Annotated in this window: 42 protein-coding genes; 20 read left to right on the top strand and 22 right to left on the bottom strand. The window is 64.7% G+C overall.

Translation table 11 applies throughout. The features are described from left to right. The 3 genes from WP12_RS23950 to WP12_RS06100 all read right to left on the bottom strand — a co-directional run. Positions 1-161, bottom strand: a 161-nt coding sequence (locus WP12_RS23950; protein WP_152663831.1) for a transposase, incomplete at its 3' end; no start/stop codon positions are given. Positions 162-215: 54 nt separating this feature from the next. Next, the gene (locus WP12_RS06095; protein ID WP_046192879.1) at positions 216-860 is read right to left on the bottom strand and encodes a hypothetical protein; all 645 of its coding nucleotides are present in this window, start codon (positions 858-860) and stop codon (positions 216-218) included. A gap of 111 nt (positions 861-971) precedes the next feature. Beyond that, positions 972-1,598 (bottom strand): trimeric intracellular cation channel family protein, encoded by a 627-nt coding sequence (locus tag WP12_RS06100; protein ID WP_046192880.1) that lies wholly within the window; start codon positions 1,596-1,598, stop codon positions 972-974. A 113-nt stretch (positions 1,599-1,711) separates the two neighbouring features. On the opposite strand from WP12_RS06100, the gene WP12_RS06105 reads away from it, so the two are divergent. From WP12_RS06105 to WP12_RS06125, 5 genes are all read left to right on the top strand, one after another. After that, positions 1,712-2,725, top strand: coding sequence for an arginine N-succinyltransferase (locus WP12_RS06105; RefSeq protein WP_046192881.1), 1,014 nt, complete (start codon positions 1,712-1,714; stop codon positions 2,723-2,725). Then, on the top strand, positions 2,722-3,996 hold the full coding sequence (locus tag WP12_RS06110; RefSeq protein ID WP_046192882.1) for an N-succinylarginine dihydrolase: 1,275 nt from the start codon (positions 2,722-2,724) through the stop codon (positions 3,994-3,996). The genes WP12_RS06105 and WP12_RS06110 overlap by 4 nt, the downstream gene beginning before the upstream one ends. A 69-nt stretch (positions 3,997-4,065) precedes the next feature. Beyond that, a complete protein-coding gene (locus WP12_RS06115; protein WP_046192883.1) occupies positions 4,066-5,070 on the top strand; it encodes an arginine N-succinyltransferase in 1,005 nt (334 codons plus the stop codon). Then, the gene (astD, locus tag WP12_RS06120; protein ID WP_046192884.1) at positions 5,067-6,470 is read left to right on the top strand and encodes a succinylglutamate-semialdehyde dehydrogenase; all 1,404 of its coding nucleotides are present in this window, start codon (positions 5,067-5,069) and stop codon (positions 6,468-6,470) included. Before WP12_RS06115 ends, astD begins: the two co-directional genes overlap by 4 nt. Further along, entirely contained in the window at positions 6,467-7,669 is a 1,203-nt protein-coding gene (locus tag WP12_RS06125) for a hydrolase (protein ID WP_046192885.1), read from the top strand. Before astD ends, WP12_RS06125 begins: the two co-directional genes overlap by 4 nt. 20 nt (positions 7,670-7,689) lie before the next feature. Here the strand turns inward: WP12_RS06125 and WP12_RS06130 are convergent, their stop codons facing one another. Beyond that, positions 7,690-8,733 (bottom strand): phytase, encoded by a 1,044-nt coding sequence (locus WP12_RS06130; protein WP_046192886.1) that lies wholly within the window; start codon positions 8,731-8,733, stop codon positions 7,690-7,692. A gap of 106 nt (positions 8,734-8,839) precedes the next feature. Between WP12_RS06130 and WP12_RS06135 the strand changes: the two genes are divergently transcribed. After that, the gene (locus WP12_RS06135; RefSeq protein ID WP_046192887.1) at positions 8,840-11,059 is read left to right on the top strand and encodes a TonB-dependent receptor plug domain-containing protein; all 2,220 of its coding nucleotides are present in this window, start codon (positions 8,840-8,842) and stop codon (positions 11,057-11,059) included. 36 nt (positions 11,060-11,095) lie between these two features. Here WP12_RS06135 and WP12_RS06140 read toward each other — a convergent pair whose 3' ends face one another. Next, positions 11,096-12,424: a Xaa-Pro dipeptidase gene (locus WP12_RS06140; protein ID WP_046192888.1), complete on the bottom strand. Its 1,329-nt coding sequence runs from the start codon at positions 12,422-12,424 to the stop codon at positions 11,096-11,098. Between the two features lie 135 nt (positions 12,425-12,559). Between WP12_RS06140 and WP12_RS06145 the strand changes: the two genes are divergently transcribed. From WP12_RS06145 to WP12_RS06155, 3 genes are read left to right on the top strand one after another with little or no spacing between them, the layout of a single operon-like run. Further along, positions 12,560-14,488, top strand: a complete 1,929-nt coding sequence (locus WP12_RS06145) for a tetratricopeptide repeat-containing sulfotransferase family protein (RefSeq protein ID WP_046192889.1) — start codon at positions 12,560-12,562, stop codon at positions 14,486-14,488. Between the two features lie 55 nt (positions 14,489-14,543). After that, positions 14,544-16,925, top strand: a complete 2,382-nt coding sequence (locus WP12_RS06150) for a TonB-dependent receptor (protein ID WP_152663912.1) — start codon at positions 14,544-14,546, stop codon at positions 16,923-16,925. After that, on the top strand, positions 16,922-18,247 hold the full coding sequence (locus WP12_RS06155) for an amino acid permease (protein WP_235398994.1): 1,326 nt from the start codon (positions 16,922-16,924) through the stop codon (positions 18,245-18,247). The genes WP12_RS06150 and WP12_RS06155 overlap by 4 nt, the downstream gene beginning before the upstream one ends. A 52-nt stretch (positions 18,248-18,299) precedes the next feature. Here WP12_RS06155 and WP12_RS06160 read toward each other — a convergent pair whose 3' ends face one another. Together WP12_RS06160 and WP12_RS06165 are read right to left on the bottom strand one after the other, a co-directional pair. After that, a complete protein-coding gene (locus tag WP12_RS06160; protein WP_152663913.1) occupies positions 18,300-19,934 on the bottom strand; it encodes a phytoene desaturase family protein in 1,635 nt (544 codons plus the stop codon). Continuing rightward, a complete protein-coding gene (locus tag WP12_RS06165; protein WP_046192891.1) occupies positions 19,898-21,088 on the bottom strand; it encodes an aromatic ring-hydroxylating oxygenase subunit alpha in 1,191 nt (396 codons plus the stop codon). Before WP12_RS06165 ends, WP12_RS06160 begins: the two co-directional genes overlap by 37 nt. Before the next feature lie 146 nt (positions 21,089-21,234). On the opposite strand from WP12_RS06165, the gene WP12_RS06170 reads away from it, so the two are divergent. The 10 genes from WP12_RS06170 to WP12_RS06215 all read left to right on the top strand — a co-directional run bounded on the left by WP12_RS06170 (position 21,235) and on the right by WP12_RS06215 (position 40,324). After that, a complete protein-coding gene (locus WP12_RS06170; protein WP_046192892.1) occupies positions 21,235-23,700 on the top strand; it encodes a glycogen/starch/alpha-glucan phosphorylase in 2,466 nt (821 codons plus the stop codon). 80 nt (positions 23,701-23,780) lie between these two features. Further along, entirely contained in the window at positions 23,781-25,931 is a 2,151-nt protein-coding gene (gene glgB, locus WP12_RS06175) for a 1,4-alpha-glucan branching protein GlgB (RefSeq protein ID WP_046192914.1), read from the top strand. Further along, entirely contained in the window at positions 25,931-27,211 is a 1,281-nt protein-coding gene (glgC, locus tag WP12_RS06180) for a glucose-1-phosphate adenylyltransferase (protein ID WP_268794726.1), read from the top strand. The genes glgB and glgC overlap by 1 nt, the downstream gene beginning before the upstream one ends. Before the next feature lie 6 nt (positions 27,212-27,217). Further along, positions 27,218-28,675 carry a glycogen synthase GlgA gene (gene glgA / locus WP12_RS06185; protein ID WP_046192893.1) on the top strand — a complete coding sequence of 486 codons (1,458 nt, stop codon included), beginning with the start codon at positions 27,218-27,220 and terminating at the stop codon, positions 28,673-28,675. Further along, entirely contained in the window at positions 28,672-30,303 is a 1,632-nt protein-coding gene (locus tag WP12_RS06190) for an alpha-D-glucose phosphate-specific phosphoglucomutase (RefSeq protein WP_046192894.1), read from the top strand. Before glgA ends, WP12_RS06190 begins: the two co-directional genes overlap by 4 nt. Before the next feature lie 133 nt (positions 30,304-30,436). Continuing rightward, complete coding sequence (gene glgX / locus WP12_RS06195; protein ID WP_235398996.1) at positions 30,437-32,392, top strand: glycogen debranching protein GlgX; 1,956 nt, start codon at positions 30,437-30,439, stop codon at positions 32,390-32,392. After that, positions 32,389-34,020, top strand: a complete 1,632-nt coding sequence (gene bglA, locus WP12_RS06200; RefSeq protein ID WP_046192896.1) for a beta-galactosidase BglA — start codon at positions 32,389-32,391, stop codon at positions 34,018-34,020. Before glgX ends, bglA begins: the two co-directional genes overlap by 4 nt. Positions 34,021-34,208: 188 nt before the next feature. Continuing rightward, the gene (locus WP12_RS06205) at positions 34,209-36,317 is read left to right on the top strand and encodes a TonB-dependent receptor (RefSeq protein ID WP_046192897.1); all 2,109 of its coding nucleotides are present in this window, start codon (positions 34,209-34,211) and stop codon (positions 36,315-36,317) included. Between the two features lie 83 nt (positions 36,318-36,400). Then, on the top strand, positions 36,401-38,710 hold the full coding sequence (locus WP12_RS06210) for a TonB-dependent receptor (RefSeq protein ID WP_084690997.1): 2,310 nt from the start codon (positions 36,401-36,403) through the stop codon (positions 38,708-38,710). 60 nt (positions 38,711-38,770) lie between these two features. Next, on the top strand, positions 38,771-40,324 hold the full coding sequence (locus tag WP12_RS06215; RefSeq protein WP_327196192.1) for an alkaline phosphatase D family protein: 1,554 nt from the start codon (positions 38,771-38,773) through the stop codon (positions 40,322-40,324). On the opposite strand, the gene WP12_RS23955 is transcribed toward WP12_RS06215, so the two are convergent. From WP12_RS23955 to WP12_RS06285, 15 genes are all read right to left on the bottom strand, one after another. Beyond that, a complete protein-coding gene (locus tag WP12_RS23955) occupies positions 40,311-40,493 on the bottom strand; it encodes a DUF1289 domain-containing protein (protein WP_327196193.1) in 183 nt (60 codons plus the stop codon). The two genes, WP12_RS06215 and WP12_RS23955, sit on opposite strands and share 14 nt — an antisense overlap. A gap of 112 nt (positions 40,494-40,605) precedes the next feature. After that, positions 40,606-42,657 carry a protein-disulfide reductase DsbD family protein gene (locus WP12_RS06220; protein ID WP_046192898.1) on the bottom strand — a complete coding sequence of 684 codons (2,052 nt, stop codon included), beginning with the start codon at positions 42,655-42,657 and terminating at the stop codon, positions 40,606-40,608. A gap of 44 nt (positions 42,658-42,701) precedes the next feature. Continuing rightward, positions 42,702-43,406, bottom strand: a complete 705-nt coding sequence (gene gspN, locus WP12_RS06225; protein ID WP_046192899.1) for a type II secretion system protein N — start codon at positions 43,404-43,406, stop codon at positions 42,702-42,704. Between the two features lie 11 nt (positions 43,407-43,417). After that, a complete protein-coding gene (gene gspM, locus WP12_RS06230; protein WP_046192900.1) occupies positions 43,418-43,888 on the bottom strand; it encodes a type II secretion system protein GspM in 471 nt (156 codons plus the stop codon). Continuing rightward, entirely contained in the window at positions 43,885-44,967 is a 1,083-nt protein-coding gene (gspL, locus tag WP12_RS06235) for a type II secretion system protein GspL (RefSeq protein WP_046192901.1), read from the bottom strand. The genes gspM and gspL overlap by 4 nt, the downstream gene beginning before the upstream one ends. Before the next feature lie 3 nt (positions 44,968-44,970). Beyond that, positions 44,971-45,945: a type II secretion system minor pseudopilin GspK gene (gspK, locus tag WP12_RS06240; protein ID WP_046192902.1), complete on the bottom strand. Its 975-nt coding sequence runs from the start codon at positions 45,943-45,945 to the stop codon at positions 44,971-44,973. Then, on the bottom strand, positions 45,942-46,523 hold the full coding sequence (gene gspJ / locus WP12_RS06245) for a type II secretion system minor pseudopilin GspJ (RefSeq protein ID WP_046192903.1): 582 nt from the start codon (positions 46,521-46,523) through the stop codon (positions 45,942-45,944). Before gspJ ends, gspK begins: the two co-directional genes overlap by 4 nt. Then, a complete protein-coding gene (gspI, locus tag WP12_RS06250; RefSeq protein WP_235399000.1) occupies positions 46,520-46,897 on the bottom strand; it encodes a type II secretion system minor pseudopilin GspI in 378 nt (125 codons plus the stop codon). Before gspI ends, gspJ begins: the two co-directional genes overlap by 4 nt. Beyond that, positions 46,887-47,342: a GspH/FimT family pseudopilin gene (locus WP12_RS06255; RefSeq protein ID WP_046192905.1), complete on the bottom strand. Its 456-nt coding sequence runs from the start codon at positions 47,340-47,342 to the stop codon at positions 46,887-46,889. Before WP12_RS06255 ends, gspI begins: the two co-directional genes overlap by 11 nt. Further along, complete coding sequence (gspG, locus tag WP12_RS06260; protein WP_046192906.1) at positions 47,317-47,763, bottom strand: type II secretion system major pseudopilin GspG; 447 nt, start codon at positions 47,761-47,763, stop codon at positions 47,317-47,319. Before gspG ends, WP12_RS06255 begins: the two co-directional genes overlap by 26 nt. Then, entirely contained in the window at positions 47,760-48,983 is a 1,224-nt protein-coding gene (gene gspF, locus WP12_RS06265) for a type II secretion system inner membrane protein GspF (protein ID WP_046192907.1), read from the bottom strand. Before gspF ends, gspG begins: the two co-directional genes overlap by 4 nt. After that, positions 48,976-50,481: a GspE/PulE family protein gene (locus tag WP12_RS06270; protein WP_046192908.1), complete on the bottom strand. Its 1,506-nt coding sequence runs from the start codon at positions 50,479-50,481 to the stop codon at positions 48,976-48,978. Before WP12_RS06270 ends, gspF begins: the two co-directional genes overlap by 8 nt. Then, positions 50,478-52,601 (bottom strand): type II secretion system secretin GspD, encoded by a 2,124-nt coding sequence (gene gspD, locus WP12_RS06275; RefSeq protein ID WP_046192909.1) that lies wholly within the window; start codon positions 52,599-52,601, stop codon positions 50,478-50,480. Before gspD ends, WP12_RS06270 begins: the two co-directional genes overlap by 4 nt. Continuing rightward, the gene (locus tag WP12_RS06280; protein ID WP_152663915.1) at positions 52,598-53,422 is read right to left on the bottom strand and encodes a type II secretion system protein N; all 825 of its coding nucleotides are present in this window, start codon (positions 53,420-53,422) and stop codon (positions 52,598-52,600) included. The genes gspD and WP12_RS06280 overlap by 4 nt, the downstream gene beginning before the upstream one ends. A gap of 96 nt (positions 53,423-53,518) precedes the next feature. Further along, positions 53,519-53,905: a DUF983 domain-containing protein gene (locus WP12_RS06285; RefSeq protein ID WP_046192910.1), complete on the bottom strand. Its 387-nt coding sequence runs from the start codon at positions 53,903-53,905 to the stop codon at positions 53,519-53,521. A 530-nt stretch (positions 53,906-54,435) separates the two neighbouring features. On the opposite strand from WP12_RS06285, the gene WP12_RS24745 reads away from it, so the two are divergent. Beyond that, positions 54,436-55,443 (top strand): hypothetical protein, encoded by a 1,008-nt coding sequence (locus WP12_RS24745; protein WP_152663916.1) that lies wholly within the window; start codon positions 54,436-54,438, stop codon positions 55,441-55,443. Positions 55,444-55,519 lie beyond the last annotated feature (76 nt).

A 55,519-nucleotide genomic window follows, 5' to 3' on the forward strand; every position in this document is an offset into this window, starting at 1 on the left:
GTCGGCAGATCACGCCATGGACTGCCCGTCCGGACAATCCATAGCACTGCCTCCAAAAATAGACGGTTGTTCCTCCCGCTTCGTCCCGGGTCGGTCGGCTTACCCAGACAATGCGGTTCCATCTTTGCCCACTGGGCGTCGGTCAGTACGAAGCGTTCCATCCAAAGTGTGAATCACATCTCCCCAAAAATGTGAATCCTAAATCCCCACAACCCCTAGTCGAAGCGCTCCGTGCACATCGTCATGACCTCGGCGGGTGCGCCGAGGCGCGTCATCCTGACCAGTGCGCCCTGCTTGAGATCAAGGGTCCTCTCATAGCTTCCCGCGCCGCGCGCCTTCATCGTCGCACCGATCGATCCATCAAGGTCGCGCTTCATCTTCTGGAACGCGGCGAAGCGGTCCTGTGCCTTGGGATCGGTCGTCGTCACCGTCTTCACCAGGAAATCGGCCATCGCGTAGCAGCCCAACTGGGCGTCGAAGCGGCCTTCGGGAAGGGCGATCCCACTGGTCTTCTTCACCTCGGGAAAGGCCTGATCGCAGGGCGCAACCAGATCCTGCCACTTGCCGTTGGTGATATCGGCCTCGACCTCGCTCATGCGGCTTACCACTGCCGAGGCGTTTTTCGTCGAGAAGCCTTCGCCTTCGATACCGGCGAGCATCGCATAGTGAATGATCCGCGTCTGGGCGTCGAAATCGAGATCGCCTTTCGTATCGGGATTCCGGAGACGCGCCTCGGCCGCGCTCACCACGGCGCAGCTCGCGGCCTTATCGATCGGATCGGCCGGCAGAGCGAGCTTCTTGGGTCCGCAGGCCGACAGCATCAGGGCGCTCGCCGAAACCAGAAAAATCGCACTACGCATCGTAACTCCTCACATCCGTCCATTACTGTACGTTTCGGACCGTCAACGGGTTCCCCTCCCGATGGGGAAACAAGATGTCGCTAAGGTGAACCATCGCCGCCTTTGCGGCGGTCAGTCGCGATAACCGGGGAGAGCGATGCCGCGAACAATCGCCAACGCACGCAGGACGAATCCTGCCGACACCGCGATGGCGGCGGCGGGAAGGAGCGGCGCCCCCATCATCGTCAGCACCACGAACAGTCCGGCGGACAGCGCCGCCGCCGTCACATATAGCTCGGGCCGCAGCAATATCGACGGCTCGCCTGCCAGCACGTCGCGGATGATTCCGCCCATACAGGCGGTTATGATGCCCATCGCCGCCGCTCCGAGCGGCGGCACGCCATAGATCAGCGCCTTCCATGATCCGAACACCGCATAGGCCGCGAGCCCCAGGCCGTCGAACCATTCGAGCGCCTTGACCGGCCATATCCGTTGGGGGGTCACCCAGACGGCGAGCGCCGCCAGCAGGCACACCGCGAGCGCGCGATTGTCATGAATCCAGAACACCGGCGCGCCGATCAGAAGGTCGCGCAACGTGCCGCCGCCGGTGCCCGTTACCGCCGCGAAGAAGGTAAAGGTGACGATCGTCATTTGCCGCCGCGCCGCCGCAAGCGCACCGCTGACCGCGAAGATCGCGATGCCGGCGATGTCGAGCAGCGGGAGGACGGACTGCGCCATCATGAAATCGGGAAATTGCATCAACCGGCATGTGCGCCGAATTGCCTTTCGCTTTCAAGCGAAGCTTCGGCCTCCGCGCGAGCAGGCTCCCGTCCCTATCTTGAAAGGCAACCGCGAACGGATGACTATAGGCCATGACCGAATCCCCGACGATCAGGATCCGCCCAGTCCGTGAGGACGATCTCGAGGCGATGCTCGCGCTGGCCGGCAGCGCGGGACCGGGGTTCACCAACTTGCCGTCCGACCGCGCGGCGATGACCGAACGGATCGCGCGCAGCAACGCGCTTCTCGCTGGCGAGGAACTCGGCGGTGCGATCATATTAGGGCTGGAAATCGGCGGCCGGATGCGCGGTTGCGGCATGATCTTTCCCCGGCTGGGCGTCGACTGGCCTTTTTACAGCTATAGGATCAGCTACACGACCCATAGGTCGAGCATCGACGGGCGCATGGTCCGCTTCCCGGTGCTGACCCTCACCAACGATCTGGAGGATTGCGCCGAAGTCGGCGGACTGATGATCGATCCCACGCTCCTGCGGGGCGGCTATGGCCGAATGATCGCACGCAGCCGCTATTTGTTCATGGGATGCCACCGTCCGCGCTTCGGCAAGCGAGTGCTCGCGGATCTAAGGGGCTGGAGCCAGAAGGGCGAATCGCCGTTCTGGGATGCTGTCGGCGGCCGTTTCTACGCGATGAGCTTCGCCGAGGCCGATCATATCTGTGGCACCACGGGAAACCAGTTCATCGCGGATCTGGGGCCGCGCGCGCCGATCCACGTCAACATGCTGTCCGAGGATGCCCAGCGGGTGATCGGCGGCGTCCATGACGATGGCCGCAAGGCGCTGAGCCTGCTGGTCGAGGAAGGCTTTCGCGACGAAGGCTATGTCGACATCTTCGATGCAGGTGTGACGATGGTGGCCATGATCGACGATCTGCGCGCGATCCGCGACCTGCGCCACGCGGTGTTCGCGCGCGCCGACGACGGCGACAGCCTGCGCGACCATCTCATCACCCGGGGCAGCGGCGCGGATTTCTGCTGCACGCTTGGATCGATCGAAATCGCCGGCGGCGGCCAGGCGGCGACCGACCGGGCGAGCGCGGCGATGCTTGGCCTGTCCGACGGCGAACGCTTCAGCTATCTGGCGCTATGACCACGACCGAAATCAATTTCGACGGGCTGATCGGTCCGATGCATAATTATGCCGGGCTTTCCGCCGGCAATGTCGCGAGCGCGAGCAATGCCGGCGCGGTATCGCAGCCCCGCGCCGCCGCGTTGCAGGGCCTCGCCAAGATGAAGCGGCTGATGGACCTTGGGCTGACCCAGGGCTTCATCCCCCCGCCCCGCCGCCCGGCGCTCGCGGCGTTGCGCGGCCTGGGCTTCGCGGGTGACGACAAGGCTGTGCTGGCGCGTGCCGCCGCGGAGGATCCGGTCCTGTTCAACAACGCCTGCTCGGCGTCGGCGATGTGGGCGGCCAATGCTGCAACCGTGATCGCCGGGGCGGACAGCGGCGATGGCCGAATCCACCTCGTCACCGCCAATCTCTCAACGATGCTCCACCGAAGCTTCGAGGCTCCCGACACCTTCGCGATGCTGCGCACGATCTTCGGCGACGAGCGGCATTTCGCGGTCCATCCGGCGCTGCCGGGCACGCAGCATTTCAGCGACGAGGGCGCGGCAAATCACATGCGGCTGACGGCGCAGCATGGCGCGCGCGGACTCAACATCTTCGTCCATGGCGCTTCACGGGGCAGCCGCAACCCCGAACGCCAGGCACGTCGCGCGGGCGAAGCGGTGTCGCGTCTTGCCAGGATCGATGGCTTTCATACGCTGCAATCACAGGCCGCGATCGAAGCCGGCGCCTTCCATAATGACGTGGTCGCGGTCGCCAATGAAAATGTGCTGCTCGCCCATGCTGCGGCTTTCGAGGATCGTGACGGCCTGCTCGCGGCGGCGGCGCGTGCGGTGCCCGATTTCGTGCCGGTCGAGGTCGACAGCATCACCCTCGACGATGCGATCCGTTCCTATCTGTTCAATTCGCAGCTCGTCACTTTGCCTGACGGGACAATGGCGCTGATCCTGCCGGGCGAAGCGCAGGGCAATGAGCGCGTCTGGAAGGCGATCGAGACGATCGTCGCCGGCAATAATCCGATCGCCCAGGCGATCGTCGTCGATGTACGAGAGAGCATGCGCAACGGCGGCGGCCCCGCCTGCCTGCGCCTGCGGGTCCCAGTAAGCGACGCCGCGCTTGGCGGTATCGATCCCCGCTTTCTGCTCGACGAACGCCGCTGGGCCGCGCTCTGCGCACTGGTCGAACGGCATTGGCCCGAGAAGATCGACTCCCGCGACCTGCCCGATCCGGCGCTGTGGGAAAGCGCCCTGGCCGCCCATGACGCGCTGGATGCGCTGCTGCGCGACATTTGAACTTGGCGGGGGAATGTCGCACAAGGCGATGATGGCTTTCCATCTCCAGACTTATCCGCAGGCACGCTGATGCTGGTCGTCCGCCCCGCCGGCCCTGCCGATCTCGACTCGCTGATGGAACTCGCGGTCCTGTCGGGACGCGGCTTCACCAGCCTGCCCGAGGACGAGGCGACGTTGCTCGACCGGCTCACCCTTTCCGAAGCCAGCTTCACCGGCGCGATCGGCCCGCGCGAAGCCTGGTACACGCTGATGCTCGAAGACAGCGACACCGGGCGGATCGAAGGGATCGCCGGCGTCCGCGCCGCGGTCGGCGTTACGCGGCCGCATTTTTCCTTCCGGGTGATGACGCTCGCGCAATTTTCCTCGGCGATCGGGACGCGCTTCGATCATCAGGCGCTGGTGCTGGTCAACGAATGTTCGGGCTGGACCGAGGTCGGCTCGCTCTATCTGCGGCCCGAGCGGCGTTCGGGCGGCGCGGGAAGCCTGCTCGCCCGATCGCGCTACATGCTGATCGGAGTCGAGCGCGCGCGTTTTTCGGAAACGGTGATGGCCGAACTGCGCGGCTATTTCGCGCCGGACGGGGTTTGTCCCTTCTGGGAAGGCGTCGCGAGCAAATTCTTCCGTCTGCCATTCGAGCAGGCCGACCATATGGTCATGTCTACCGATGGCCAGTTCATCCTCGACCTGGCGCCACGCCACCCGATCTATGTCGAGTTGATCGACCAGGCCGCGCATGAGGCGATCGGGCGCGTCCATGTCGAAGGCGAGGCAGCGCGGGCGATGCTCGAACATGAGGGTTTCCGCGGTTCGGGGCTGATCGACATCTTCGACGGCGGCCCGACCTATTCGGTGCCGCGCGACGCGATCACCACGATCGAACGCACCAGTCCGCTGGCGCTGGTGCAGGGTAATCCGGTCGAGGCGCCCGAGCGGCTCGTCTCCACGGCGTCGATTGAAGGATTTCGTGCGACCCGCGCCAAGGTGCGGATCGAACATGATACGGCGATGGTCGATGCCGCCGCGCTCGATGCGCTGCGGCTTAAGCCGGGTGAGCTTGTGAGGGTTAGACAATGATGCAGTCGATCGATCCGGCAACCGGCCAGGCGATCTGGGAAGGCGAGGAAACCGCGACCGGCGCGATTCCGGCGATGGTCGAACGCGCCCGCGCGGCGCTGCCCGCCTGGGCGGCAAGGAGCGTCGACGAGCGCGTCGCAATCCTCAAGGCCTATGCCGAGACGCTCAAGGCGCGCAGCGAGGATATCGCCCGCGACGTGGCGCGCGAAACCGGCAAGCCGCTGTGGGAAACCCGCACCGAGATCGCATCGATGGTCGGCAAGGTCGGCATCTCGATCACTGCCCAGGCCGAGCGCGCGGGCAGCCGATCGGCGGAGATGGCGTTCGGGCGGGCCGTGCTGCGCCACAAACCGCATGGCGTGATGGCGGTGCTGGGCCCTTATAATTTCCCGGGCCACCTGCCGAACGGTCATATCGTCCCCGCGCTGCTCGCCGGCAATACGGTGCTGTTCAAACCGTCGGAGGAAACACCGCTCACCGGGCAGCACCTGACCCGCGCGCTGCATGATGCCGGCGTGCCGGAACATGTCTTCCAGATCGTTCAGGGCGGTCGCGACCAGGGCGCGGCGCTGATCGCCGCCGATATCGACGGGCTTCTCTTCACCGGCGCTGCGACCACCGGCGCGCATTTCCGCCGCGTGATGATCGATCGGCCGCACGTCATCCTCGCGCTCGAACTCGGCGGCAACAACCCGCTGATCGCCTGGGGCGACGCCGACGCATCGGCGGCGGCGATCGTCCAGTCGGCGTTCATCACCACCGGCCAGCGTTGCTCCTGCGCACGCCGCCTGATCGTGCCCGAGGGCGTGGAGGGCAACGCGATCATCGAGGCGACCCATACCCTTGCCTCGCGGCTGCGGATCGGCGCGTGGGACGATGCGGACGAACCCTATATGGGCCCGCTGATCTCGACGCGCGCCGCGCAGAATGCGATCGATGCGGTGTCGGCGCTCAAGGCCCAGGGCGCGAAGCCGCTGCTGCCCTTCGAGCGGCTCGAACGCAGCGACGCCTTCGTCACTCCGGCGATCTATGACGTGACCGGTATCGACGTGCCTGACGCGGAGATTTTCGCCCCGGTGCTGCAGGTGACGCGCGTTCCCGATTTCGACGCCGCGATTGCGGCTGCCAACGCCACCAGCTTCGGGCTCTCGGCGGGCCTGCTCAGCGACGACCCGGCGTTGTGGCAGCGTTTCGTGAACGAATCGCGCGCGGGCGTGGTGAACTGGAACCGGCCGACCACCGGCGCGGCGGGGAACATGCCTTTTGGCGGTCTCGGCCAATCGGGCAACCATCGCCCCAGCGCCTATTATGCCGCCGATTACTGCGCCTATCCGGTCGCGAGCTTCGAGGCCGAGGCGATCGCCGACCTTAGCAGCGAGCTGACGGGGCGGATATTGTGATCGACCAGCACCGCGCCGCACTCGACGCCGCTGTCGCGGCGCCGATGCTGGCGCAGGTGCGCGCCTGGAGCGCGGTCAACAGCGGGTCACGCAATCTCGACGGCCTGAAGGTCATCGCCGGGACACTGGCCGACGCTTTCGCGATATTGCCGGGTGATGTGGCATTGCTCGATCCGGCGCCGGGCGAGGAGGTCGATCGCGCGGGCAAGTCCAACGCCATTGCCTTCGGCCGGAATCTTCATGTCCGCGTCCGGCCACAGGCGCCTGTCCAGCTGCTGCTTACCGGCCATATGGATACGGTCTACGCGATCGATCACCGGTTCCAGACGCTCACCGATATCGACGGCGGAGCGGTGATCAACGGTCCCGGCGTCGCCGATATGAAAGGCGGCATCGCGCTGATGCTGGCGGCGCTCGCTGCGCTGGAGGCCTCCCCGCTGGCCGAACGGATCGGCTATGAGGTGATCGTCAATTCCGACGAGGAGATCGGCTCGCCCGGCTCCGCCCTGCTGCTCGCCGAACGCGCACGGGGAAAGCTCGCCGCGCTGACCTATGAGCCCTCCGCGCTTCCCGACGGCACATTGGCGGGCGCGCGCCCCGGCAGCGGCAATTTCTCGATCGTTATCACGGGGCGCTCGGCACATGCCGGGCGCAATCCAGAGGACGGGCGCAACGCGATCGTCGCGGCAGGCGATCTGGCGCTGCGGCTGTCGCGGGCACGGCGGGCGGGCCTGTCGATCAATCCTGCAAGGATCGACGGCGGCGGGCCCAACAATGTCGTGCCGGACCAGGCGGTGTTGCGCGTCAACCTGCGCCCCGCTTTGCCCGAGGATCAGCTGGCGGCGCAGGCGCTGCTCGACGATCTGATCCGGGCTATTGCCGCAGAGCATGACGTATCGGTCCACATCCATGGCGGCTTTGGCCGTCCACCCAAGCCGATCGACGACAAAGCCGCGCGCCTGTTCGCGCTGGTCGAGGAAAGCGCGGCGCTGCTCGGCCGGCCAATCACCCACAAGGCCAGCGGCGGCGTGTGCGACGGCAACAACATCGCCGCCTGTGGCGTGCCGGTGGTCGACACGATGGGCGCGCGCGGCGGTGCGATCCATTCGCCCGACGAATATCTGATCGTCGAGAGCCTCGCCGAACGGGCTCAGCTCTCGACGCTCGTCATGCTCAGGCTCGCCGAACAGGGTTTATAACGTCAGCCGGCGGCAGACGATCATGGATTGAGCTTCAGCGCGTTTATGACCGCGTCCCAGGCTACCAGCTTGAAGTTCTGCGCCTTGGGCATGTTGTCGCCATCCTGGGCGATGAACAGACCGCCGGGATAGCCAGGGCCGAAATCGCCGAGTTCGAGAGCGATGCCATCGGTCTCGCTGGTTTCCCCGAAGCGGCCCGCGCCGATCCGGAAGCGGCCGGCGAAGAGGCCGTCTTCCAGGCGGTAGAGCGCATAGGCGTTGTCGCCCTGGCTCGATACGACCAGCCAGCCTCCCTTGTCGCCAATCGGGGCGAGCGCCAGTCCCTCGACATCGGCGACCAGATTCGCGCCATCGACTTTGGCGATCGAGGTCGCGGCGGTCGATCCCGTCGGTGCGGCGTCGAAGCGCCACAGGCCGACATTCTCCTCCGCGACATACAGCATGTTGGTCCGGGGATCGACGGCGCAGCCTTCGGACTGGGTGGCAAGCTTCATCGTGCGCACGATCGCGCCGGCGGGCGCAGTTCCGGACAGGTCCAGCGCCACCTGAGCGATGGTCCCGTCCTTTGCGACCATATAGACGTGCACCGCCCCACCCTGCGGCGCGAGGCACAGGCCATAGGCTTCGCCGGCCCCGGCAGCCACGGTGCCTAGCAGCCTGAGCGTCGCCGCAGCGGTGTCGAGTTCGAACAGCGCGATCCGTGCGTTCAGGGGATCGTTGCGATCCGAAGCCGCGACCAGGACGCCCGGCCTCCCACCGATCAGGGTGGTGATCAGGTCGACATTGTTGACCCGGCCGGCATCGATGAAATGACGCTGGCGGCCGCTAAGGTCATAGACATTCAGACCCGCCTTTTTGTCGGTACCGACGATCAGGCTGCGCGCCGGATCGCGCGGGTCGCGCCAGATTGCGGGATCGTCCGCCGCATCCGCATTGGCGGTGGCGACCGCATCGGTCTCTCCGGCCGCCGTCACCGCCGGCGCGGGTGCGCGCGCCGCAACCTCTGCCCAGCTTGGCGTGCGTGCAGTGCATCCCGGCAGGAGCAGCGCGAAAAAGCCGGCCATTGTCACTGATCTGAAAACTGTCTGTCTGCGTAGCGTCATCACGGTCCTCCAACTGTCCGCCGACTCGCACGCAATTGCGAAGCATTGGTGACAAAGGGGCATTTCGATGAAAAAGATGACTATCCTGCGGCTTGGCGCGGCGGCAATCCCGTTGATCCTGGCGGGCCCGGCTATGGCCGCCGACGCGGCGGCCGCCGAAGCCGAGGCCCCTGAAGCCAACCAGATTATCGTCAACGGCGAGATCATCTTTCGCGATCGCACCACCGATCCCAACCCCGTCCTGACCTATGGCCTCGACTATTTTCAGCGCTTCGAACCGGTCTCGGTCGGCGAAATGCTGAAGCGCGTGCCCGGCGTCACCTTCACGTCGGACGTGCTCGAATATGATGGCGTCCAGTTTCGCGGCCTTCCACCGGGCTTCACCCAGGTCCTGATCAACGGCCGCCGCGCGCCGGGCGGCGAATCGGACCGTAGCTTCTTCGTCGATCGCCTGCCCGCCGAACTGATCGAGAAGATCGAACTCGTCCGCAGTCCGCGCGCCGACCAGCCCAGCGAAGGCGTCGCCGGCACGCTCAACATCATCACTAAGGAGTCGGTCAGCTTCGAAGGCGGCTTCGCCAAGGCGGGCGCGCTGATCAATAGCGACGGCAAGGTCCGGCCCTCGGGCGCAGTGGCCTATGCCGGCAAGCTTGGCGAGGCGACCAGCCTGTGGGCCGGCCTCAATTATCAGGAGCGCCGCAACCCGAAGAAGAAGGTTTCCCTGCGCTATGGCGATATCTTCTCGGGCGACGGATCGCCCGCCGATCCCGATTTTGAGGACACCGAGCTGCAGGCCGATACCCGCGATGGCCGGGACGTTTCGGGCAATGCCGAGATCACCCATGAATTCGACGGCGGCGGGCGGCTGCGCATCGGTGGCCTCTATGTCGACACCAATCGCGACGAGGACGAGACCTCGCTTACCTATGAAGGGCCCGACCGCGATTTCGACGAGGCCGAGGTCCAGCATGAGGATATCCACCAGAAGACCTATGCGATCACCAGCGACGCCAGGGTCCCGTTCGGCGGCTTCGAACTGGGCCTTGCCGCCGGCTGGAATGGCTATCGCGAAAATACCGACATCACCATCGATAAAGGCAGCGAGGAGGATTTGTCCGACCTGGCCCTCGACGAAACCGAGACGCTGCGTATCCGCGACAATGAATATACCGGCACGGCCAGCCTGACCTGGGGCGACGATACGCCGTTCAGGATCAAGGGTGGCGTCGATCTGCTCAGCAAGAAGCGCCGGGGCGAGAATCTGGTGTTCGACGATGAGGGCGCGCTGGACGATCTCGATCTCTCCGCCAATTTCCAGATCAAGGAAAAACGTTATGATCCTTATCTGCGCTTCACATATGCGCCGAGTCAGCAGCTGAGCATCGACACCGGCGTACGCTATGAGATTACCCGCCGCACCACGACCGGCGCGGACGGCACCCAGCGCTACAAGACGGAATCGCTCAATCCGTCACTACATATCCGATATGCCTTCACCGAATCCGATCAGATCCATTTCTCGATCGCGCGCACCGTCCGTCGTCCGAATTACGATCTGATCTCGCCATATGAGCAGGAAGAGAGCCCAGGCGACGACGATATAACGATCGGCAACCCGCTCCTGAAGAACGAGCGCGCATGGGGTATCGACCTCGGCTATGAGCGCAATCTCGGCGGGCGTGGGATCGTCGGCGTCAATGCCTTCTACCGCAAGGTCAAGGATCTTACCGAACTCGTCCAATTCGCACCGAACCAGTTCACGCCGCAGAATATCGGCGACGGCAAGGTGTGGGGCATCGAGGTCGACTTCTCCGCTCCGCTGACCGTCCTCGGTCTTCCCGACACCGGGCTGTTCGCCAACTATACCTATCTCGACAGCTCGACCCGCGATCCCTTCACGGGTGAAAAGCGCCGGTTCAACAACCAGCCTCATCACGTCTACAATCTGGGCTTCATCCAGACGGTGAAGCCGATCGACGCCAGTTTCGGCGCGACGATCTCAGGGCGCAGCAAGGCTCGAGAGTCGAACTTCGACGAGACGGTCGACCTGACCTACACGCCCGATCTCGAACTGTTTGTCGAGAAGCGCATCGGCAAGAATTTCGTGCTGCGCGGCACCGTCCAGAACCTCCTCGACCGCAAGAAGAAGGAGCGTTTCCTGAAATATGACGGCGACAGCTACGACGAAATCCTCCAGGCGCGCGCCGCTGGAGACATTGACGAATATGAACTCGAGCGGGAACGCTCGGGCCAGCTGTTCCAGATCACGTTGCGCGCTGCATTCTGAAGGCGGCGGGGCCGGCGGATAACCGGCCCCGCTCCCTCACGGATTGGTGCAGCCCAGGGTAGACCCCGCCGCATCGCACGCCGCCCGGTCGCCCAGATAGACCGCGCCCTGCTTCATCACGAAGGCTGGCTTCTCCAACTTGCGGATGTCGGTGAGCGGATCGCCGTCAACCGCGACGATATCCGCGAAATAGCCAGGTACGATCGCCCCTAGATCCTTGGGCTTGCCCAGCAAGGCTGCACCCGTCACCGTCGCTGCCTGGATGACCTGCATCGGGGTCATCCCATAGCGGACCATGATCGCCGCCTGCCTGGCATTATGGCCATGGGGATAAATCCCACTGTCGGTTCCATAGCTTAGCCTGACGCCCATCTTCACAGCTTTGCGAAAATTCTCACGCTGCACGTCGGCGACGTCGCGATCCTTCTGGAGCGACTCCTCCGGCACGCCATTCTTCTTGCCTTCCGACTGGGTGTAGTCGGTGTTGTAGATGTCCATCGACAGCACCGTTCCGGCGGCCTTCGCCATGCGCAGCCCTTCGTCGTCGATCAGACTGGCATGTTCGACCGAATCGGCGCCGGCGCGGATGGCGGCCTTGATGCCGTCGGCGCCATGGGCATGCACCGCGACCGGACGGCCATGCATATGTGCTTCGGCGACTATTGTGTTGGCCTCATCCTGATCGAATTGCTGTGCGCCGACCTTGGTTCCGCGTGAGAAGACCCCGCCCGTCCCGCAATATTTGATATGGTCGGCGCCATATTTGATATTTCGGCGAACGACCGCGCGCACCGCATCGGTGCCGTTGGCGACGCCCTCCGCTTCATGCTCATATTCGGGCGCGAGGTGATTATCGTCGCAATGTCCCCCGGTTATGCTGAGTGCCGGGCCGGAAGCCAGGATGTGAGGCCCCGGTATCTCGCCGGCGTTGATGCCGTCGCGCAGGGCAATATCCGCATAGCCCGAGGAACCGACATCGCGGATCGTCGTGAAGCCGGCCAGCAGCGTCTTGCGGGCATTGGCTGCGCCGGTGATCGCCGAACGCGGCACCGAGATATGATAGGATTCATAAGGGCTGACGGTGGGCTCGCCGGTGATGTGCGTATGGGTGTCGATCAGACCGGGCAGCACCGTCTTGCCCGAAAGGTCGATGATCGTCGCGCCGGCCGGGATGGCCGCGCCGGCAGCGGGGCCGACGCTGGTGATGCGCTCGCCGGTGACGATGATAAGCTGGTCGGCTTTCACCGTGCCGTTCGCCACGTCGATTAGCCGTCCCGCCTTGATCGCGACGATCCGCTCCGCTGCCTCGATCGGCGTTCCGGCCAATGCCAAGGCCGCGCTCGCTATCACCAGATATGACCTCATCCCGATCCTCCCGACTGTGTCTTTTCGACAACGCGTGAATGTAGCGTTCAAGCAGATGGTGCAGCTGCTAACAAGCTTGTTGACACCCCCGCCCCCAAGGTTTCTTCTGCCGGAACAATGTCACGGGGCGGCTGAGTGAATTCAGGCGAGCAGGCACCAACGGGCGGTCTCGAAACGGCGCTGAACCACGCCCGGCGGCTGCTCGACGAAAATCCTGCCCTCGCCATCCAGCAAGCCCGTGAAATCCTGGCGGTGCTTCCCGACCAGCCGCAGGGACTCTATCTTCTGGCGGAGGCCCATGTCCGGTCCGGAGAGCCCGACAAGGCGCTGACCGCTGCGGAGCGGCTGGTCACGTTGATCCCGAACAATGCTGCTGGCTGGCGGCTGATCGCCCGGCTTCAGCGCGCAGCGGGCGACGACCGCGCCGCGCAGGCCGCAACGATGAACGAGCTCGTCGCGGCCTCGACCGACCCGCGTCTCGCCAAGGCGGGCCATGCGCTCGTCACCAACCGCATTCCCGAGGCCGAGGCGCTGTTGCGCGATGCCCTGCGCGCCAATCCGGCGGATATCGCGGCGCTCCGGATGCTGGCGGAGCTCGCTGGCCGGATCGGTCGCTATCGTGATAGCGAGACGCTGCTACGCCGGGCGCTGGAGATTGCGCCGGAGTTCGAGGCCGCCCGCCACAATCTGGCGCTCATCCTGTTTCGTCAGGCCCGCCCTGCCGAGGCGCGGGTCGAGGTGGACCGACTCCTCGCCCGCGATCCGCACGACCGGGCAGCGCGCAACCTGCTTGCGGCGGTGCTCAGCCAGTTGGGCGAGCATGACGCCTCGATCGCACTTTATGAGGAATTGCTGGCCGAGCATGACGGTCATCCCTGGCTGTGGCTTAGCCATGGCCATGGCCTGAAGACGGTGGGTCGTACCGGCGAAGCCATAGCGGCCTATCGCCGTGCGGTCGCTATCCGGCCAGAGACGGGCGAGGCATGGTGGAGCCTCGCAAACCTCAAGACCTTCCGCTTCACCGATGCCGACGTCACGGCGATGCGCACCGCGCTCGCCAATGATCGACTGAACCCCGAGGACCGCGCCCAGCTCGACTTCGCGCTCGGCAAGGCACATGAGGATCGCGGCGAAGACGTTGCTGCGGTCGACCATTATCTGTCCGGCAACGCGATGCGCCGCCAGATGGTGCCTTACCATCCGGACGATACGAGCGACCATGTCGACCGGGCATCGGCGTTCTTCACCGCCGATTTCTTCGTGGCGCGTGAAGGCTGGGGATGTCCCGCGAGCGATCCCATCTTCGTCCTCGGCATGCCGCGATCGGGATCGACCCTGATAGAGCAGATCCTGTCGAGCCACAGCGAAGTCGAAGGAACCAGCGAACTCGCAGACATCGGCGCGATCGCCAAGCGGTTGAGCGGCCATGTCCGGCGCGGCACGCCGTCTCCCTACCCCGGTAATCTCGCCCACCTGACCCGCGATGAGGTTCGCGCGCTCGGCGAGGAATATATCGAACGGACGCGGGTCCAGCGGCACAGCGGGCGGCCGCGCTTCATCGACAAGATGCCGAACAACTGGGCGCATGTGGGACTGATCCGGCTTATTCTGCCCAACGCCACGATCATCGACACGCGCCGTCACCCGATCGGCAACTGCTGGTCGGTCTTCAAGCAGAACTTCGCGCGCGGCCAAGCCTATAGCTACGACCTCGCAGATCTGGGCCGCTATTATGCCGATTATGTGCGGATGATGGCGCGCTTCGACCAGGAGATGCCGGGCACGGTACACCGCGTATTCTACGAAGCGATGGTCGAGGACAGCGAGCGCGAGATTCGCGCGCTGCTCGCCGCCGCGCGGCTGGGCTTCGAGCCGGCCTGCCTCGCCTTTCATAAGACCGAGCGAGCGATACGTACGCCCAGCTCCGAACAGGTTCGACAACCGATTTTCACGGATGCGGTCGATCATTGGCAGCGCTTTGCCGACCGGCTGACGCCGTTGCAGCAGACATTGGGAAGTCTCGTGGAAGAATATCCCGGAACCAGGGTGGAAGAGGACGCCTGACCAACCAGAAAAGGGGCTTATGATGACGAATGGGAGCAGAAATACGCGACGGAGTATGGGCAGAACGTTGGCCGCGATCCTCGCGGCGACAGCTCTGACACCGTCTTTCGCGCAATCGACGCCGGCCGAAGAGATCGCCGACAACGGCGACATAGTCGTGACTGCGACGAAGCGTGCGGAAAACCTTCAGGACGTGCCGCAATCGATCCAGGCCTTTGGGACGCAGACACTGGAGCGCTACAATGTCTCGAGCTTCGCCGACGTGCAGAAGCTGGTGCCGAGCATGAGCTTCCAGACCTCGCAGCCCGGCAGCACGACGGTCTATTTCCGCGGCGTCGCCAGCGGCGGCGACGGCAACCATTCGGGTTCGTTGCCGTCGGTTGGCGTCTATCTGGACGAACAGCCTATCACGACCATCGGCGGCACGCTCGACATCCATGTTTATGACATGGCGCGGATCGAGGCGCTGTCCGGCCCGCAGGGCACTTTGTACGGTGCTTCGTCGCAGGCCGGTACGATCCGCTACATCACCAATAAGCCCGACTCGAGCGCTTTCGACGCGGGCGCCGACTTCGAGGTCAACCGGGTCAGGAAGGGCGGCACCGGCGGCAAGTTCGAAGGTTTCGTCAATCAGCCGCTCGGCGACAATGCGGCGATCCGCCTCGTCGGCTTCTACCGCAAGGACGCCGGCTATATCGACAATGTGCCGGCCACCCGCAGCTTCACCAGCGGTGTGACGATCAATAATAATTCGACGGTGGAAAAGGACTATAACGATATCGAGTCCTATGGCGGGCGCGCCGCGCTGCAACTCGACCTCGACGACAATTGGACGGTAACGCCGACCTTCCTCTACCAGCGGCAGAAGTCCACCGGCTTCTTCGGCACAGATCAGCAGGTCGGCGATCTGCAGGTGCAGCATTTCGGGGACGAATATCGCAAGGACGAGTTCTGGCAGGCTGCACTCACCGTGCAGGGCAAGATCGCCGATTTCGACCTGACCTATGCGGGCGCCTATCTCGATCGCGATATCGACCAGTTCAGCGACTATACGGATTATGCGGTCGCCTATGACATCCTCTACGCCCAGACCGGCGGCAGCTTCTCAAGCTACTTCACCAACAATGCCGGCGCTTTTGTCGATCCGGGCCAGCATATCCTGGGCGCGGACCGCTATAAGAAGATGAGCCATGAGCTCCGGCTCGCCTCGCCATCGGACAAACCTTTCCGGGTGATCGGCGGCCTGTTCTATCAGCGTCAGACCCACGGCATCCTGCAGGACTACAAGATCTTCGACCTCGCCGACGCGACATCGGTGAATGGCCGGCCCGGCACGATCTGGCTGACCCAGCAAAAACGCATCGACAAGGATTATGCAGCGTTCGGCGAAGCCTCCTACGATATCACGTCGCAGCTCACCCTGACCGGTGGCCTCCGCGTGTTCAAATATGACAATTCCCTGTTCGGCTTTTTCGGCTTCGGTGACGGCTTCAGCAGCCGTACCGGCGTCGCGGCCTGCTACACTGACGCCAACGGCGCCTTCCTCGGTCCGATCCGCGAGGGCTCGCCCTGCACAAACCTTGCCGAAGTGGTGAATGGCAAGCTCGTACCGAAGCGCGCCAAGGGCAATGGCGTGACGCATCGCCTCAACCTGTCGTGGAAGCCGACCGACAACTCGCTGATCTACGCGACCTGGTCGCGGGGCTTCCGCCCCGGCGGCCTGAATCGGCGTGCCACGGTCGACAATTATGATTCCGACTATCTGACCAATTACGAGATCGGCTGGAAATATACGACGTCGGATGGATCGTTCCGCTTCAACGGCGCGATCTTCATGGAGGACTGGAAGAAATTCCAATATTCCTTCCTGGGCGCGAACAGCTTCACCGAGATTCACAATGGCCCGGATGCCCGGATCAAGGGTATCGAGATCGACGTCGCGCTGCGGCCAGCCCGCGGCCTGACCTTCGGCATCGCTGGCACCTATGTGGACGCGAAGACGCGCAAGAACCTTTGCGCGATCGACGATCCGACCGGCGTCTGCGATCCGACGGCCGGCAACTCGATCGTATCGCCAAGGGGTACCCGCTTGCCGGTGACGCCGAAGTACAAGCTGAACCTCACGGGTCGTTACGACTTCGCGATGGGCGACTATAAGGCGCATCTGCAGGGGGTGATGGTCTATGCCGACGACGCCACCTCGGATCTCCGGGTGCCGTTTGCGGTCGGAATCGGCAGGCTGCCCTCCTACGTGACCGCAGACTTCGCTGCGGGCATCGACTTCGGCCAGTTCAACGCCGAAGCTTTCATCACGAACGCGTTCGATTCACGGGGCCAGCTCAGCCGCAACATTCCGTGCGGTCAGTGTCTGATCCGGCCTTACGCATTCGTGACCAAACCGCAGACGATCGGCCTGCGGATGGGTTGGAAATATTGAGCAAAGACCAGTCGCCGGGCGGTGTCAAAACCGCCCGGCCGCTCGGGCTGATCATGGCCACGGCGCTGGTCGTCGGTAACATGATCGGCTCGGGCGTCTATATGCTGCCCGCCAGCCTGGCACCCTATGGCTGGAACGTTATTCCGGCCTGGGGGATCACCATTGCCGGGAGCCTGTGCATCGCCGCAGTGTTTGCGGGGCTGTGCCGGGCCCGGCCGCAGGCGGGCGGCCCCTATGTCTATGTCAACGCCGCTTTCGGCAAAGACACCGCCTTCTTCATCGCCTGGGCCTATTGGATATCGTTGTTCGTCGGCAACGGAGCGATCGCGGTGGCGGCGGTCAGTTATCTATCGGCCTTCATCCCGGCGCTGGCCACCAACGCCCTGTGGTCGACCGGCGTCACGATCGCGCTCGTCTGGACGCTGACCGCGGTCAATATCAGCGGGACGCGCAACATGGGCTGGGTTCAGATCGTGACCACGGTCCTCAAGATCATGCCGCTGATCGCGGTGGTCATCATCGCCGTGGTGGCGGCCCCAGCGGGCGATCTCACCCTCCCCGATCCCAACAAGCCCGAGATCGGGCTGGCGGCGATCACGACGGCGGGCACCCTGACCCTGTGGGCCTTTCTCGGCCTGGAGTCGGCCACCGTGCCGGCGGGCAAGGTCATCGATCCCGAACGCACCATCCCGCGCGCCACGCTGGGCGGCACCGCGCTGACGGGGGTAATCTATCTTTTCGCCTGCATGGCGGTGATCCTGCTGCTCGCGCCCGATGTCGCCGCGCATTCGGCGGCGCCCTTCGCCGAGGTGATGGGGCGTTACTGGGGCAGCGGCGCGGCCCAGGTCGTCGCCGCCTTCGCGATGATCAGCGCGCTCGGCGCTCTCAACGGCTGGATATTGCTCCAGGGTGAGATGCCCGCGGCGATGGCGGCGGGCGGGGTCTTCCCCCGCGCGCTCGGCAAGGTCGCTGCCAATGGCGTGCCGGTCCGCGCGCACCTGTTGTCGAGCGCGCTCGTTACCGGCGTCCTCGCGCTCAACGCCAGCAAGACGACCGTCAACCTCTTCACCTTCATCGCGCTGCTGGCGACGACAGCGGCGCTTGTCATGTACCTGTTCGTCGCGGCGGCGGCCCTCAAACTGGGAGGCGTGAAACGCTGGGTGGCGATCGCGGGCGCGGTCTATTCGGTCTGGGCGCTCTATGGCGCGGGAGCCGAAGCCAATATGTGGGGTGCGGTGCTAATCCTCGCCGGTGTGCCGGTCTGGTGGATCATGCGGAGGTCTCCCGTCATCCCAGCGCAGGCTGGGATGACGGGAGAGTAGCGCGCGCCTCGACTTCATGAGATGCCAGCCTGCGCTGGCATGACGAACCGAGTCAGCCGAACAGTCGCCCCAACCCCCGGTCGGCGAGGATGGCTTGCGCGGCGTTATGCCCCGGCGCGCCGGTCACGCCGCCGCCTGGATGGCTACCAGCGCCGCACATGTAGAGGCCCTTGATCGGTCCGCGATAGTCGCCGTGACCCAGAATGGGCCGCGCGCCCCATAGTTGGTCGAGCGCCATATGGCCGTGCATGATGTCGCCGCCGACCAGCCCAAAGGTGCGTTCGAGATCGAGCGGAGACAAGATCTGCCGCCCGACCACCGATTTCGCGAAGCCCGGGGCATGCGCCTCAACCGTCGCGATAATGTGATCCGCTGCCGCCTCGCGCTCGTCGTCCCAGCTTCGGCCATCGGGAAGTACCGGTGCGAATTGCTGGCAGAACAGGCTGGCCACATGGCTTCCCTTGGGGGCGAGGCTGTCGTCGACGGTCGAAGGGATCAGCATCTCGACGATCGGCGCCTTCGACCATCCGAAGGTGCGCGCATCGGTGAAGGCGCGGTCCATATAGTCGAGCGTCGGCGCGATGATGATGCCGCTGCGGTGATGCTCGCCCTCCCCCGGCAGCGCCGAGAAATTGGGCAGCGCCGACAGCGCGACATTCATCCGGAAGGTGCCTGATCCCGCGCGGAAACCCTTCATGCGATGTTTGAAATCGGCGTCGAGATCGGCCTGATCGATCAGCTTGCGATAGAGGAGCCCCGGCCCGACATTCGACGCGATCACCGGCGCCATATGCTCGGCGCCACTTTCGGTCCGCACGCCCACCGCCTTGCCGCCGTCGACCAGCAGCTTTTCGACCGACGTATCGGTCTCGAATGTCACGCCGTGATCTTCGCACGCCGCGCGCATCGCCTGCGTGATCGCTCCCATGCCGCCGATCGCATGGCCCCACGCGCCCTTCTTGCCGTTCACCTCGCCAAAGACGTGGTGGAGCAGGACATAGGCGGATCCCGGCGTATCGGGACTGGCATAGTTGCCGACCACCGCGTCGAAACCGAAGGCCGCCTTCACCGCATCATTTTCGAACCAGCCATCGAGGAAAGTCCGCGCGCTCTTCACGAACAGGTCGAGCATGTCGCGCTGCGCAGGCAGCCCCGCCATCGCGATCTTGCGACCCTGCCCCGCCGCCTTGAGCAGTTCGAGCAGCCCTCCGCCGGCATTAGGCGGAATCTTGAGAGCGAGGTCGCGCAGAACGTCGGCAACGCCTTCCAGCGCATCATAATAGGCCGGCAGCGCCTCGGCATCGGCGGTGGAGAAGCGCCGAAATTCGGCCTGGGTCCGCTCCAGACCGCCGCCGAGCTTGAGATAACCGCCATCCTCCAGCGGGAGGAAGTTGGAGATCGGCCGCTCGACGATACGCAGACCACGTTCGTAAAGCCGCATGTCCCGGATAACGCGCGGCTGGAGCAGGCTCACCGTGTAGCTTGCCACCGAATTGCGGAAACCGGGATGAAACTCCTCGGTAATCGCCGCGCCGCCGACCACCGAACGGCGCTCGATCACCCGAACCTCGAGGCCCTTCGCCGCGAGGTAAAAAGCGCAGACGAGCCCGTTATGCCCGCCGCCGATAATGACGACATCCTGCTTCGTGGTCACGAAATGCGCCCCGCCACACTCTGCGCGCTCCAGCCCATCGGCGGACGCTTGGGTTGACGCGCCTCGGGGATCAGCACCCGGAATTTGCGCGCGAAACTTTTCAGGCAGACCTCGCTGTTGCCCAGCGGGCCCTGTGTATAGCTGTCGCTCGCCATGCCGTCCTGGACGCGCGCGACCAGCGTGGTGTCCTCGGCGTTGACGAGCCGGTTGATCCGCCAGTTGAGATAGCGGGCCGCCCTCATCTCGCGCCGGTCATCGGGCAGGACATAGGCAATCTCGCGAATGATCGTCTCGGTGGGCGACACCGGGATGAACTGCATGAAATCGATCTGGTCGGGGTAGATATCGAATGCGGTGTTCGGCCATAGCTTGAAATAGATCCACAGCCGCTGCCTGTCCGCCGGCAGATGATCCACCCGGGGCAAATATTTGCGGTAGAGCGCCTCCGACGAACTGCCCGGAACGCCGTCGAGCAACGGCCCGTACATCTTGTCGACCCATTCGGTCGCCTCGATGCCATAGCCCGGGCCGAACAACCGCTTGAGCCCGGGATGCGCGACCGGAATGTGCAGGCCGTCGGAATAATTGTCGGCGATATTCTTCCAGTTCACCGTACGCGGGCGCATCACCACCCGGCCAAGGGCGCGCATATCCTCGAAACGATAGGGAGCGACGTCCTCCTCATAGGGAGCCATCATTTCGGCGACCGAAGGTCCATCGCCCTCGATCCGCACGAAAATGAAGCCGCGCCAGACCTCGGTCGCGAAGCGGTGGAGGCCGTAATCCTTCATGTCGAACGCGGGATAGTCGCGCTTTCCCGGGACGCCGCTCAGCGCACCGTCCAACTCATAGGTCCATGCGTGATAAGGACAGATAAGCTTCTTCGCGCAGCCTTGCTCGCCGTCCACCAGGCGCGCCGCGCGGTGACGGCAGACGTTCGACAGCGCGCGCACGCCGCCATCTTCGCCGCGCACGACGATTATCGACTCGTTGCCGATTGCCAGCGACTGCCAGTCGCCCGCTTTGGGAATATCGCTCAGATGACAGACAAGCTGCCAACTGCGCCGGAATATCCGTTCCTGCTCAAGCGCATAGACCTCCGGATCATGATAGAGCCAGCCCGGCAGGCCCATATTCGCACCGGGATCGGCCGCCGATCCGACATCATTCACTGCGCGTAAAGTCATGGTTTCACCTTTGTCAGCAGCCTGCCTGTCCAAGCGAAAAAGGGCAAATGAAAGCTGTTATGCCGCACCGCAACATCGCTGTTGCGCCACGCCGATGTTGGGATACACTCGTCCCTGTTCTGATGCCGCCCGGGGAGTCGCCGTCCATGAAAACCAGCCAGGCCGCGTCCTTGCCCAAACCCGCGCCGCGTACCTCGAGTCCGGAAACGCTGGCGGGCGAGATCGTCGAGCGGCTGACCTACCGGATCGGCAAGAATGCGGCGGCGGCAAAGACCCATGACTGGCTGGCCGCGTCGATCCTCGTCATCCGCGACCGCATCATCGACAGCTGGATCACCAGCACCGAGGAAACGTACAAGGCCGGTGCGAAGCGGGTCTATTATCTCAGCCTCGAATTCCTGATCGGCCGGCTGATGCGCGATGCGGTATCGAACCTTGGCCTGATGGACGAGATGCGCGCCGCGCTCGCATCGCTCGGCGTCGATATCGATATCATCCGGGAACTGGAGCCCGATGCCGCGCTCGGCAATGGCGGACTTGGCCGCCTCGCCGCCTGTTTCATGGAGTCGATGGCCTCGGTCGATATCCCGGCCTATGGCTACGGCATCCGCTATGTGAACGGCATGTTCCGGCAGGAGATTTCGGACGGCTGGCAGGTCGAGCTGCCCGAGACATGGCTCGCCCACGGCAATAATTGGGAGTTCGAGCGGCGCGAGGCCAGCTATGAGATCGGTTTCGGCGGCGTGGTCGAGCTGGCGGCGGCCGATGGCAGCGGCGATCATGCCCGGCTTTGGAAGCCGCACGACCGCATCATCGCCACCGCCTATGACACGCCCGTGGTCGGCTGGCGCGGCGAGCGGGTCAACACGCTGCGGCTGTGGACGGCGCAGCCGATCGACCCGATCCTGCTCGATGCATTCAACGCCGGCGATCACATCGGCGCGCTGAAGGAGAGCAACAAGGCGGAGTCACTGACCCGCGTCCTCTACCCGGCGGATTCGCATCAGGCCGGGCAGGAACTTCGCCTGCGCCAGGAATATTTCTTCTCCTCGGCGTCGCTCCAGGACATCGTCCGCCGTCACGTCCAATATTTCGGCGACATCCGCACCCTGCCCGACAAGGCGGCGATCCAGCTCAATGACACCCATCCAGCGGTGTCGGTCGCCGAATTGATGCGGATCCTGATCGATCTTCACAATATTGACTTCAACGAAGCCTGGGACATCACCCGCGCCACCTTTGGCTACACCAACCACACGCTGTTACCCGAAGCGCTCGAAAGCTGGCCTGTGCCGCTGTTCGAGCAGCTGCTCCCGCGCCATATGCAGCTCGTATATGCGATCAACGCCAAGTTGCTTATCGAGGCCCGCAAGCAGCATGGCTTCGACGATGCCGGGATCAGCGCGATCTCACTGATCGACGAAGGCGGCGATCGCCGGGTTCGCATGGGAAACCTCGCCTTCGCGGGCTCGCACAGCGTCAACGGCGTGTCCGCGCTCCATACCGAGCTGATGAAGGAAACGGTCTTTGCCGATTTCCATCGGCTCTATCCCGACCGGATCAACAACAAGACCAACGGCATCACCCCCCGCCGTTGGCTGATGCAGTGCAATCCCGAACTGACCGGGCTTATCCGGGAGGCTATCGGCGATGCCTTTCTCGATGACACCGAGGCGCTGTCTGCGCTCGGGAAGTTCGCCGACGACAGCGCGTTCCAGGAAAAGTTCGCGGCGGTAAAGCTCGCCAAGAAAGCGGTGCTGTCGAACCTCGTCCGCGAGCGGATGGGTCTGAAGATAGATCCCGCCGCATTGTTCGACACCCAGATCAAGCGCATCCATGAGTATAAGCGCCAGCTGCTCAATATCATCGAGGCCGTCGCGCGGTACGACCAGATCCGTTCGCATCCCGAGCGCGACTGGGTGCCCCGGGTCAAGCTGTTCGGCGGCAAGGCGGCGCCGAGCTATCACAACGCCAAGCTGATCATTAAGCTCGCCAATGACGTCGCCCGGGTGATCAACCATGATCCGGCGGTGCAGGGCCTGCTCAAGATCGCCTTCATTCCCAACTATAATGTCTCGCTGGCCGAGATCATGATGCCCGCTGCCGACCTGTCGGAGCAGATCTCGACCGCCGGTATGGAGGCGTCGGGGACCGGCAACATGAAGTTCGGGCTCAACGGCGCGTTGACGATCGGCACGCTCGATGGCGCGAATGTCGAGATGCGCGACCATGTCGGCGCGGAGAATATCATCATCTTCGGCCTAACAGCTGCCGAGGTAGGGCGCGCGCGGGCCGAGGGGCACAACCCCCGTCAGATCATCGAAGCCTCGCGTGAGTTGAGCCAGGCGCTGCAGGCGATATCGGGCGGCGTCTTCTCACCCGACGACCGCGATCGCTACAAGGCTCTCATCGCCGGCCTTTACGATCATGACTGGTTCATGGTCGCCGCCGATTTCGACAGCTATGCCGCCGCCCAGCGCGACGTTGACGCGCTGTGGGGCCGCAAAGTCGAGTGGAATGCGAAGGCTATCCGCAACGTTGCGGGGATGGGCTGGTTCTCATCGGATCGCACAATCCGGCAATATGCCTCTGAAATCTGGGGTATTCTCTGATCTCATCCACTTCTTATCCACTTCTTATCCACCGCTTTGTGCCGGCCGAAGTATAGCGTAGCATCGCGATCGTGAGCGACCTGAACAAAGCCGAGATATCCGCACTGATTAAGGGCAAGCACGGCGATCCCTTCGCAGTGCTTGGCGTCCATGTGGCCGACAAGGGTTTCTTCGCCCGCGCCTTCATTCCCGGTGCGGATAAAGTCGAGGCGCTGACCCTGGCAGGCCGGCCGGCAGGCATGCTCGACATGGTCGACAAGGCCGGATTGTTCGAGGGCATGCTCGATCTGGATAAGCAGCAGCCGCTGCGCTACCTCGCGGCCAACGCGGGGGCGGCGTGGACAATCGCCGATCCTTACAGCTTCGGGCCGGTAATGGGCCCGATGGACGATTATTATATCGCCGAAGGATCGCATCTGCGCCTGTTCGACAAGATGGGCGCGCACAAGATTCATCATGAGGGCGCCGATGGCGTCCATTTCGCGGTGTGGGCACCCAATGCGCGCCGCGTCTCGGTGGTCGGCCTGTTCAACCAGTGGGACGGCCGCCGTCACATGATGCGGCTGCGCCGCGACACCGGCATCTGGGAGATATTTGTCCCCGATATCGGCGAAGACGAACCCTATAAATTCGAGATCGTCGGCGCGAACGGCAAGATCCTCCCGCTCAAGGCGGACCCCTTCGCCTTCCGTTCGGAGCTGCGCCCCGCCACCGCATCGATCACGACCGCGCCGATGACGCATGAATGGCACGATCGGAAGCATCGCGACTTCTGGGCCGGGGCCGATATCCGCCGCCAGCCCATCTCGATCTACGAAGTTCATGCCGGCTCCTGGCAGCGCGACGAACATGGCGAGTTCCTGCACTGGGACGCGATGGCCGACCGGCTGATCCCCTATGCGGCCGAGATGGGCTTCACCCACATCGAGTTCCTGCCGATCACTGAGTTCCCCTATGATCCGAGCTGGGGCTACCAGACCACCGGGCTTTATGCGCCCACCGCGCGCTTCGGGGAGCCCGAGGCTTTCGCCCGTTTCGTCGAAGGCGCGCACAAGGCCGGGATCGGCGTGATCCTCGACTGGGTGCCTGCGCATTTCCCGACCGACGATCATGGTCTGTCACGCTTCGACGGCACCGCGCTCTACGAGCATGCCGATCCGCGCAAGGGCTTCCACCCCGACTGGAACACCGCGATCTACAATTTCGGACGACGAGAAGTGATGTCATTTCTCGTCAACAACGCATTGTTCTGGGCCGAAAAATATCATCTCGATGGCTTGCGCGTCGATGCCGTGGCATCGATGCTCTACCTCGATTATTCGCGCAAGGACGGCGAGTGGCTGCCCAATGAAAAGGGCGGCCGGGAGAATCTGGAAGCGGTCGAGTTCCTGCGCAAGATGAACAAGGAACTCTACGGTCATCATCCCGGCGTCATGACGATCGCCGAGGAATCGACGAGCTGGCCGAAGGTTTCACACCCGGTCCACGAGGACGGCCTCGGTTTCGGCTTCAAATGGAATATGGGCTTCATGCACGACACGCTGCGCTACATGGCGCGCGAGCCGATCCACCGCCGCTATCATCACAACGACATCACCTTCGGGCTGCTTTATGCCTTCGACGAGAATTTCGTCCTGCCGCTGAGCCATGACGAGGTCGTTCACGGCAAGGGGTCGCTGCTCAACAAGATGGCGGGCGACGACTGGCAGAAATTCGCGAACCTGCGCGCTTATTATGCGTTGATGTGGGGATATCCAGGAAAGAAGCTGCTGTTCATGGGTCAGGAGTTCGCCCAGCGCGCGGAATGGAGCGAAGAGCGCTCGCTCGACTGGCACCTGCTCGACGCGCCTGCGCATGAGGGCGTCCGCCGGCTCGTCCGCGACCTCAACCACATCTACCGCGACCGCCCCGCCCTCCACGCCCGCGATTGCGAGGCTGAGGGATTCCGCTGGGTTGTGGTCGACGATGCGGTCAATTCGGTATTCGCCTGGGAACGGCATGCCCCGGGCGAACGACCGATCGCGATCATATCGAACATGCCCCCGGCGCCCCGCCATGATTATCCCCTACGGCTGTCGCGCGGCGGCACGTGGCGCGAGATAATCAACAGCGACGCCGCGATCTATGGCGGGAGCAATATGGGTAATAGCGGGATTATCACGGCGGCTGACGACGGTTATGCGCGCATAACATTGCCGCCACTTTCGACCCTGATGATCGAGGCTGGGTGATGGCGGGAGGCAAGGCGATGCAGGAACGGCGCAATCAGCCGCTGGCGCGCGACGCAATGGCGTATGTGCTGGCGGGCGGGCGCGGCAGCCGGCTCTACGAGCTCACCGACCGCCGCGCCAAACCCGCGGTCTATTTCGGTGGAAAGTCGCGGATTATCGATTTCGCGCTGTCGAACGCCCTCAATTCGGGCATCCGCCGCATGGGCGTCGCGACCCAGTACAAGGCGCATTCGCTGATCCGCCATCTTCAGCGCGGCTGGAACTTCCTTCGTCCGGAGCGCAACGAGAGCTTCGACATATTGCCCGCGAGCCAGCGTGTTTCGGAACATCAATGGTATGAGGGCACCGCCGACGCGGTGTTCCAGAATCTCGACATCATCGAGTCCTACGGCCCGGAATATATGATCATCCTGGCGGGCGATCACATCTACAAGATGGATTATGAGCTGATGCTCCGCCAGCATGTCGAGGCCGGGGCGGATGTCACCGTCGGCTGCCTGGAGGTGCCGCGCATGGAGGCAACGGGCTTCGGCGTGATGCACATCGACGCCAAGGCGCGGATCAAGGCATTCGTCGAGAAGCCGGCCAATCCGCCCGCCATGCCCGGCAAGCCGGATACCGCGCTCGCATCGATGGGCATCTATGTCTTCAACACGAAATTCCTGGCCGGCGAGCTGCGGCGCGACGCCTCCTATCCGGCATCGAGCCACGATTTCGGCAAGGACCTGATCCCCTACATCGTCCGGCACGGCAAGGCGGTCGCCCATCTCTTCTCGCAAAGCTGTATCCGCGCCGAAAGCGAGCCCGAGGCCTATTGGCGCGACGTCGGCACCATCGACGCCTATTGGGAGGCGAATATCGACCTGACCGATGTCGTGCCGCAACTCGATCTCTACGAACGCGACTGGCCGATCTGGAGCTATGCCGAGGTCACGGCGCCCGCCAAGTTCGTCCATAATGACGAAGGCCGCCGCGGCGCCGCCACCTCGTCGCTGATCGCCGGGGGCTGCATCGTCTCGGGAGCGTCGCTCCATCGCAGCCTGCTGTTCACCGGGGTTCGCGTGAACAGCTTCTCGTCGATTACCGAGGCGGTGATCATGCCCGGCTGCCAGATCGGCCGCGAGGCGCGGCTGCACAAGGTCGTGATCGATCAGGGCGTCCAGATTCCCAAAGGGTTGATTGTCGGGGAGGATCCCGTCGCCGATGCGAAGCGGTTCCGGCGTTCGGAAAAGGGGGTCTGCCTGATCACGCAGGACATGATCGATCGACTGGTGGCCTGACGAACAATGGCCCTGCGCGTCCTGTCGGTCACGTCCGAACTCCATCCCCTCGTCAAGACCGGTGGCCTCGCCGATGTGGCGGGCGCGCCGCCGCCCGCGCCCGCCCCGCATGATATCGAGGTGCGCTCGCTGCTCCCGGCCTATCCGCAGGTGCTGCGCAAGATAGGCAAGGCAAGGGCGGTGCACAGCTACAAGGCGCTGTTCGGCGGGCCTGCCAGGGTGTTGGCAGCGACGGTGAACGGCCTCGACCTGCTGTTGCTCGACTCGCCTGCCCTGTTCGGCAGCCGTGAAGGCGGCCCCTATTCGGACCTGACGGGACATGACTGGGCCGACAACTGGCGACGCTTCGCAGCGCTGTCGGCGGTCGGCGCCGATGTCGCGGCGGGTGCGGTGAAAGGGTGGCAGGCCGATCTGGTCCATGCGCATGACTGGCAGGCGGCGATGACCGCGGCCTATGTCCGCCACGGTCGCGCGCCGGAGACCCCAGTCGTCCTGACCGTCCATAACCTCGCCTTTCAGGGACGGTTCGACACACGGATATTCCCCGACCTGGGCCTTCCCCCGTCTGCCTATTCGCTGGAGGGTGTGGAATATTATGGTGGCGTGGGCTTCCTGAAGGCCGGGCTGCAATATGGCGATGCGATCACCACGGTCAGCCCCACCTATGCCGATGAGATCCGGACGCCGGCCTTTGGCATGGGGCTGGACGGGCTGCTGCGCGGGCGCGGCGATGCCGTGCAGGGTATCGTCAACGGGATCGACACCACAGAATGGGATCCGGCGACCGATCCCAACCTCGCATCGGGTTTCTCGATGCGCTCGCTCGGTACGCGCGGTGGCAATCGGCGCGCGCTGGAAAAACGTTTTGGCCTGAAACGCGGCAAGGGGCCGATCTTCGCGGTGATCAGCCGGCTGACCTGGCAGAAGGGGATCGACCTGATCGTCGATGCGGTCGAACATCTGGTCGCCCATGGCGGACGGCTGGTGGTGCTCGGCTCGGGCGACAGCGCGTTCGAAGGCGCGCTGCTCGCCGCGGCGGCCAGGCATCGCGGAATGATCGGCATCGTGACCGCTTATGACGAACCGCTTGCCCATCTGATCCAGGGCGGCGCCGACGCGATCCTGATCCCGTCGCGCTTCGAGCCTTGCGGACTGACCCAACTTTACGGCCAGCGCTACGGCACCATTCCGATCGCGGCGCGCACCGGCGGCCTTGCCGACACCATCGTCGACGCCAACGAAGCGGCACTCGCCGTGGGTTGCGCCACAGGGCTGCTCCACGAACCCGGTTCCGGGGAAGCCCTGAAAGCGGCGATCAGCCGCGCAATCGCGCTATACTGGGCGCCCGGAGTCTGGCTCGCGATGCGCAAACAGGGCATGCGTGCCGACTATGGATGGGAGCGGAGCAGCGCACGCTACGCCGCGCTGTACCGCTCGCTAATCGACAGGAGCCCGGCCGTATGAGCATCCGCGAGGTCGCGACGAAAGCCTATGACGACCAGAAGCCCGGAACATCGGGGCTGCGCAAGAAAGTGCCTGTGTTCCAGCAGGCCGGATATGCCGAGAATTTCATCCAGTCGATCTTCGACTCGCTCGACGGGTTCGCCGGCACGGCGCTGGTCATCGGCGGCGACGGCCGCTTCTACAATCGCGAGGTGATCCAGACCGCGATCCGCATGGCGGCGGCGAACGGGTTCGGGACGATCATCGTCGGACGCGGCGGCATATTTTCCACCCCGGCAGCGAGCCATATCATCCGCCATTACGGCGCTTTCGGCGGGATCATCCTGTCCGCCAGCCACAATCCCGGCGGACCGAACGAGGACTTCGGGATCAAGTATAATATCTCCAACGGCGGCCCCGCCCCGGAGAAGGTGACCGACGCGATCTATGCGCGCAGCCGGACGATCGGCCGCTACCTGACGCTCGACACGCCGGATGTCGATCTCGACCGGGAAGGCGACACGCGGGTTGGCGACGCGACGGTGCGGATTATCGATCCGGTCGCCGATTATGCCGCGTTGATGGAGAAACTGTTCGATTTCTCTGCCATCCGCAAGCTGATCGATGGCGGTTTCCGCATCGCCTTCGACGCGATGAGCGCCGTCACCGGCCCCTATGCCACCGAGATACTCGAAGGCCGCCTCGGCGCGGCAAGGGGGACGGTGCGCAACGGCATCCCCCTGCCCGATTTCGGCGGGCATCACCCAGACCCCAATCTCGTCCATGCCAAGGACCTCTATGACGAGATGATGGGCCCCGACGCGCCCGATTTCGGCGCGGCATCGGATGGCGACGGCGACCGTAACCTGATCATCGGCAAGGGCATCTTCATCACCCCGTCGGATTCTCTGGCGATGCTGGCCGCCAATGCGCATCTCGCGCCGGGCTATGCGCGCGGCCTGGCCGGGATCGCGCGATCGATGCCGACCAGCGGCGCCGCCGACCGGGTCGCCGAACAGCTGGGCCTGCCGCTGTTCGAGACGCCGACGGGATGGAAGTTCTTCGGCAACCTGCTCGATGCCGGCAAGGCGACGATCTGCGGCGAGGAGAGCGCCGGCACCGGATCGGACCATGTCCGCGAGAAGGACGGCCTGTGGGCGGTGCTGCTCTGGCTCAACATCCTCGCCGTCAGGCAGGAGAGCGTCCGCGCGATCGCCGAGGATCACTGGGCGCGCTTCGGCCGTAACTATTACGCGCGCCACGATTATGAAGGCGTCGACAGCTCCGCCGCCGACGCGCTGATCGCCGAGCTGCGCGGCCGCTTGCCGGCCTTGCCTGGAACGTCGATCGGGGCGTTGCGTATCCAGGCTTCCGATGATTTCGCCTATCTCGATCCGGTCGACGGATCGCAGAGCGCCAGGCAGGGCATCCGCATATTGTTCGAGGGCGGATCGCGCATCGTCTTCCGCCTGTCGGGCACCGGCACCACGGGCGCGACGATCCGCGTCTATATCGAGCGCTATGAAGCGGTAGGCGGCGATCTCGCGCGCGAGACCGGGGATGCCATCGCCGACTTGATCGTCGCAGCGGAAGAATTGTCGGGGATCGAGCGGCATACGGGGCGGACAGCACCGGATGTGGTGACGTGAAGCGAGTTCAAACCCGTCGCCCCAGCGAGGGCTGGGCCCCATGTCGCTCACGACCCGCTACGGCATCTGACAAGGCGAGAGACATGGATGCCAGCCTTCGCTGGCATGACGGAAAAAACTGAAGATGACGGGCGTGCCTCCTGAACGTTTCGGCGCCACGATCACCTCCGACGGCGTCCATTTCGCGCTCTGGTCCGAAACCGCCACCGCAGCGTGGGTCTCGATCTTCGACGCTGACGACGCCGAAATCGATCGCGTCGCGCTGGAGCGCGGTCCTGCCGATATCTTCCAGGCCGTCGTTCCGGGTCTTGGCGAAGGCACGCGCTATGGTTTCCGTACCGATGGCCCCTATGAGCCTTCGCAGGGGGATTGGTTCGATCCCGCGAAGCTCCTCGCCGATCCCCATGCCGTCACGATCGATCGGCCCTATGCCTATGACGCCCGGCTGGGCGCGCGCCGCGACGAGGCGATCGATACCGCGCCGCTGATGCCCAAGGCGGTCGTTTCCGCCCTGCCCGCCCCCGTTCCGCACCGCCCGCCAAGCTTTATACCGGGCGGCCTGATCTATGAGGTCAACGTCCGTGGCTTCACCATGCTCCACCCGGAGATTCCGCAAAAGCAGCGCGGCACGATCGCAGCATTGTGCCATCCGGCGATCATCGCGCATCTCAGGAAGATCGGCGTTACCGCGATCGAACTGATGCCGATCACCGCCTGGATCGATGAGCGCCATCTCGGTCCGCTCGGCCTGTCGAACAGCTGGGGCTATAATCCGGTGGGCTTCATGGCGCTGGATCCGAGGCTGGCTCCCGGCGGCCTCGCGGAGTTGCGGCGCACGGTCGAAACGCTGCACGGCGAAGGCATTTCGGTGCTGCTCGACGTCGTCTTCAATCATAGCGGCGAGAGCGATGCGCAGGGTCCGACGCTCTCCCTGCGCGGTATCGATAACCACGCCTATTTCAGCACGGTCCGCGACGAGCCCGGCACGCTCGCCAATGACAGCGGCTGTGGCAATACGCTCAACTGCGATCATCCGGCCACCCGCCGGCTGATCCTCGACGCGATGCGGCACTTCGTCTGCCATGCGGGGATCGACGGCTTTCGCTTCGACCTCGCGCCGATCCTCGGCCGTTCGCGCGACGGGTTCGAGCCTGACGCAGCCTTCTTTCGCGAACTGCGGCGCGACCCGCTATTGAACGACCGCATCCTGATCGCCGAACCCTGGGACATCGGTCCGGGGGGCTATCAACTCGGCAATTTACGCGAGCCTTTCCTCGAGTGGAACGACCGGTACCGCGACGACGTCCGCCGCTTCTGGCGCGGCGATCCGCACAGCATCGGCGATCTCGCGACCCGGCTTGCCGGCTCGTCGGACATTTTCGGCGGTCATGGTCGGACGCACAGCCGCAGCGTCAACTTCATTACCGCGCATGACGGTTTCACCCTCGCCGACCTGACCCAATATGCGGCCAAGCATAATGAAGCCAATGGCGAAGCGAACCGCGATGGCCACAATGATAATTTCAGCTGGAATAACGGCATCGAGGGAGCGAGCGACGATCCAGCGATCACCGCAGCGCGCTATTCCGATCGCAAGGCTTTGCTCGCCACCCTGTTCGCTTCGCGCGGCACGATCATGCTGACCGCAGGTGACGAGTTCGGCCGCAGCCAGCAGGGCAATAACAATGCCTATGCACAGGACAACGCGATCAGCTGGATCGATTGGGCTGGCCGCGACAGGGCGCTGGAGGATTTCGTCGCCCGCCTCGCCGCCATTCGCGCCGCGCATCCCGAGATCGCCGATCCCGTGCTGCTGGGCGGCGCCGATGTCGAGTGGACGTCCTTCGACGGCCGCCCGTTCGAGGATGAAGACTGGCACGACCCCAAGACGGCAAGCATCGTTATGCTGCTCCATCTGCCCGAACAGCCCCGGCGCATCGCGGTCGCCTTCAACCGCACCGACGAGGCGCTGTCGGTCGGTCTGCCGCCGAAGCCAGGTCATCATTGGCGACGGCTGGACGAAGACGGTGGTGCGCTGACGCTGCCGCCGCGCTCGGTCGCCTATCTGATCGAGGAAGCATCGGCATGACGAACGATCACGACCACGGGCGGGACTGGTGGCGCGGCGCGGTGATCTATCAGGTCTATCCACGCTCGTTCCAGGACAGCAATGGCGACGGGATCGGCGATCTCAAAGGGATTACCGCGCGGCTCGATCATATCGCTTCGCTGGGCGTCGACGCGATCTGGGTATCGCCCTTCTTCAAGTCGCCGATGGCCGACATGGGCTATGACGTTTCGGACTATCGCGACGTCGACCCGATGTTCGGCACGCTCGCCGATTTCGACGCGATGCTTGCCCGCGCGCATGAATTAGGCCTGCGCATCATCATCGATCAGGTGCTGAGCCACACATCCGATCAGCATGCCTGGTTCAGGGAGAGCCGGGCGAGCCGCGCCAATGCCAAGGCCGACTGGTATGTCTGGGCCGATGCGAAGCCCGATGGCACCGCGCCGAACAACTGGCTGTCGATCTTCGGCGGGCCCGCCTGGGAATGGGACGGGACGCGGATGCAATATTATATGCACAGCTTCCTGGCGTCGCAGCCCGACATCAACTTCCATTCGCCCGAAGCGCGCGACGCGCTGATCGAGGCGATGCGCTTCTGGCTCGATCGAGGGGTCGACGGCTTCCGCCTCGATGCCTGTAATCATTATCTTCACGACGCCCAGCTCCGCGACAATCCGCCGACGAAGCGCGCGTCGGCGCATGATGTGCCGGACACCAACCCCTATGGCTTTCAGGAGCATCTGTACGACAAGACCCAGCCCGAAAACCTGGCCTTCCTGAGACGGGTTCGCGCGCTGCTCAACGAATATCCAGGCACGATCGCGGTTGGGGAGGTGGGCGATGGCGATCGGTCGCCCGCGACGGTGGGGCTCTATACCTCGGGCGGGGACACGCTCCATTTCTGCTATACGTTCGACCTGTTCGGCCCCGATTTCTCGGGGGATTATTTCCGCGCGACGGTCAGCAAGTTCGAAGAGGCGGCGCAGGACGGCTGGGTCTGCTGGGCGTTCTCCAACCATGATGTCATCCGCCATGTCAGCCGCTTCACCCGGCCGGGTGACGACCCCGACCGGATCGCCCGGCTATCGCTCGCCATCCTCATAGCGCTGCGCGGCACGATCTGCCTCTATCAGGGCGAGGAACTGGCGCTGCCAGAGGCCGAGATAGCGTTCGAGGATTTGCGCGATCCCTATGGCATCCGCTTCTGGCCTGCGTTCAAGGGCCGTGACGGCTGCCGGACGCCGATGCCGTGGACGGCAAAGGACAGCGAAGCGGGCTTTTCGACCGGCAAACCCTGGCTCCCCGTCCCCGCTCAGCACCGGACGCGCGCGGTCGATGTGCAGGAAGGCAACAAGCGCACGGTACTCGCCTTCTATCGCGAGGCGCTGGCCTTTCGCCGTAATTGCCTGTCGATCCGGTGCGGCGACATCGATTTCGTCGAGGCCAGCGAAGACATATTGGCGTTCACGCGCAGCCATCGCGGCGAGACCACCCTGTGCCTGTACAATCTGTCACGCGAGCCGTTGGACTGGACCCTGCCCGCCGCCTTTACCAGTGCGATCGTCGATCCGATCTCGGCGCCGGGGATTACCCTCAACCGTAAGAAGGCGCGGCTCCCCGGCCGAAGCTGGGCCTTTTTGCGCTGATCGGCATCACCTGCCATTCTGCATGACGGATGGCGGAAATATCGCTCAGGGACGGCGGAAAGCCGATGCGCCGGCGTTATCTGCCGATGGGGAAATAGCCGCACATTTCCGCCCCGCGGCGTATAAAGTTCTTGATATAGTATATCATCCCTTTTATCGAGGCGCCAAGATAAAGGGAATGATATAGCATGACACGTACCACGGCGCTGAAATTCTCGGTGGCGGTCCTCGGCCTTTCCACCACCCTCCCCGCTTTCGCCAGTGAAGCCGAGCCCGATTATCACAAGCCCGGTTCGTCCGAGATCATCGTCACCGCTCCAATCCATCGCGATCGGATGGATCTATTGTCGGGCGCGTCAGTACTGACTGGCGCCCAGCTGACCACAGCGCTGCGCCCGACGATCGGCGAGACGCTCGGACACACGCCCGGCGTATCGGCTACCTCCTTCGGGCCGAACGCGTCACGGCCGATCCTGCGCGGCCTGCAAGGCGAGCGCGTTCGCGTCCTGACCGATGGTATCGGCTCGGTCGACGTGTCGAATACCAGCGTAGATCATGCCGTGGTCGTCAATCCGCTGCTCGCCGAACGGGTCGAGGTGCTACGCGGCCCGGTCGCGCTGCTCTATGGCTCCGCAGCGATCGGTGGGGTCGTCAATGTGATCGACAAGCGCATACCGCGCGCCATTCCCGACGAACCGATCCATGTCGCCGCCATCGCCAGCTACGGCAGCGCCGCCAGCGAGCGTTCGGCGGGCGTATCGATCGACGCGCCGATCGGGGGCGGCTTCGTAGCGCATCTTGACGGCAGCTATCTGAAGACCGACGATCTGCGGATTGGCGGGCATGCGCTGACCCGGCAGGGCCGCGCCGATGCGCTTGCCTCGGCGCTGCTTCCGTCCGATCCGGATGCCGATGAGCCCATCGATTTCGCGGCCAATGCGGCGATCCGCGGCAAGCTGCCCAACAGCGCAGCCAAGACCTGGGTCGCGGGCGCCGGTCTGTCCTATATTAACGGCGACAGCCATTATGGCCTGTCCTACAGCCGCTATGACAGCCTGTATGGCGTGCCTATCCGGCTCGCGACCCTGCCTGGCCAGGAGCAGGAAGCCCCGCGCATCGACATAGTCCAGAACCGGCTCGACGCGCGGGCGGAGATCGCGACGGGCGGCGCGGTGATCGAGAAGATCCGGGCTCGGCTCGCTTACGCCCAATATCGGCATTTCGAACTCGAGCCGGATGGCGCCATCGGCACCCGCTTCGACAATCATGGCTATGAAGGCCGAATAGAGCTCGTCCAGGCCGGCCGCGGCGCTTGGCATGGGGCGACCGGCATGCAGTTCCTGTCGCGCGATTTCGACGTCGCGGGTGAGGAAGCCTTCCTGCCGCGCAACGCCACGCAACAGATCGGCGTCTTCACGCTTCAGCAACTCGACTATGGACAGGTGAAGGTCGAGGGCGGCGTCCGCTATGAAAAGACATGGCTGTCATCGACTCCGTTCGAGGATCAGCCGCAATTCTTCAGCGGGAACCGGAATTTCGATGCGGTATCGGCGTCGCTGGGTGCATCCTATGGACTGAACGCCAACTGGCGGGTCGGTGCGAACCTGCTGCGCACCGAACGCGCGCCATCGGCCGAAGAACTGTTCGCCAACGGCCCCCATGCCGGCACCGAAGCCTTCGAAATCGGCGATCCCGATTTTCGCAAGGAAAAGAGCTGGGGCGTCGAAGCGGTCGTCCATGGCAAGGGAGCTGGCTTCACCATCGACGCCTCGGTCTACCATAGCTGGTTCGACAACTTCATCTATGACAGTCCGGACGGGACGCTCGAAGACGGCCTGCCAGTCTTCCGCAACTTTCAGGCGAAGGCGCGCTATTATGGTGCGGAGATCGAGGGAACGCTCGATCTGGCGACTGTCGGCGCTTTTGCGGTCAAGGCGGACGCGCTGGCCGACTATGTCCATGCCGAAATCGTCGGCGTAGGTCCCGCGCCGCGCATTCCGCCCCTGCGCTTGTTGGGCGGGCTGAGCGCCGCAAGCGATCGGATCGATGGCCGGGTCGAGGTCGAATGGACCGACAAAGCGCGTCGTCTCTCCGCCTTCGAGACCGGCACGCGCGGGTTCACGATGGTCAACGCATCGCTGAATTTCCGTCCACTGGCGGCACAGCCGGGAACGACCATCGTCCTTTCGGCCAATAATATATTCGACGTGAATGCGCGCCGTCACGCGAGCTATCTGAAAGATTTCGCGCCGCTGGCAGGCCGCGATATCCGCGTAACCGCGCGTGTCAGCCTATGAATACCAAAATAGATAGATATGGCCCCGTGACGATGTAGCTTTTTCTGGAACGGGCGTTCGATGTCGTCTAACGACCGTCGCGCATGAGGGGCCATGACATCTTCTTCCGCTATGCCAAGCCACGCGGAATTAGTTGGCGTTACCTGCTGACATCATTGTCAATCATCGCCTTTGCCGATGTGCCGGTCCTGGCCGCGGACGATGTCGACGCGATCCTCGTCGTCGGTCAGCGCGATCGTCCGATCAGCATCGAACCCCGCGGCCTGTCGGTCAGCCTGGGCAAGAAGGAGTTCGCCGGGGTAAATGCAGCGAATGTCGAGGACCTTATCAAATATGCGCCCGACTTCTTCGTGCGCAGCCGCTTCATAGGCGACAATGCCGCCGTCGTCGGCTTCCGGGGCACACATACGACGCAAAGTGCTCGCGCACTGGTGATGGTCGATGGGTTCGTGATTTCGAACTTCCTCGGCAACAGCTTCGCCTTCCCGCCTGCCTGGGGAATCATAAGCCCCGGTGAAGTCAGCCAGTTCGATATCGTCTACGGTCCCTATTCAGCACGCTATACCGGCAATTCGATGGGCGGGATCGTCAACATCACCACCCGCGCGCCCGAACGGACCGAAGCGTTCGGCACCGTACAGGGCTTCATCCAGCCCTATCGCCAATATGGCTCGCAAGAGAGCCTGTGGGGCGGAGCGATTGAGGGCGGTGTCGGCTTCCGGCAGAAGGACGGCCCCTTCTCGCTCCGTATCTCGGGCCGGCGGCTGCGGAACAACACCCAACCATTGCTTTTCTATCAGCTCACGCCGGCGACGCCCGGTGCGCCCGCGACGCCGATCAGTGGGGGCGTGGTCGATCCCGACTTGCTGATCAAGACGCCGATAGCCGGCGACTATGCCACCGCACATACGAAGCAGGATCAGGCGCGCGCGCAACTCCGCTTCGACAGTGGCGACATTCGTGTCGAAGCGCTGTTCACCTATTGGTGGAATAGCGACAGCCAGCTCGATCCCAGAACCTATCTGCGCGGCGCGAATGGACAGCCCTTTTACGGATCGCAGGCGAACGGCGGCCGGGTGTTGCTCAACGGCGCGGCCTACACGCTCAATCCCTTTCTCAGTTTCAACCAGGGCATCGCCGACAAGGACGAGTGGCTGGCGGGTCTGAAGATCGCCGCGCCGTTGCTCGGCTTCGACATCAGCGCCAACCTGTCGACCCTCCAGTTCGATCGCCAGACGACACGCCGCTCGAACGGCTATCTGTCGGGGCTGAGGGGCGGGCCGGGAATCCTGATCGAACAGGGCCCGACCGACTGGTACACGCTTGATCTGACCGCGGCGCGAACGATCGGCGCGCACGCGATCGCGGTCGGGCTCAACGCGAACCGCTACCGCACCAGCCAGCTGGGCTTCGGCACGACGCGCTGGCGCGAGGCCGCAGGCCGCAACTTCATCAGCCGGACGGGCGGCAATAGCCGGCTGATCGGAATCTTCGCCGAAGACGAGATCAGCCTCGCCGATGGCCTGACCGTTACGCCGGGCCTTCGCGCCGACTTCTGGCGATCCTATGACGGCCGCCGCGTCATCGGTGCGGCTGTCACGCGCTACGCGCCGCGCCGCGACCATCGGGTCGACCCTAAACTTTCCGCGCGCTGGGCTTTCGCGCTCCGCTGGGCCGCCGAACTGAGCCTCGCCACCGCGACGCGCTTTCCGACCGTCGGGGAACTGTTCCAGGGATCGCTCAATGGCGACGGGTCGTTCAACACGACCAGCTTCGATCCGACTCTGAAACCGGAACGCAGCCGGGACGCCAATCTGCTGCTTCGCCATGATCTCGGTCCCGTCAGGCTTACCGGCAGCCTATTCTATCAGCGGGTGCGCGACAGCATCTTCAGCTATCTCGGCTTCAACGCAGCTGGGGTCGCAAGCCTGACCTTCCGTAATATCGATATAACCCGCCAATATGGCGTCGAGATCATCGCCGAGACCCGCAACTGGCCGTTCGAAGGCCTCGATCTGGATGCGAATGCCGCGCGGATCGACGCCATCACCGTCAGGAACCGCGCCGACCCGGCGTCAGAGGGCGTGCAGTTCGCGCGCATCCCGAAATGGCGGCTCAACGCCAATCTGCGCTACCGGATCGACCAAGCCACCGATATCGCCCTTGGCGCACGCTACGCATCGCGGCCGAACAGCGACATCGACGGGCTCCAGCGCGGCGATACCTATGGCTATACGTCCGAACTGCTGCAGATCGACGCCAGGCTCAGCCATCGGATAAGCGAGCAGCTTCGCGTTGCCGCTGGCGTCAACAACCTGACCAACGACAAAGCCTGGGTCTTCAATCCGACATCGCAGCGCACCTTCCTGATAGAAGCGGGCTGGACGCTGTAAAAGCCGCTGGAGTCGGTGAATTCACCGCGTCATAAGGCTGCAATGCTGGAGGCGCAGTCGATGACGATGATTTCCCGCCGCGACCTTCTCATCGGCGCCGGCGCCGGCCTGATCGGCGCCCCCGCCATCCTCCGCGCGCAGCAGCTTTTCACCGCCTTTCCCTTCCGCCTCGGCATCGCCTCCGGCGATCCCAGCCATGACGGCTTCGTGATCTGGACGCGGCTGTGCCCCGATCCGTTCGACGAACATGGCGGCATGCCGACCGCGCCGGTCGATGTCGACTGGGTGGTCTATGAGGATGAAGCCATGCGCCGGGTGGCTCAGAAGGGGGTCGAGCGGGCCTGGCCCGAGCTGGGCCATTCGATCCATGTCGAGATCTCCGGACTGCAACCAGACCGGCCCTATTGGTACCGCTTCATGGTAGGACGCGAGAAGACGGTACTGGGTCGCACCCGCACCATGCCGCTACCCGGCAAGCCACTCGCCCATATCCGCTTCGGGGTCGCGGGATGCCAGCATTATGAGGACGGCTATTTTACCGCGTTCGACCATCTTTCCCGCGAGGATGTCGCCTTCGTCTGGCATTATGGCGACTATATCTATGAGGACCGCGCGCGGCAGGTGAATTACGGGCGCGACGGATCGCCGCGCGTCCATGTCCGCGATCATGTCGGCACTGATTGCTATACAATCGGCGATTACCGGCGGCGCTATGCGCAGTATAAGATGGATCCCGACCTCCAGAGCGCGCATCTCGCGGCGCCATGGTTCACGACCTTCGACGATCATGAGGTGGTCGATAACTGGACGGCAACGACCAGTCCCTATCAGAGCCGCCCCGAACTTGCCGCGATCCGCCGCGCGGCGGCGATGCAGGCCTATTATGAGCATATGCCGCTGCGCCGCAGCTCGATGCCGACCGGCGGATCGATGCAGCTTTATCGCCGGGCGCAGTTCGGCGACCTGCTCAAGGCGCATTTCCTCGATACCCGCCAATATCGCAGCGCCCAGCCCTGTACCGGATCGTTCGAGCCGATCTGTGCCGGCGTCGCGGATCCGCGCCCGACGGTGCTGGGCGATGCGCAGGAAGCCTGGTTGCGCGAAGGTCTTTCCGCGAAAGACAGCCACTGGAACCTGATCGCCCAGCAGGTCATGATGATGCCGCTCGACCGGCGCACCGGAGCGGGCCCGGCGGAACTGCGCAATATGGACAGCTGGGGCGGCTATGATGCCGCGCGCGAGCGGCTGCTCGGGAGCCTCGACGGCCTTGGCAATATCGTGGTGATGACCGGCGACGAGCATCAGAATTTCGCAGGCGAATTACGGCGCGACGCCGGCCGGGGCAAGGCGGTTGCGGTCGAGCTGGTGACGACGTCGATCAGTTCCGGCGGCAATCAGTGGATCAAGCCCGAGGCTGCCCGATATATCAAGGCCGCCAACCCCTTCTTGCGATATTCGAGCGACCGGCGCGGCTATGTGCTGTGTGACGTCACGCCTACGCGCTGGCAGGCGAGCTTCCGGGGCGTCGACCAGATAACCGCGCGTGGCGGCGCGATCTCGACCCTTGCCACCGCGACGATCGAGCATGGCAGGCCCGCGCTCAGGATTTCCTGATCGACCGGCTTTTCAGCCGCTCGAGCACGATATGCTTCCAGCGGTCGTCGGCCGCGCCCCAGGCCGCGATTTCATCGAGCGTACGCCGGCATCCCTGGCAATAACCGCTGTCGCGGTCGATCACGCAGATCTGATTGCAGGGAGATGGGACGGCCATGCCTTTTGCCATTCCCCAAGCCGGCGTCTGTGACAAGCCGCGTTTTAGGGGTCTACAGGTCGTCGCTTTTTTGCCGGGCGCATGGCGGACGGAACCGGATCACCCTGGCCGCCTGAGGCCGGTGTCAGGCGGCGAGCGCGGTAAGTGTCGCGGGCGTCAATATCTGCGGCAGCGTCTCGGTCCGTCCGTCGCGACGATAGAATAGATAGAGCGGCACGCCCGAGCGGCCCCGCGCCTCCAGGAACCGGCCGATCGCCGGATCGCCGTTGGTCCAGTCGCCGACCATCACCACCACGCCGGCCCCGGCGAAATGATCACGGACCGCCTGCCGCTCGATCGCGGCTTTCTCATTCACTTTGCATGTCAGGCACCAGTCGGCGGTGAAGTAGAGAAAGACCGGCTTTCTTTCGGCCAGCAGCGCGGCGAGCCGCGCCTCACTGAAGGGTTCGGCATCGCCTTTGGCGGCTTCGCTCGCCGGTGCCGCCGCCGTGCCCGCCGGCACCAGCAGGATTGCCGCCATGGCCGCCGCCACGACCGGAAGGACGGGCGCCCAGCTGAAACGCTTTCCATGCGTTTGCCGCGCCCCTACCCACCATAGCGCCAGGCCGAGCAGCAGCGCCGCACCGATGCCCACCACCATCTGGTCGACCCCCGCCTGACGCCCCAATATCCAGGCGAGGCCAAGCGCGGTCGCGAACATCGGCACGGACAATATCCGCCGCATCCGGTCCATCCACGCGCCGGGTTTGGGCAGCAGACGCCGTAACGACGGCATGAAGCCGATCAGCAGGAAGGGCAAGGCGAGCCCCAGGCCCAAGCCGGCGAAGATAGCTACCGCCGCGACGGGCGGCAGCAACAACGCCGCGCCGACCGCGCCCGCCATGAACGGCCCGCTGCATGGCGTGGCGATCAGCGCAGCAAGCACGCCCGTCCAGAATGCCGGCGCCGCGCCCTGCCCGCGGGTCATCGCTTCGCCAAGGCCGACCGCGCGCAGCTCAAACAGTCCGGCGAGGTTCAGGCTGATTGCCGTGACCAGCAGCAGCAGGAACAGCACCATGCGGGGATCCTGAAGCTGGAATCCCCACCCGGCGGCCAAACCGCCCGCCCGCAGCGACAGCAGGGCCAGCGCCAGCAAGATGCAGCTCAGGATGACGCCGCCGCTATAGGCTAGCGCTTCGACCCGCGCCTTGCCATCGGTCTCCCCGCCGCGCGCAAGGCTCAGCGCCTTGAGGCTGAGGATCGGAAAGACGCAAGGCATCGCGTTGAGCAACAATCCGCCCAGCACCGCCCCGCCCAGCGCCAGCAGAAATATCCGCCACCCGCCCTCGGGCGCGGCGTCGCCGGACGAGAAGACCGGAATACCCGCCGCAGGTACCGTGCCCGGCCGCGCGGCGAGCGACAGGCCGCGGTCGGGGCCGATCGCGATGACGCCTTCGATCGTGCCGGCGGGCTCGGCATATTTCGCGGCCTTCGCCTCGACGATCAGCCGGTCGCCCCGGCGGCTGATGATCTGCGGCGCGGCATAATCGATCACATTGTCGGTCGCCGGATAGAAATAGGGGTCGGCCACGGCCCGGCTCGCGGGCAAGGGGATCGCGATCCTGACTTTGCCGGCCTTCGTCTCGAAACTCGCAGGCTGACCGAGCGGCATGGGCAGCCTGGCCCGCCAACCATCGAAGCGCCCCCGTGCGGCGGGCGTGACAGCACCGTCGCCAATGACGAGGTCGAGCGACACCGGCCCCTGTTCTGGAACGCAGATCACCGGCGAACAGGCGAGCCAGCGCGCCTTGCCACGGAGAGCAAGCGGCGTTCCGGGCTTCGCGTCCCTCGGCACGGTCAAGGTCATCAGCAGCGCATAGGGCCGCTCATAGACATAGTTCATCAGCCCTTGGACAATCAGGCGCTGCGGCACCGGATAACGCATCGCCCCGGCCGTTGCGCCGTTCGGCAGCGCCCAGGCGATATCGGCTGGCGCCCCCGCATCGCCCGGATTGATCCAATAGCCGTGCCAGTCGCGCTCAGGCGTCATTGTCAATGCCAGCGTGATCCGGCTGCCCGGCGCGGGGCGCATCGTTTCGGCATCTAGGCGTGCGCGGATATGCGCGGCTTCGGCGGCCACGCCGCCAACCAGCAACAGCACGATCCACAGCCGGGCAAGGAAGCTCAACATTCGCATGGGCGGATTATGGCCCTGTCGGCGCCGGCTGGGAAGCCATCCGATCAGAGACTGCGCTCCTCCTCATAGGCATAGCCATCGCCATTGCGCACGAAGCCCTTTGACAGCAGAAACTCCCCGAGCCTCGACATCGTCGGCCGGACGAAGGCACGCACCCGGAATTTGGTCATCGACAACATGGTAATCTGCTGCTGCTCGCGCCCGCTCAGGCTGGCGAGGTCGAAGGCAAGCTTACCGTCACGGCACAGCGCAGGCCCGGTCATCTCGCCGGGGAGACCGACCGCCGGGAGCGCTCCCGACAGATAGGCGCGGACCTCGCCGCGCCCGTCGGCGCATTCGCCGCCGGGGAAGCGCGCGCTCAGATTGTCGACGATCAGCGTGACGCCACCAATTGGCGGAGGCCCCGCCATAGCCGGCATGCCGACCGTGAAATCGTCGATACCCGCGCCGCCCAGGCCATAGCTGAACACACCGCCAAGGCGCGAAACTTCGTCGCTGCCCGCGATGTTGAGCTTGATCCGACCATTGGAGATATCATCGAGCGAAAGCTTGCTGTGGACATCGCCGAGCTCGATCTTGCCGAGCCGCGCGTCATAAAGCTGCCCTTCCCAGAGATTGCCTTCGATCTGTGAAGCTTCCAGCCCGAACTTGCGCAGCTGGAGCAGGTCTACAGCGGTCGAGAGCGGCACCAACGGGATCGCCGCGAACGCCGCCGCCACTATTACCAGAAACCAGAATATCGTCTTCATCTCGCCCCCCTTCAGCGCGCTCGTTCGAGCCGCACTGAAACCGTTAATGTCTTATCGTCGTTCGCCCGCGCCGACAGCCGGGTGACGAACAGCCCGCGCCGCGCCTTCATCGCCGCGAGCCATGCGAAGAAAGGCTGCGGCCGCACTGCCGCGATCACCAGCAGCGCGCCGTCGCCATCGCGAGTAACGCCCGTGACCGTGAAGCCCGCACGTTCCGCCTCGCCCGCCACCAGCCTCTCGACCGGCGCGGGATTGCGGGCGGGCCGATCGGCGGCGCGGATCTTCCCCGCCATCAACAGCACGTCGGCAAGCGCACGGGCATCGGCGTCGCGCGCCAGTTGCGCGCGCTCGATCGCATGGCCGATGGGCCGGGCCACACCGTAAAAGGCGATCAGCGGCACGGCGATCACGGCAAGCAGGATCAGCAGCCCATGTTCGCGCGGCGTGCGTTCGCGCCACCAGGCCATCGTCGCGTCGATCATGGCCGGTATATCCGGATATCGGTTGTGCCCTGCCCCGCGCCACCGGCCTCGACGGTCAGCCCGCCCGATCCGATCCGGCGCACGAGTTCGGCAAGATCGGCGGCGCTGGCCGTGCGCACCCGCGCGGAAAGGACGCCGCTATCGTCGAAGCCGACATCGGCGAGTTCGACATTGGGCGTCTGCCGCACCGCGCCAAATAATATCGCTGCTCCGTCGACGAACCCCATGCCCGGTCCCTGCAGGCGTTCCAGCCGCCGCTGAAGGACCGCGCGGGGATCCTCAGGCGCTTGGCCCAGGCCCAATGTGGCGCGCGCTACATTGCCGGCTTCCTGCCGCATCTGATGGCTGTCCCAGCTTATCCGAGCCAGACGCGCCACAGGGATCAGTACGAGCAGGATAGCAGCGGCCACCGCATAGCGGATCATCCGCCCGCGCCATCCGGAATCGATCCGCCAGGCACGACGGCGACGCCATACGCCCTGCCGCAGGTCGAGCGGGAGCGCGGCGAGCGCCGAGGGTAGCTCGGCTTCGAAGCGAGCATCGTCCATCGGCTCGACATCCTGACCCGTCAGCATCACCTCGGCCAGATCGGGTTCGATCGCGAATGCCAGCGCGTGGCCGTGGACCAGGGTGCGGCCCGGACGCGCCCACATCCGCGCCGGTCCCTCGCCATAGGCGATGAGCAGCGGCAGCGGAACGATATGGTCGATCTCTACGCCGGCATCGGCGGCCCATTCGACCCACGCAGCGATTCGCGCCGTGGCGATCGCGGCGACGAGGCGTTGCCCGCCATGTACCCGGCCGATCGCGATATGAAGCGCGCCGACCGGCCCGAGACTTGTCTCCCCGATCGCTATCCGCGCCGCTGTGAGCGCCTGCGGCTCGGTCAGCGGCGGCAGGTCGATCCAGCGCATCGCCACCTCGCTGCCGAGCAGCAAAAGGAAAACCCGTTCGTCCTCGCCGGGTTGGGGCAAACCATCGATCCGCGATCCGCGCGCGATGACGCGGTCGTCGGCGAGCCGGAGCCACCCCTCGATGACGCCGACCTCATCTTCGGCAAATAGCAGGAGCGCGCGCATCCGCTACCGATTCCCCCAGGCCCTCGCGACCACCCGCGACGGCGCAATTCCGCCGTCGATCAGGGCCACTTCCCTCACCTGCGCACCGGCCAGCCTCACGTCAAGCTCCAGCGTGAACCAGCGGGTGCGAACCGCGATTTCCTCTCCCAGACCGGCGGCGTTTCCCATCGCCGCAATCCCAGGCTGCTCCCGGAACTGCGCGCTGTTCGACCAGCCCCCTGCCGGCCTGCTCCGCAATATCGCTGCAGCCTGCGGCACCGGCATCCGCCCGCCGTAGAGCATCGCCAGCAGCGGGGCTCGCTCGGGAGGCAATATGTTGACATTGAGTGGGGCGATTTCGCTCACCGGCAGAGCGCACACCCACGGGCTGATCGCCGTGTATATGGCCGGCGTCACCCCCGCCACGGCGCGGAGCTCGCTGACATCGGCCATCAGCGTGTTGGCGGCGCGATAGGGAACGGGCGCGCGGGCATAGCTTTCGTCCTCAGCGCCCTGACGCTGCGGCACGGTGTCGCTGTCGATCCAATCCGTGATCGCGGCAACCAGCGGGCGGCTGCGCGTGGCGGGCACCCCCGCGATCGTCAGCAACGTCCCAAGCCGTTCCATCATCTGCGGCCGCGCGGTAAAACCGTTCAGCTGATTGCCGCTGACGAGGCTGTTGAGGTTGAAGCATGCCCCGCCGTCGCCCAGCTTCGCGCGGATCATGCCGCCTTCGACCGGGATCGACCGACTTTCACCCGTCCAGCCTGCCGGCAAGGAGTTCTCTCCGCGTGCCCGGTCGTTAAGCCGGTCGACGATCAGTGTCGCGAGCCCTTCCGCACCGAGCGCATAGCCTCGCGCCTGATCGATCGCGCGCGCATTGCCGGCAAGGCGCGTCGCCAGCGCAAGACGGTCCATCGCCAGCGCGGCGAGCGCCGCGATCAGCGCGACCAGCAGGAGCACCGCAAGCAAAGCCGCGCCACGCTCGCCCGGCTTCATCTCCCTATTCCCACCAGAAAGAGCTGCCGGACGTCACCGACGCCGTCGACCGTCATCACCAGTTCGATCGCATCGGGCACATCGGCGGGAAGGCGCGGTCGCCAGGTCTCGGTCCACACGCCCTGGCGGCGATAGCGCAGCGCCAGTTTCGATATCCCCGTCATCAGCGGGCTGCGCACCGCGCTATCGGGTGCGACGCCGTCGACCATCGGCCAGCTGGCGCGGACCAGCGCTCCGTCCACGAGGCTGTATGACACTTTCTGGAGCGAGGAGCGCGGCGCTGCGCTGTCGTTGGTCCAACCCCCGCGCACGAAGCCAAGCACCGTGCGGTCGCCGATCACCGCCGCCTGCCGGTCCCCCCGCTCATTGCGGCTGGTTCGCGGAACCAGCTGCGCCATATCGGCGGTGAGAAGCACCGACGCGCGGCGGACCGCGGCGATCCGGTCGAGCGACCGGTTCGTGCTCTCCTGCGCATCCAGCGAAAATCCGAGCAGATATCCCCCCGCAACCGCGATCAATCCGAAGATCGCGAGCGCGACGAGCAGTTCGATCAGCGTGAAGCCGCGCGCGTCCTTCATGCCGTCCGCCGATAGACGGTGAGCGACGCCGCCTCGCCGCCAAAGGGGCTCGCGACGATGACGCGCACCTCAACCAGCCCCGCGTCGGGCATCGGGCGGGTGATACGGACCCAGGGCCAAGGCCGGCCCGCCTGCATCTCGGTGCCGCTGGCCGTCCCGATCACCGGCGCGTTTGGATCGGTCAGCACCTCGACCGCGCGATTGCGCGCTACGATCTCGGCGGCGGCGCGGACTTCGAGCATCCGCGCGTTGGTCATCGTCGCCCCCTCGAGGCGGAGCAGGGTCAACGCGGCCAGGCTGAACACCGCCAGCGCGACCAGCACCTCGATCAGCGTGAATCCGCGCTCACATCTCTCCATCGAATCAGCCGCCAAGCGCTACACCTCCGCCGGCGTCGACCGTCACCGTCCGGCGCAGTCCCTGATAGCCGAGCGACAATATGACAGGGTCAGCGAGCCCGGTGGTGTCGAAGCGAATGCGCTGCTCACCCGAGGGCACCGCAACGACGGTCATCCCCTCGGGCAGTTCGACCGCGCGAAACGGTTTGTCCGTCTCGGCGACCCAGGCCGCACCGTCGAAGCGCTCGAAACGATAGCCACCGGGCTGAAGCCGGATCGCCATCGGGCGCGAGGACATCACCGCTTCGTCACGCAGCGCCGCGGCCTGCGCCGCGAGCCTCTCGCTGCTGTCGCGCAACGCCCGCTCCGGCCCCGGCAGACTCAGCATGACGGCGGTGGCGCCGACCGCGACGATCGCCAGCACGACGATCAGTTCGATCAGCGTGAAGCCGCGCTCATTTCCAGTTACCGATATCGGCATCCTGTCCCTCGCCGCCCTCGCGGTTGTCCGCGCCGAGGCTGTAGATGTCGACCGCGCCATGCCTGCCCGGCGCCGCATAATGATAGGGATTGCCCCAGGGATCGTCGGGCAGGCGCTTGATATATCCGCCCGCGGGGTAGCGCCCGGGCTGCGCCAGCCCCGCCGGAGCCGTCACCAGCGCCTGCAGGCCCGCCTCCCCCGACGGATAGGCGAACATATCGAGCCGGTAGCGTTCGGCCGCCTGTTCGAGCAGCGCGATATCGGTTCGTGCCTTCTCGGCCATCGCCCTGTCCTGCGCGGGCATGACGTTGATCACCACCACCGTGGCGAGCAGACCGAGAATCAGCAGCACGACCATCAGTTCGATGAGGGTGAAGCCACGTTCGTCCAGGCCGCCTTCGTGATTTTCCATTTCCATCATGTCAGTCCCGCCAAGGTATCGAGCTGCAATATCGGCAGCAGTATCGCCAATATGATCAGCGCAACAATCGCGCCCATCACGACGATCACCGCCGGTTCGAGCAGCGACAGCAAGGTCGATGTGAACAAATCAAACTCGCGTTCGAGATAGTCGGCGGCGTGTTCGAGCATTTCGTCGAGCCGGCCCGCCGCCTCGCCGCTCGCCGCCATATGAACGAAGATCGCCGGAAACAGCCCCGACCGGCGCAGCGCAGCCGACAGGCTCGATCCGCCTTTGATATCTTCGACGATCGCCTGCGAAGCGCGGCGCAGCGCCTGGTTGCGCAGGGTGGCCGTGGTCATCGCGATACCCTCGACCAGCGGCAGCCGGCTTTCGACCATCTTGGCAAGAGTCCGCGCCATGCGGGCGGCATGGAGATCGCGGATCAGCCGGCCGAGCAACGGCAGACGCAACAGCCAGGCGTCGAAGCCATGCCGCCGCTCGGGATCGGCAAGCAGCCGGGCGGAGAGCAATCCGCAGAACATCACCGCGAGCAGCATCGCCCACCACCAGGAGCCGATAAACTGCGACACGCCGATCACGACCCGCGTGAGCAGCGGCAATTGCTGGCCGACCGTATCGAACTGCTCGACGATCTTCGGAACTACGAACAGCATCAACGCGAGCACGACGCCGCCCGCGACCAGCGCAAGCGCCGCCGGATAGGCCAGCGTGGTGACTAGCTTGTTGCGGATTATCGCCTGCCGCTCCTGAAGGTCGGCCAGCCGCTCCAATATGTCGGGCAAGGTGCCGCTCGCCTCGCCGGCCGAAACCATCGCGCGATAGAGCGGCGGAAAGCTCCGCGCTTCGACAGCAAGCGCATCGGCAAGCCGGTGCCCGCTCAGCACCGACCCATGAACGGCATCAATCACGGCGACGACGCGCGGCTTGCCGCTCTGCTGGCCGATGCTGCGGAGCGCTTCCTCGATCGGCATGACGCTAACCAGCGTCGCCAGCTGCCGGGTGAACAGGGTAAGCTCGCGAACGCTCAGCTTCGCCCGCCGCGTCAGGAGGCTCGCGGTCAGGCTGGGCCCCGGCCCTTCGCCCGCCTTATCGACCGCGACGACGTAATAGCGGCGCGCCTCAAGCCGGGCACGGGCGAGATCGGGTGTCGCCGCCTGCATCCGGCCCCGCCGCTCGCGCCCGCCGGCGTCGATTGCCCGCCAGGCATATTCAGCCATCGCTGGCGTCGCTGCGCAATATCCGCAGCGCTTCCTCGGCACTGGTTACGCCGTCTCGCACCAGGCGGCGCGCCGCCCTGGCGAGGGTGTCACCGTTCACGAAGGCGATCTCCGCGATCGCATCCTCGTCGCCATTGTCGTTGATCACGGCGCGGATGCGGTCGTCGACGCGGATCAGCTCGAACAGGCCGATCCGTCCACGATAGCCGCTATGCCCGCAACTATCGCAGCCGCGCGGCGTGCGGACCAGCTCGTCCTTCCTGAGCTTGAGCGCGCTGCGCACGCCGGAAGCGGGCGCATCGGCCGTCGAGCAGATCGGGCAAAGCCGCCGGACGAGCCGCTGCGCGATGACCGCCCGCAGTGTCGATGCGATCAGGAAGGGCTCGATCTTCATGTCGCGCAGCCGGGTGATCGCGCCCACCGCGTCGTTGGTGTGGACTGTCGACAGGACGAGATGGCCGGTCAGCGAAGCCTGGGTCGCGATATCGGCAGTCTCGCGGTCGCGAATCTCCCCGACCATCACCACGTCCGGGTCCTGCCGCAGGATCGCGCGCAGCCCCGCGGCGAAATCGAGCCCGACCCGCGGATTGACCTGGGTCTGGCCAACTCCATCGATCGCATATTCGACCGGGTCCTCGACCGTCAGGATGTTGCGGCTGCCATCGTTGAGCAGGCGCAACGCGGCATAGAGTGTCGTCGTCTTGCCCGAACCGGTCGGGCCAGTGACGAGGATGATGCCGTTCGGTTCGCTCAGCGCCGTGGTGAACGCCGCTTCGATCTTCGCCGGCATGCCAAGCGCGTCGGGTGCGATCCCGGCGGCCTCCTTGTCCAGGATGCGCAACACCACGCGTTCACCCGCACGGCCTGGCAGCGTCGAGACGCGGACATCCAGCAGCCGCCCGGCGATCGACAGGCCGATACGGCCATCCTGCGGCAGACGGCGTTCGGCGATGTCGAGCCGGGACATGACCTTGATCCGGCTCGCGACCAGTGGCGCGACCGCGATCGGCAGACGCAACCGCTCGGCCAGCACGCCGTCGATCCGCATCCGGACGACGAGGCCGCTCTCATAAGGTTCGAAATGGATGTCGGAGACGCCATTGCGCACCGCTTCGGCGATCATCCCGTTGATCAGCCGGATGACGGGCGCGTCATCGGCGCTGTCGAGCAGGTCGGCGCTGGTCGGTATTTCGCTCGCGAGCGCGCTCAGTTCCTCGCCCATCACCAGCGCGCCACCGAGCATCTCGGCCGCCTCGCTATCGACGGCATAATATTCGGACAAGGCCCGCTCGAATCGCTCGGGCGTCAGTGCTTCGATCGTGAATCCATGGCCGAGATGGCGGCGAAGTTCGATCAGCGCGGCGCGGTCGGCGGCGCTGCTCATGCCGATCAGCGGACGCCCATCGCCATCGCTGCCGGTCAGCGGCACGAGGCCGGTCCGCCGGGCGAAGCCATAGGGTATGTCGGATGCGGAAGCGATCGCCGCCTCCTCGCTCACTGGCCGCGCGGCGGCGGCGCCGGCGCGGGAACCGGGCGGAAGACCTGGCTCGATGTCGTCACCTTCGGGACGATGATCTCGGGTCCGCCCGAAGGCGCGGCGGCGACCGGCGGCGCAACCGGCACGGTGGTTCCCATATAGTCCGTCACCAGCTCGTCGATGCCGGGCTCCTCGCCAGGCTTGCCGTACCGGACCTGCTCGCCACGAATATATCCATAGCGCTGGGCGGCAAGCCGCTGCGCATCGGCTGGGCTGCGCAGGATCGTCGGCCGGATGAACACCATCAGGTTGGTCTTCACATGACTGCGGGAGCGCGACTTGAAAAGCTCGCCGATCGCCGGAATGCGGCTCAAAAGAGGGATCGCCTCGATCGTGCGGCGTTCATTGTCGTCGAGCAGGCCGCCCAATGCGATGATATCGCCGTCATCGACGGTGACGGTTGTCTCGATCTCGCGTTTGTTGAGGATCAGGTCGGGCGATCCGCTGGCGACGGGCCCCGCGATCGACGAGACCTCCTGCCGCAGAAACAGCTTGATCGCGCCGCCTGCATTAATCTGCGGCTTCACCTCGAGCTGGATACCTACATTCTGGCGCTGAACGGTGCGGAACTGGTTCTCGAAATTGTTCGAAAGCGCCTGTCCGGTGGTGATCGGAATTTCCTGCCCTACGAGCAGTCTGGCTTCCTGATTATCCAGCGTCAGCACCGATGGCGTCGACAGGATGTTCGATTTGGTATCCGTCTGCACCGCATTGATGATCGCGGCGAAAATACCATTCTTGCCGATCGTGTCCGCAAAGCCCGCAAAGCCGCCGCCGGCATTGAGGATCGAGCTCACCGCAGCCTCGGCCAGCTGGTCGCTGATCGCATTATTCTCGGTCGTCGTCGTCGTCGTGCCGTTGACGACCGTCGTCGTGGTCGACAGTTCGCGCGCGCCGACCGCACCCGCGATCGTCAGCAGGTTTGGCGCGGCGTTGGAATAATTGGTCGCCGCGATCGGTACGCCCGACCCCGGCTTGCCGCCGAGCAGGAACTGAACGCCCAGCTTGCGGGCGGCATCATTGGATATTTCGACGATGATCGCTTCGACCAGAACCTGATCGCGCCGCGTATCGAGCTGACGGATCACCTCGCCCAGCGTGCGCTGCACATCGGTGGGCCCAGCGATGATGATCGCGTTCGCGCCTTCATAGCGCGTGACGACCGCCCCGCCGCGTCCCGACGACGTGGGGGCCGGCACCGGCGCGACGGCAGCGCTGGTGCTGGCGGAAGCAGGCGTCGTTGCGGCAACCTCCCCGGCCTGGCCGACGAGCTGCTGGAGCACCGGCATCAGCTTCGCGGCGTCGGCATATTGCAGGAAGATCACCCGTATCTCGGACGCGCTCGCCGCGCGGCGATCGAGATCCTCGGCGAGCGCCGCCATTTTCGCGACGCTCGACGCATCCCCGCGCAGCAGCAACGCATTGCCGCTGTCGACCGCAACCACGGTCGCCCCGGCCGCACCGCCCTGCCCGGCCGTCAGCGTGCTCAGCGCCGAGGCGATCTCGCGCGCGCCGGCGTTCCGCAGCGGGATCATCCGGGTCGAGGTGCTATCGCGGTCGATCCGCGCTATCAGGCTGCGCATCTGGCGCAGATTGTCGGCATAGTCGGCGATGACGAGCGAATTGGCGCTACGGTTCGCGGTAATCGATCCCTGCGGGCTGACCAGCGGCTTGAGCGTATCGATCGCGCTGGTGGCGTCGATCGCGCGCAGGCGCACCACATCGGTCACGAAATTATTGGCCGATCCGCTGCTGCGCCCCGACAGGGCCGCGGCGCCATCCGCCGGCTGGATACGGAAGGCCCCACCCGCCATCGGCACCGCGACAAGGTTGTTTGCGCGCAGGGTCGACAGGAACAGCTCGAAATATTCGCTCTTGCTCAAAGCCCGGTCGGTGACGACCGACACCTTGCCGGCGACCCTGCTGTCGATGATGAAGTTGCGCCCGGTAACGCGCGCTGCATCCTGTATGAAAGCGCGGATATCGGCGTCACGCAGGTTAAGCGTCTGCTGCGCGGAAATCGGGGCGGCCGCCAGAGCCAGAGCCATGGCAAGCGCGCATGTCGCGTTCCATGACCTCATTTGCCGCCTCCTATCGTAAGCGGCACCCGCTTGCCGCCACGTTCCACCTCGACTGTGACAGCCTGCCCGCCGCCCGCCAGTTGTTCGAGGCCAGCGCCGTCGCCCACCGTGCGTCCGTCGATCGTCATCAGCACGTCGCCCGGCTGGAAGCCGGCGGCCGCAAAGGCACTGCCGATCGATCCGGGCCGAAGCACGTAACCCTCGATCCGCCCGCCGCGCATCCGCGGTTCTGCCGAGATGTCGGCGATCAGCGGCGGCGTGACGGAGGGTGCGCGGATCGCCGCGAAGGGATCGGCCTGCACCGGGCTGCCGGACATCGACGCGACCGGCGCTTCGATCGACTGATCGAGATAGAGCGTCTCGCGCGCGCCATCGCGCAGGATCGTGACGCTGTCGAACGCCACGGCGGCGAGTACCGCGCCGGGGACGATCTCATCGCCGACCGCATAGCTGTTCTGGGTGCCATCGGGTAGGCCGATGATTGCCGAGCCGCGTCCCGAGACGCTGTCGGCCCGCACGCCATGAAGGCTGAGATTGAGCGAGGTGACGACTCCGGGCCCCGCCGCGCCCAGGTTAAGCCGAAAAAAAGGGTCGAAGGCCGAAAAGGCCGAAGGCGAGGCATCGAAGCGGACGGCTGCCGAAGATGACGCGTCGTCGGGTGCGGTCGGCGCGGCCAGCGCCCAGACCAGCCCGAGCGCCGTCACGGCGACCACGCCGATCATCATATATTCGAGCGCCTTCTGAAGCTGCAGCGCGCCAAGCGCCGGAGGCCGTGCCCAAGCACGCCAGTCCACCGCGCGCCAGTCCAATCCCACGGCCACTCGCTACCCCCCAAATCCCTCGCGGAGCCAGCTATAAGCGAGATTAGAGGAGCTTAGGAAGCATCTTATCCTCGCGTGGGACGAGTTGCGCCGTCCTTACCGCCCGCCGGAAAAGCCGTGCATGCGCCGCGCCCACTGCAATCCGATCACCAATCCCTTGGCCGGCTGGATCATCAGCATCGCGATCACCAGCGCCAGGCCGGGCCACAGCGTCATTTGAACCCACATCGGCATATCCAGGCGCAGGTTCGCCGCGACGACAAGCGGGACCAGCACATGGCCGAGAACCAGCACGACAAGATAGGCCGGCAGATCATCCGCACGCTGATGCGCCCAGCTCTGGCCGCACGCCGGACAATGGTTCACCGGCCTGAGGAACGATCGAAACAGCCTGGATTCCCCACAGGCGGGACAGCGTCCCTTGAGGCCACGCAGCATCGCGGCGCGCAGATCACGTTCGTCGCTGACAGGATCGTCGACCATGTGCGGGCCTTAACAGACGGCAAGCGGAAGGAAACACCGCTTTGTTCGTTGACCGCGCCGCTGCGCTTGTGGCAATCGGCATTCGGATCGGCGATCCCGTTCACGGTATCGCGGGTGTAGCTCAATGGTAGAGCAGAAGCTTCCCAAGCTCTTGGAAATCCCAGAAAACCGCCATTTTTTCTGTAAAACGCCTCAACTCCGACTTGCCTGTTTTCAATGACTTAGTGATTGGTTGTAAAACAAGCAGCCGATCATCGATAGAGCATCGAAGGGCGGCGATACCCCGTTAAGGGACCGGTATTGCTAGGCAAGGCGGGGCAGAAATGGCTAAACCATATAGGGCGGCTTCTTGGCGACCACCGCATCTCACGCGCCACGAATGGTTTGACGCCTGGGATCTCGCAGAAAGTGTGTTCCTGGTTTGCAGACATCCAGACCACTGGTTGATAACGGATTTCCTCACCGACCATGTCGCCTGCAAACGTGAGGAGACGCCCGCTCTCTTCGAGAGTGACGCCTATGATCTAGCGATGGCAATCATCGTCGAGGAACGCCCAAAGCACGAAGCACGCCTCCACGCTCGCAACGCACGTGAGGCGGCATGGAAACGGTTGGAACGATCGCGCCTACCGATGAGCCATCCTCGCGCATGGCGCCGTAGCGACGTAACTGCGGCAATCGGCCACCGTCGAACGCAGTTCGCTGTCGGCCAAGGCGGATTTCACGTCGGCGAGCTTCAACCGCTCGGCGACGATCCTAGTGATTGGCAATGCGCGATGCGTGCTAACACCAATCCCGCCGCCGATTTCACGTACGTTTATGATTGTGGTTCCGAACCCGCCTCGCTGGTGCGCAACTCTGTCAGGTCTTTCGTCCGAGCGCGCGCTGGAAAGCCGATCCAAATGTTGTTTTTGTCGCATCTGGATCGCGACCACATCACCGGTGTGCCCCAGCTCCTCGACAAAAGGGCCGGCGTCGCCGTCGATACGATCGTGCTGCCATATCTCGATGAATTGGACCGTATTATTGCATTTAGTCGAAGCGCAGACACAGAAGGTGAAGCGTCTATCGAGCGCTTTCATGCCGATATGGTTTTAGACCCCGTAGCGACACTGAATCAGTTCGAGCCCAGGCAAGTGATTTTGATCCCGGCAACCGACGATGAAGGCCTGGCAGGGCTACTTCCTACCGATCCCCCCTTCGGACGTGGTGATGATTTTGGCTGGACGACCGAAGCGCTATCGGGTGGTGGCTCACCGGATGTGCATAGCGACGCAGCCGGTGCGATCGTGCTGCGGCGCGCAGAGTTTGCGCTTTCCCTTCGCGGCGAATGTCACTGGCGGCTGCGACCCTACGTCAGGCGCGCACGCGAGGAAGATCGCCAAGCGTTTATGACTGCCACCGAGTTGCTACTCGGTTGGCCCCGTGGAAGCTTTCGGGACAAAACCTCTTCAACCGAGCAGCGTCGGGTGCTCGTCACCCGAGACTGTAGATCGGCGTGCAAAAAGGACCCCCTTAGCGGGGTGATCGGCGTCTAAAAGGGACCCCTCATTTCGATGGTTTAAACGGCCGACTGGATTGTCAGTTGGCGAGATCGGGATGTTGGTTGTGGAG

It is taken from the genome of Sphingomonas sp. SRS2, assembly GCF_000971055.1.
Taxonomy (GTDB): domain Bacteria; phylum Pseudomonadota; class Alphaproteobacteria; order Sphingomonadales; family Sphingomonadaceae; genus Rhizorhabdus.

Coding starts and splice junctions, on each gene's coding strand:
- WP12_RS06105 (WP_046192881.1), top strand. CDS start 1,712: ATGACCGAATCCCCGACGATCAGGATCCGCCCAGTCCGTGAGGACGAT.
- WP12_RS06220 (WP_046192898.1), bottom strand. CDS start 42,657: ATGCGAATGTTGAGCTTCCTTGCCCGGCTGTGGATCGTGCTGTTGCTG.
- astD (WP_046192884.1), top strand. CDS start 5,067: ATGATGCAGTCGATCGATCCGGCAACCGGCCAGGCGATCTGGGAAGGC.
- glgC (WP_268794726.1), top strand. CDS start 25,931: ATGGCGGGAGGCAAGGCGATGCAGGAACGGCGCAATCAGCCGCTGGCG.
- WP12_RS06140 (WP_046192888.1), bottom strand. CDS start 12,424: ATGAGGTCATATCTGGTGATAGCGAGCGCGGCCTTGGCATTGGCCGGA.
- WP12_RS06205 (WP_046192897.1), top strand. CDS start 34,209: ATGACACGTACCACGGCGCTGAAATTCTCGGTGGCGGTCCTCGGCCTT.
- WP12_RS06135 (WP_046192887.1), top strand. CDS start 8,840: ATGAAAAAGATGACTATCCTGCGGCTTGGCGCGGCGGCAATCCCGTTG.
- WP12_RS06165 (WP_046192891.1), bottom strand. CDS start 21,088: ATGACTTTACGCGCAGTGAATGATGTCGGATCGGCGGCCGATCCCGGT.
- gspD (WP_046192909.1), bottom strand. CDS start 52,601: ATGAGGTCATGGAACGCGACATGCGCGCTTGCCATGGCTCTGGCTCTG.
- WP12_RS06115 (WP_046192883.1), top strand. CDS start 4,066: ATGCTGGTCGTCCGCCCCGCCGGCCCTGCCGATCTCGACTCGCTGATG.
- WP12_RS06100 (WP_046192880.1), bottom strand. CDS start 1,598: ATGCAATTTCCCGATTTCATGATGGCGCAGTCCGTCCTCCCGCTGCTC.
- gspN (WP_046192899.1), bottom strand. CDS start 43,406: ATGAAGACGATATTCTGGTTTCTGGTAATAGTGGCGGCGGCGTTCGCG.
- WP12_RS23955 (WP_327196193.1), bottom strand. CDS start 40,493: ATGGCAAAAGGCATGGCCGTCCCATCTCCCTGCAATCAGATCTGCGTG.
- WP12_RS06110 (WP_046192882.1), top strand. CDS start 2,722: ATGACCACGACCGAAATCAATTTCGACGGGCTGATCGGTCCGATGCAT.
- WP12_RS06210 (WP_084690997.1), top strand. CDS start 36,401: ATGAGGGGCCATGACATCTTCTTCCGCTATGCCAAGCCACGCGGAATT.
- gspK (WP_046192902.1), bottom strand. CDS start 45,945: ATGAAGCCGGGCGAGCGTGGCGCGGCTTTGCTTGCGGTGCTCCTGCTG.
- WP12_RS06150 (WP_152663912.1), top strand. CDS start 14,544: ATGGGCAGAACGTTGGCCGCGATCCTCGCGGCGACAGCTCTGACACCG.
- gspG (WP_046192906.1), bottom strand. CDS start 47,763: ATGATGGAAATGGAAAATCACGAAGGCGGCCTGGACGAACGTGGCTTC.
- gspF (WP_046192907.1), bottom strand. CDS start 48,983: ATGGCTGAATATGCCTGGCGGGCAATCGACGCCGGCGGGCGCGAGCGG.
- WP12_RS06095 (WP_046192879.1), bottom strand. CDS start 860: ATGCGTAGTGCGATTTTTCTGGTTTCGGCGAGCGCCCTGATGCTGTCG.
- glgA (WP_046192893.1), top strand. CDS start 27,218: ATGGCCCTGCGCGTCCTGTCGGTCACGTCCGAACTCCATCCCCTCGTC.
- gspL (WP_046192901.1), bottom strand. CDS start 44,967: ATGCGCGCGCTCCTGCTATTTGCCGAAGATGAGGTCGGCGTCATCGAG.
- WP12_RS24745 (WP_152663916.1), top strand. CDS start 54,436: ATGGCAATCATCGTCGAGGAACGCCCAAAGCACGAAGCACGCCTCCAC.
- WP12_RS06215 (WP_327196192.1), top strand. CDS start 38,771: ATGACGATGATTTCCCGCCGCGACCTTCTCATCGGCGCCGGCGCCGGC.
- WP12_RS06285 (WP_046192910.1), bottom strand. CDS start 53,905: ATGGTCGACGATCCTGTCAGCGACGAACGTGATCTGCGCGCCGCGATG.
- WP12_RS06130 (WP_046192886.1), bottom strand. CDS start 8,733: ATGGCCGGCTTTTTCGCGCTGCTCCTGCCGGGATGCACTGCACGCACG.
- WP12_RS06255 (WP_046192905.1), bottom strand. CDS start 47,342: ATGCCGATATCGGTAACTGGAAATGAGCGCGGCTTCACGCTGATCGAA.
- bglA (WP_046192896.1), top strand. CDS start 32,389: ATGACGAACGATCACGACCACGGGCGGGACTGGTGGCGCGGCGCGGTG.
- WP12_RS06190 (WP_046192894.1), top strand. CDS start 28,672: ATGAGCATCCGCGAGGTCGCGACGAAAGCCTATGACGACCAGAAGCCC.
- gspM (WP_046192900.1), bottom strand. CDS start 43,888: ATGATCGACGCGACGATGGCCTGGTGGCGCGAACGCACGCCGCGCGAA.
- gspJ (WP_046192903.1), bottom strand. CDS start 46,523: ATGAAGGACGCGCGCGGCTTCACGCTGATCGAACTGCTCGTCGCGCTC.
- WP12_RS06170 (WP_046192892.1), top strand. CDS start 21,235: ATGAAAACCAGCCAGGCCGCGTCCTTGCCCAAACCCGCGCCGCGTACC.